At 63.9% G+C, this 56466-nt stretch carries 51 protein-coding genes, 1 other RNA gene and 1 pseudogene (1 of these 53 running past the window's edge); 29 read left to right on the top strand and 24 right to left on the bottom strand.

Annotated features, from left to right (window positions below):
• Positions 1-241: 241 nt before the first annotated feature.
• The 5 genes from lpxC to LB552_RS04315 all read left to right on the top strand — a co-directional run bounded on the left by lpxC (position 242) and on the right by LB552_RS04315 (position 6979).
• The gene (gene lpxC / locus LB552_RS04335) at positions 242-1189 is read left to right on the top strand and encodes a UDP-3-O-acyl-N-acetylglucosamine deacetylase (RefSeq protein ID WP_224602094.1); all 948 of its coding nucleotides are present in this window, start codon (positions 242-244) and stop codon (positions 1187-1189) included.
• Positions 1190-1390: 201 nt separating this feature from the next.
• Positions 1391-2260, top strand: a complete 870-nt coding sequence (locus LB552_RS04330; RefSeq protein WP_140839719.1) for an outer membrane protein assembly factor BamD — start codon at positions 1391-1393, stop codon at positions 2258-2260.
• An 8-nt stretch (positions 2261-2268) separates the two neighbouring features.
• Positions 2269-3942: a DNA repair protein RecN gene (gene recN / locus LB552_RS04325; protein ID WP_224602093.1), complete on the top strand. Its 1674-nt coding sequence runs from the start codon at positions 2269-2271 to the stop codon at positions 3940-3942.
• Positions 3943-4079: 137 nt separating this feature from the next.
• Positions 4080-6287, top strand: coding sequence for an NAD-dependent DNA ligase LigA (gene ligA / locus LB552_RS04320; RefSeq protein WP_224602091.1), 2208 nt, complete (start codon positions 4080-4082; stop codon positions 6285-6287).
• Positions 6287-6979 carry a DUF2461 domain-containing protein gene (locus LB552_RS04315; protein ID WP_224602089.1) on the top strand — a complete coding sequence of 231 codons (693 nt, stop codon included), beginning with the start codon at positions 6287-6289 and terminating at the stop codon, positions 6977-6979. Before ligA ends, LB552_RS04315 begins: the two co-directional genes overlap by 1 nt.
• 27 nt (positions 6980-7006) lie before the next feature.
• Here the strand turns inward: LB552_RS04315 and LB552_RS04310 are convergent, their stop codons facing one another.
• Positions 7007-7765 carry an SDR family NAD(P)-dependent oxidoreductase gene (locus LB552_RS04310; RefSeq protein ID WP_224602087.1) on the bottom strand — a complete coding sequence of 253 codons (759 nt, stop codon included), beginning with the start codon at positions 7763-7765 and terminating at the stop codon, positions 7007-7009.
• Positions 7766-8141: 376 nt separating this feature from the next.
• Between LB552_RS04310 and LB552_RS04305 the strand changes: the two genes are divergently transcribed.
• Positions 8142-8870 carry an AzlC family ABC transporter permease gene (locus tag LB552_RS04305; RefSeq protein WP_095769034.1) on the top strand — a complete coding sequence of 243 codons (729 nt, stop codon included), beginning with the start codon at positions 8142-8144 and terminating at the stop codon, positions 8868-8870.
• Positions 8867-9163 (top strand): AzlD family protein, encoded by a 297-nt coding sequence (locus LB552_RS04300; RefSeq protein WP_224602085.1) that lies wholly within the window; start codon positions 8867-8869, stop codon positions 9161-9163. Before LB552_RS04305 ends, LB552_RS04300 begins: the two co-directional genes overlap by 4 nt.
• Positions 9164-9254: 91 nt before the next feature.
• Here the strand turns inward: LB552_RS04300 and LB552_RS04295 are convergent, their stop codons facing one another.
• The 3 genes from LB552_RS04295 to LB552_RS04285 all read right to left on the bottom strand — a co-directional run bounded on the left by LB552_RS04295 (position 9255) and on the right by LB552_RS04285 (position 12654).
• Entirely contained in the window at positions 9255-11099 is a 1845-nt protein-coding gene (locus LB552_RS04295; RefSeq protein ID WP_224602084.1) for an aminopeptidase P family protein, read from the bottom strand.
• A gap of 98 nt (positions 11100-11197) precedes the next feature.
• The gene (locus LB552_RS04290) at positions 11198-12070 is read right to left on the bottom strand and encodes a 50S ribosomal protein L11 methyltransferase (RefSeq protein WP_140839744.1); all 873 of its coding nucleotides are present in this window, start codon (positions 12068-12070) and stop codon (positions 11198-11200) included.
• Positions 12070-12654: an SCO family protein gene (locus LB552_RS04285; RefSeq protein ID WP_140839746.1), complete on the bottom strand. Its 585-nt coding sequence runs from the start codon at positions 12652-12654 to the stop codon at positions 12070-12072. The genes LB552_RS04290 and LB552_RS04285 overlap by 1 nt, the downstream gene beginning before the upstream one ends.
• Positions 12655-12884: 230 nt before the next feature.
• Here LB552_RS04285 and LB552_RS04280 point away from each other — a divergent pair.
• The 3 genes and pseudogenes from LB552_RS04280 (at position 12885) to LB552_RS04270 (ending at position 14840) form a co-directional block, all read left to right on the top strand.
• A pseudogene (locus LB552_RS04280) lies at positions 12885-13313 on the top strand (CreA family protein).
• Positions 13314-13379: 66 nt separating this feature from the next.
• The gene (locus tag LB552_RS04275) at positions 13380-14048 is read left to right on the top strand and encodes a DapH/DapD/GlmU-related protein (protein WP_224602082.1); all 669 of its coding nucleotides are present in this window, start codon (positions 13380-13382) and stop codon (positions 14046-14048) included.
• Between the two features lie 297 nt (positions 14049-14345).
• On the top strand, positions 14346-14840 hold the full coding sequence (locus tag LB552_RS04270; protein WP_181174725.1) for a low affinity iron permease family protein: 495 nt from the start codon (positions 14346-14348) through the stop codon (positions 14838-14840).
• An 8-nt stretch (positions 14841-14848) separates the two neighbouring features.
• Here the strand turns inward: LB552_RS04270 and LB552_RS04265 are convergent, their stop codons facing one another.
• Entirely contained in the window at positions 14849-15715 is an 867-nt protein-coding gene (locus LB552_RS04265; RefSeq protein WP_224602080.1) for an SDR family NAD(P)-dependent oxidoreductase, read from the bottom strand.
• A gap of 171 nt (positions 15716-15886) precedes the next feature.
• On the opposite strand from LB552_RS04265, the gene LB552_RS04260 reads away from it, so the two are divergent.
• Positions 15887-16168, top strand: coding sequence for a hypothetical protein (locus LB552_RS04260; RefSeq protein ID WP_140626825.1), 282 nt, complete (start codon positions 15887-15889; stop codon positions 16166-16168).
• Positions 16169-16171: 3 nt separating this feature from the next.
• Here the strand turns inward: LB552_RS04260 and LB552_RS04255 are convergent, their stop codons facing one another.
• Positions 16172-16747, bottom strand: coding sequence for a TMEM175 family protein (locus LB552_RS04255; protein WP_140839754.1), 576 nt, complete (start codon positions 16745-16747; stop codon positions 16172-16174).
• Positions 16748-16884: 137 nt separating this feature from the next.
• Between LB552_RS04255 and LB552_RS04250 the strand changes: the two genes are divergently transcribed.
• The gene (locus LB552_RS04250; protein ID WP_224522845.1) at positions 16885-18093 is read left to right on the top strand and encodes an MFS transporter; all 1209 of its coding nucleotides are present in this window, start codon (positions 16885-16887) and stop codon (positions 18091-18093) included.
• Between the two features lie 31 nt (positions 18094-18124).
• On the opposite strand, the gene LB552_RS04245 is transcribed toward LB552_RS04250, so the two are convergent.
• From LB552_RS04245 to LB552_RS04235, 3 genes are all read right to left on the bottom strand, one after another.
• On the bottom strand, positions 18125-19597 hold the full coding sequence (locus LB552_RS04245) for an MATE family efflux transporter (RefSeq protein ID WP_224602078.1): 1473 nt from the start codon (positions 19595-19597) through the stop codon (positions 18125-18127).
• Positions 19598-19714: 117 nt separating this feature from the next.
• Positions 19715-21187, bottom strand: coding sequence for an esterase-like activity of phytase family protein (locus tag LB552_RS04240; RefSeq protein ID WP_224602076.1), 1473 nt, complete (start codon positions 21185-21187; stop codon positions 19715-19717).
• 150 nt (positions 21188-21337) lie between these two features.
• Entirely contained in the window at positions 21338-22363 is a 1026-nt protein-coding gene (locus LB552_RS04235; protein ID WP_224600810.1) for a LacI family DNA-binding transcriptional regulator, read from the bottom strand.
• 196 nt (positions 22364-22559) lie between these two features.
• Between LB552_RS04235 and LB552_RS04230 the strand changes: the two genes are divergently transcribed.
• The 5 genes from LB552_RS04230 to LB552_RS04210 all read left to right on the top strand — a co-directional run bounded on the left by LB552_RS04230 (position 22560) and on the right by LB552_RS04210 (position 27533).
• The gene (locus LB552_RS04230; RefSeq protein ID WP_224602074.1) at positions 22560-23588 is read left to right on the top strand and encodes a Gfo/Idh/MocA family protein; all 1029 of its coding nucleotides are present in this window, start codon (positions 22560-22562) and stop codon (positions 23586-23588) included.
• Positions 23588-24496, top strand: a complete 909-nt coding sequence (locus LB552_RS04225) for a sugar phosphate isomerase/epimerase family protein (RefSeq protein ID WP_224602072.1) — start codon at positions 23588-23590, stop codon at positions 24494-24496. Before LB552_RS04230 ends, LB552_RS04225 begins: the two co-directional genes overlap by 1 nt.
• Before the next feature lie 106 nt (positions 24497-24602).
• On the top strand, positions 24603-25610 hold the full coding sequence (locus tag LB552_RS04220) for a substrate-binding domain-containing protein (protein ID WP_224602070.1): 1008 nt from the start codon (positions 24603-24605) through the stop codon (positions 25608-25610).
• Between the two features lie 76 nt (positions 25611-25686).
• Complete coding sequence (locus tag LB552_RS04215; RefSeq protein WP_224522839.1) at positions 25687-26478, top strand: ATP-binding cassette domain-containing protein; 792 nt, start codon at positions 25687-25689, stop codon at positions 26476-26478.
• The gene (locus tag LB552_RS04210) at positions 26475-27533 is read left to right on the top strand and encodes an ABC transporter permease (RefSeq protein WP_224602068.1); all 1059 of its coding nucleotides are present in this window, start codon (positions 26475-26477) and stop codon (positions 27531-27533) included. Before LB552_RS04215 ends, LB552_RS04210 begins: the two co-directional genes overlap by 4 nt.
• 42 nt (positions 27534-27575) lie before the next feature.
• On the opposite strand, the gene LB552_RS04205 is transcribed toward LB552_RS04210, so the two are convergent.
• Genes LB552_RS04205 through LB552_RS04195 form a run of 3 tightly spaced genes read right to left on the bottom strand, consistent with a single transcriptional unit; the run spans position 27576 to position 31628 of the window.
• Complete coding sequence (locus tag LB552_RS04205) at positions 27576-28325, bottom strand: hypothetical protein (protein WP_224602066.1); 750 nt, start codon at positions 28323-28325, stop codon at positions 27576-27578.
• Positions 28326-28337: 12 nt separating this feature from the next.
• Entirely contained in the window at positions 28338-28826 is a 489-nt protein-coding gene (locus tag LB552_RS29830) for a type II toxin-antitoxin system antitoxin SocA domain-containing protein (RefSeq protein ID WP_224602064.1), read from the bottom strand.
• Between the two features lie 48 nt (positions 28827-28874).
• Entirely contained in the window at positions 28875-31628 is a 2754-nt protein-coding gene (locus LB552_RS04195; protein ID WP_224602061.1) for an ATP-dependent helicase, read from the bottom strand.
• A gap of 182 nt (positions 31629-31810) precedes the next feature.
• Here LB552_RS04195 and LB552_RS04190 point away from each other — a divergent pair, with 182 nt between their 5' ends.
• The gene (locus LB552_RS04190) at positions 31811-34123 is read left to right on the top strand and encodes a glucose/quinate/shikimate family membrane-bound PQQ-dependent dehydrogenase (RefSeq protein WP_224602060.1); all 2313 of its coding nucleotides are present in this window, start codon (positions 31811-31813) and stop codon (positions 34121-34123) included.
• A 1117-nt stretch (positions 34124-35240) separates the two neighbouring features.
• Here LB552_RS04190 and LB552_RS04185 read toward each other — a convergent pair.
• A complete protein-coding gene (locus LB552_RS04185; protein WP_140839779.1) occupies positions 35241-35678 on the bottom strand; it encodes a hypothetical protein in 438 nt (145 codons plus the stop codon).
• A 240-nt stretch (positions 35679-35918) separates the two neighbouring features.
• On the opposite strand from LB552_RS04185, the gene LB552_RS04180 reads away from it, so the two are divergent.
• Positions 35919-36821: a dienelactone hydrolase family protein gene (locus tag LB552_RS04180; RefSeq protein ID WP_224602058.1), complete on the top strand. Its 903-nt coding sequence runs from the start codon at positions 35919-35921 to the stop codon at positions 36819-36821.
• 397 nt (positions 36822-37218) lie between these two features.
• On the opposite strand, the gene LB552_RS04175 is transcribed toward LB552_RS04180, so the two are convergent.
• A complete protein-coding gene (locus LB552_RS04175) occupies positions 37219-38145 on the bottom strand; it encodes an EamA family transporter (RefSeq protein WP_411965466.1) in 927 nt (308 codons plus the stop codon).
• Positions 38146-38233: 88 nt separating this feature from the next.
• Between LB552_RS04175 and LB552_RS04170 the strand changes: the two genes are divergently transcribed.
• The gene (locus LB552_RS04170; RefSeq protein WP_224549736.1) at positions 38234-38710 is read left to right on the top strand and encodes an Lrp/AsnC family transcriptional regulator; all 477 of its coding nucleotides are present in this window, start codon (positions 38234-38236) and stop codon (positions 38708-38710) included.
• Between the two features lie 60 nt (positions 38711-38770).
• Here the strand turns inward: LB552_RS04170 and LB552_RS04165 are convergent, their stop codons facing one another.
• Both LB552_RS04165 and LB552_RS04160 read right to left on the bottom strand, forming a co-directional pair.
• Entirely contained in the window at positions 38771-38968 is a 198-nt protein-coding gene (locus tag LB552_RS04165; RefSeq protein WP_140839787.1) for a hypothetical protein, read from the bottom strand.
• Positions 38969-39113: 145 nt separating this feature from the next.
• Positions 39114-39599: a thioesterase family protein gene (locus LB552_RS04160; RefSeq protein ID WP_224549738.1), complete on the bottom strand. Its 486-nt coding sequence runs from the start codon at positions 39597-39599 to the stop codon at positions 39114-39116.
• Between the two features lie 151 nt (positions 39600-39750).
• On the opposite strand from LB552_RS04160, the gene LB552_RS04155 reads away from it, so the two are divergent.
• Positions 39751-41169 carry an FAD-binding oxidoreductase gene (locus LB552_RS04155; RefSeq protein ID WP_224602056.1) on the top strand — a complete coding sequence of 473 codons (1419 nt, stop codon included), beginning with the start codon at positions 39751-39753 and terminating at the stop codon, positions 41167-41169.
• 2 nt (positions 41170-41171) lie between these two features.
• Positions 41172-41669: a hypothetical protein gene (locus tag LB552_RS04150; RefSeq protein ID WP_224602054.1), complete on the top strand. Its 498-nt coding sequence runs from the start codon at positions 41172-41174 to the stop codon at positions 41667-41669.
• A gap of 28 nt (positions 41670-41697) precedes the next feature.
• Here LB552_RS04150 and LB552_RS04145 read toward each other — a convergent pair whose 3' ends face one another.
• The gene (locus tag LB552_RS04145; RefSeq protein WP_224602052.1) at positions 41698-42666 is read right to left on the bottom strand and encodes a Dyp-type peroxidase; all 969 of its coding nucleotides are present in this window, start codon (positions 42664-42666) and stop codon (positions 41698-41700) included.
• 196 nt (positions 42667-42862) lie between these two features.
• Here LB552_RS04145 and LB552_RS04140 point away from each other — a divergent pair, with 196 nt between their 5' ends.
• Positions 42863-46783 (top strand): AsmA family protein, encoded by a 3921-nt coding sequence (locus LB552_RS04140; RefSeq protein WP_224602050.1) that lies wholly within the window; start codon positions 42863-42865, stop codon positions 46781-46783.
• Positions 46784-46819: 36 nt separating this feature from the next.
• Here LB552_RS04140 and LB552_RS04135 read toward each other — a convergent pair whose 3' ends face one another.
• The gene (locus LB552_RS04135; protein ID WP_224549771.1) at positions 46820-47248 is read right to left on the bottom strand and encodes a MarR family winged helix-turn-helix transcriptional regulator; all 429 of its coding nucleotides are present in this window, start codon (positions 47246-47248) and stop codon (positions 46820-46822) included.
• A gap of 170 nt (positions 47249-47418) precedes the next feature.
• Here LB552_RS04135 and LB552_RS04130 point away from each other — a divergent pair, with 170 nt between their 5' ends.
• A complete protein-coding gene (locus LB552_RS04130; protein WP_224602048.1) occupies positions 47419-49224 on the top strand; it encodes a chloride channel protein in 1806 nt (601 codons plus the stop codon).
• Here LB552_RS04130 and LB552_RS04125 read toward each other — a convergent pair.
• From LB552_RS04125 to LB552_RS04110, 4 genes are all read right to left on the bottom strand, one after another.
• Positions 49221-49448, bottom strand: a complete 228-nt coding sequence (locus LB552_RS04125) for a ribbon-helix-helix domain-containing protein (protein WP_140727872.1) — start codon at positions 49446-49448, stop codon at positions 49221-49223. The genes LB552_RS04130 and LB552_RS04125 overlap by 4 nt on opposite strands.
• Before the next feature lie 8 nt (positions 49449-49456).
• Positions 49457-49654 carry a DUF4169 family protein gene (locus LB552_RS04120; RefSeq protein WP_140626866.1) on the bottom strand — a complete coding sequence of 66 codons (198 nt, stop codon included), beginning with the start codon at positions 49652-49654 and terminating at the stop codon, positions 49457-49459.
• 9 nt (positions 49655-49663) lie between these two features.
• Positions 49664-50194 carry an SspB family protein gene (locus tag LB552_RS04115; protein ID WP_224600829.1) on the bottom strand — a complete coding sequence of 177 codons (531 nt, stop codon included), beginning with the start codon at positions 50192-50194 and terminating at the stop codon, positions 49664-49666.
• 116 nt (positions 50195-50310) lie between these two features.
• Positions 50311-50994, bottom strand: coding sequence for a TetR/AcrR family transcriptional regulator (locus tag LB552_RS04110; RefSeq protein WP_224600830.1), 684 nt, complete (start codon positions 50992-50994; stop codon positions 50311-50313).
• Between the two features lie 187 nt (positions 50995-51181).
• Here LB552_RS04110 and LB552_RS04105 point away from each other — a divergent pair, with 187 nt between their 5' ends.
• Positions 51182-52387 (top strand): multidrug effflux MFS transporter, encoded by a 1206-nt coding sequence (locus LB552_RS04105; protein ID WP_224522824.1) that lies wholly within the window; start codon positions 51182-51184, stop codon positions 52385-52387.
• Between the two features lie 47 nt (positions 52388-52434).
• Here LB552_RS04105 and LB552_RS04100 read toward each other — a convergent pair whose 3' ends face one another.
• Together LB552_RS04100 and ssrA are read right to left on the bottom strand one after the other, a co-directional pair.
• The gene (locus tag LB552_RS04100) at positions 52435-52992 is read right to left on the bottom strand and encodes an AAA family ATPase (RefSeq protein ID WP_224602045.1); all 558 of its coding nucleotides are present in this window, start codon (positions 52990-52992) and stop codon (positions 52435-52437) included.
• Between the two features lie 92 nt (positions 52993-53084).
• Positions 53085-53445, bottom strand: a transfer-messenger RNA (tmRNA) gene (gene ssrA, locus LB552_RS04095).
• Positions 53446-53612: 167 nt separating this feature from the next.
• On the opposite strand from ssrA, the gene LB552_RS04090 reads away from it, so the two are divergent.
• The 4 genes from LB552_RS04090 to modB form a co-directional block, all read left to right on the top strand.
• Positions 53613-53924 (top strand): DUF2853 family protein, encoded by a 312-nt coding sequence (locus LB552_RS04090; protein ID WP_042644091.1) that lies wholly within the window; start codon positions 53613-53615, stop codon positions 53922-53924.
• A 366-nt stretch (positions 53925-54290) separates the two neighbouring features.
• The gene (locus LB552_RS04085) at positions 54291-55085 is read left to right on the top strand and encodes a thymidylate synthase (protein WP_224602043.1); all 795 of its coding nucleotides are present in this window, start codon (positions 54291-54293) and stop codon (positions 55083-55085) included.
• A 386-nt stretch (positions 55086-55471) separates the two neighbouring features.
• Positions 55472-56266, top strand: a complete 795-nt coding sequence (gene modA, locus LB552_RS04080) for a molybdate ABC transporter substrate-binding protein (protein WP_224602041.1) — start codon at positions 55472-55474, stop codon at positions 56264-56266.
• Positions 56267-56288: 22 nt separating this feature from the next.
• Positions 56289-56466: the beginning of a molybdate ABC transporter permease subunit gene (modB, locus tag LB552_RS04075; protein WP_224602039.1), read on the top strand. The gene runs 527 nt beyond the window's last position; the window shows 178 of its 705 coding nt (coding positions 1-178); it begins with the start codon at positions 56289-56291; its stop codon lies beyond the right edge, outside the window.

Raw genomic sequence — 56466 nt, 5'->3', positions numbered from 1 at the left:
TTTCTGATGCGTTTCCGTGGTTACACGGGGTAAGAAACCGTGATTTGGAGTCTCCAGGGCGGACCATTATCTTCGCCGCGGACTAAAGTCGGTTTGCCGGGATTCGGGGAGTAGCCCTGCCTGCCGATTATACAGAGCCGCATGCTCTTGCTTATTTTGCCGCCTTTGCGCGAGCGTCAGACCATCAGTCTGGCTGCAAGATACCCAAGGCCGATGGAGCGGACGCAGGCATTCAGGGCGTATGGGGTTGCTCTTGCACGACTATCAGACGACAGTGAAATCGCGCGTGACGCTGGCTGGCATCGGCGTCCATAGCGGCAAAACCGTGACCGTTCATTTCCTGCCGGCCGATGCCGATACGGGCATCGTCTTTCATCTTTCGAATGGCGGCGAAGCCCGCGAGCTCCGCGCCCTGGTCGCGGAAGTCGGCGCCACCGATCTCTGCACCATGCTTGGCGATCCGGCCGGCGATCATATCGGTACCGTCGAGCATCTGATGGCCACAGTGTTCGGTCTCGGCATAGACAACCTGATCATCGAGATCGACGGTTCGGAAGTCCCCATTCTCGACGGCAGCGCCATGGCCTTCGTCGAGGCCATCGACCAGGCCGGCATCGAGACGCTGGCGGTGAGGCGTCGCTACATCCGTGTCGTCAAGCCGGTGCGCGTGGAAGCCGGCGCGTCCTGGGCGGAGTTCCGCCCCTATGACGGCACGCGGTTCGAGGTCGAGATCGATTTCGAGAGCCCGGCAATCGGCCGCCAGCAATTCGCCTCCGACATCAATCCCGACATCTTCCGCCGCGACATCGCGCGGGCTCGCACATTCGGCTTCATGAAGGACGTCGAGAGGCTTTGGGCCGCCGGCTACGCGCTCGGCTCGTCGCTCGAAAACTCGCTTGTCATCGGCGACGACAACCACGTCATCAATGTCGGCGGGCTGCGCTATCCCAACGAATTCGCCCGTCACAAGACGCTCGATGCGATGGGCGATCTGGCGCTGGCCGGCGCGCGCTTCATCGGCTGCTTCCGCTCCTATCGCGGCGGCCACCGGATGAATGCCTCGGCATTGCGCCGGCTGCTTTCCGACCGGACGGCCTTCGAGATCGTCGAGACGAGACGTCGCGAGCGCGGCCGCGTCGCCGAGATGATCGCCGTCAGCGGGCCGGTTTACGCGCCCTGGGTGATCTGATTCTTAACCGTTTTCTGGCTTTGTGGTCAGGCTTGTGTTGCATGGCTGCATCACAGGGCCGCCAAAATGCGCGGCTTTGGCCATAGCGTCGGCCTGCCACAAAAATGTGCGATTGGCCGGACATAGCGTTGCCGGGCAAGGGGATAATGGTTTATGGCTTCGGCCCGGACCGAAACGACGCCGAAGGGGCGGAATCCAAACATGTTTTTTTCGCGAGTTGGTCAATCGGTAGCGCCGCGTCGGGGTGTTTTGCTGGCGCTGTCGGTGGTTGCTCCCGCGCTCGTGCTGTCGGCCTGCATGTCCTCCGAGAAGGATGTCAACCTGGCGACCTATGTCGACCAGACCGAGCCGGCCGACGTTCTCTACAACCAGGGCCTGGCCAACATGAATGCCGGCCGCCTCGATGAGGCGAGCAAGAAGTTCGACGCGGTCGACCGCCAGCATCCCTATTCCGAATTCGCACGCAAATCGATGGTGATGGGCGCTTTCGCCGATTATCGCGCCGGCAATTACGACGAGGCGATCGGTTCGGCCAAGCGCTACCTGACCCTCTATCCCTCGACAGACGACGCGGCTTACGCACAGTACATCATCGGCCTCTCCTACTATCGGCAGATCAAGGACGTCACCCAAGATCAGAAGGAAGCGCGCCAGACCATCCAGACCATGCAGGATCTGGTGACACGCTGGCCGAACTCCGAATATGTCGGCGACGCCAAGGACAAGATCCGCTTCGCCAGCGACCAGCTCGCCGGCAAGGAGATGCAGGTCGGCCGCTACTATCTCGAGCGCCGCGAATACATCGCCGCCGTGAAGCGTTTCCGCACGGTGGTCGAGAACTATTCCAACACCCGCCATGTCGAGGAGGCGCTCGCGCGCCTGACCGAGTCCTACTATGCGATGGGCCTGACCTCGGAAGCGCAGACGGCAGCGGCGGTGCTTGGTCACAATTATCCGGACAGCCCGTGGTACAAGGATTCCTACAAGCTCCTGCAGAGCAACGGGCTTGAACCCCGCGAAAATGCCGGATCGTGGATTTCCAAGGCCGGGAAGCTGATCACCGGCGCCTGAAGCTTGCGATGCTGTCCAGACTGTCGATCCGCGATATCGTCCTGATCGAGAAGCTGGACATCGACTTCCTGCCTGGGCTTTCGGTGCTGACCGGCGAAACCGGCGCCGGTAAATCCATCCTGCTCGATGCGTTGTCGCTGGCGCTTGGGGCGCGCGGCGATGCCTCGCTCGTCCGCCATGGCGCCGCGCAAGGCCAGGTCATCGCGGTGTTCGATGTGCCGCGCAACCATCCGGCACGCGCGTTGCTCGCCGGAAACGACATCGAGGACGATGGCGACATCATCCTGCGCCGCGTACAGACCGCCGATGGCCGCACCCGCGTCTTCGTCAACGACCAGCCCTCCAGCGTCACCCTGATGCGCGATGTCGGCCGCGCGCTGGTCGAGATCCATGGCCAACATGACGAGCGGGCGCTGGTCGATCCCGGCGCGCATCGCGAATTACTGGACAGTTTCGGCGGCCATCTGGGCGCCGTGCGCGGCACGGGCGAAGCCTGGCGGTACTGGCGAAACTGCGAGCAGGAGCTTTCCCGGCATCGCGCCAAGGTCGAGGCGGCGGCGCGCGAAGCCGATTATCTGCGCGCTTCCGTGGCCGAGCTCGCAAGACTCGACCCGCAGCCGGGCGAGGAAACGGAGCTTGCGGAATTGCGCGCCACGATGATGCGCGTCGAAAAGATCGCCGCCGAGATCCATGATGCGCAGGATGTGCTGTCGGGGCCGTCCTCGCCCTTGCCGCAACTCGCCAGCCTGTTGCGGCGGCTGCAGCGCAAGTCCAGCGAAGCCCCCGGCCTGCTCGACGACGTGGTGAAATCGCTCGACGAGGCGATGATCTCGCTCGACGCCGCGCAGTCCGGCGTGGAAGCGGCGCTTCGCGCCACCGAATATGATCCGCAGCGTCTGGAGAAGGCGGAAGAGCGTCTGTTTGCGCTGCGCGCCGCCTCGCGCAAGCACAATGTCGCGGTCGACGATCTGGCGCAGCTGCGCGACACGATGGTGGCCGATCTTGCCGACCTCGATGCCGGCGAGGAGCGGCTGCACGCGCTGGCCAAGCAGGCCGCCGCGGCGCGCGAGGCCTACGATATTTCCGCGGCGCAGCTGTCGTCGCTGCGCCATGCGGCGGCGGCGGGCCTGACCAAGGCTGTGATGGCGGAACTGCCGGCGCTCAAACTCGAACGGGCCGAGTTCATCGTCGAGATGGGAAGCGATGCCGAAAGCCGCATGGAAGAAGGCATCGACCAGGTCGAATTCTGGGTGCGCACCAATCCGGGCACCCGGCCGGGACCGATGATGAAGGTCGCTTCCGGCGGCGAGCTCTCGCGCTTCCTTTTGGCGCTGAAGGTGGCACTGGCCGATCGCGGCTCGGCGCCGACGCTCGTGTTCGACGAGATCGACACCGGCGTCGGCGGCGCGGTGGCCGACGCCATCGGCCAGCGGCTGGCGCGGTTGTCGAAGCGGGTGCAGGTGCTTTCCGTGACGCATGCGCCGCAGGTTGCGGCACGCGCCGCCACGCATTTCCTGATCTCCAAATCCGGCGGCAAGGACCGCGTCGCCACCGGCATTGCCGAAATGGACCGCACGGCGCGCCAGGAAGAAATCGCGCGCATGCTGGCCGGCGCCACCATCACCGACGAAGCGCGCGCGGCAGCGGAGCGGTTGCTGCGCGAGAATACGGCTGCCGCATAGAAGGTTGGGCCTCGTCGATTCCAATCCGAGTCAGCAGATGGCTGCATCGTGCTGTTCAGCAATGATTTTTGCGCAAGCCCACTCCCTGCCGCCAAATCCTGATTTATAGTGGCGCGCCACAATCCAAGGACTGATGCATGTCGGAAAAACCCATCGATTCGTTGAGCGAAGGCGAAGCCGCGGATGAGCTCAAACAACTGGCGGCGGAGATTGCCGAGCATGACCGGCGTTATCACACCGAGGACGCGCCGACGATCACCGATGCCGAGTATGATGCGCTGCGCCGGCGCAACCTCGCCATCGAAGAGCGCTTCCCCGATCTCGTGCGCGAGGATTCGCCGACGCGGCGGGTGGGCGCCCCGCCTGCGGAGGGCTTTACCAAGGTGCGGCACGCGGTGCCGATGCTGAGCCTCGCCAAGGCCTATACCGACCAGGACGTCGCCGATTTCATCGAGCGCGGAAGGCGTTTCTTCGACCGCGACAAGGAGCTCGACATCGCCTTCACCGCCGAACCGAAGATCGACGGGCTGTCGGCCTCGCTGCGCTACGAGGCCGGCGTGTTCGTGCAGGGTGCGACGCGTGGCGACGGCACGGTCGGCGAGGACATCACCGCCAATCTGAAGACGATTGCCGACATCCCGAAGAAGCTGCAGGGTTCGGGCTGGCCGGAAATCATCGAGATCCGCGGCGAGGTCTACATGACCTATGCCGAATTCGAGGCTTTGAAGCAGCGTTCAGCGGCGGTCGGAGGCCAGGATTACGTCAATCCGCGCAACACGGCTGCAGGGTCGCTGCGCCAGAAGGATCCATCGGTCACCGCCAGCCGCAATCTGAAATTCTTCGCCTATGCCTGGGGCTATACGACAGCGGACCCAGCGCCGACGCAGTTCGATTCCGTACAGAAGTTCAAGGAGTGGGGATTCAAGGTCAGCCCCCTGATGGTGCGGGCGAAGTCGATCGACGAGCTGATCGCGCATTACCACCGCATCGAGGAACAGCGCTCCTCGCTCGGCTACGACATAGACGGCGTCGTCTACAAGGTCGACCAGCTCGAGCTGCAGCGCCGCTGGGGTTTCGTCACCGGCGAGCCGCGCTGGGCGGTCGCCCACAAATTCCCGGCCGAGCAGGCGATGACGACCGTCGAGAGGATCGACATCCAGGTCGGCCGTACCGGCACGCTGGCGCCGGTGGCGCGGCTTGCGCCGGTCACGGTCGGCGGCGTGGTGGTCGAGAATGTCACGCTGCACAATGAAGACTATATCAAAGGTTTCGACAGCAACGGCCAGCCCATCCGCGACGGCATCGATGTGCGTATCTGCGACACGGTGGTCATCCAGCGGGCAGGGGATGTCATCCCGCAGATCGTCAGCGTCGTCATCGATAAGCGGCCGGCTGGCGCGGTGCCCTATGAATTCCCGCATACCTGCCCGGTCTGCGGCTCGCCGGCGACGCGCGAGATCAACGAGAAGACGGGCAAGGAGGATTCGCGGCGGCGCTGCACCGGCGAGATGATCTGCGCCGCGCAGGCGGTCGAAAGGCTGCGTCACTTCGTGTCGCGCGGCGCGCTCGACATCGAAGGCCTCGGTGCCGAAAACATCGACCTGTTCTTCAATTCGGGGCTGGTGAAGACCGCCGCAGATATCTTCACGCTGAAGGATCGACGGCCCGCCGTCACAAGGGCGCTGGCCGAGCGACGGGAGGAGCAGGCGAGGCTGCGCGAGGAAGCCTCGGGCAAGGCGCGCAAGAATGTTCGCAGCGTCGAGGAGCGTAATTATGAAGGTCTCGACAAGCTGTTTTCAGCTATCGACGCGCGCCGCGAGCCGGAGCTCGACCGTTTCATCTTCGCGCTCGGCATCCGCCATATCGGCGAGACCACGGCGGCCGTGCTTGCCCGCCAATTCTCGACCATCGAGGAACTGATCCGTGTCGGCAAGGAGACGGCGAAGGCCGAGGATCCGCACAGCGTGTTCCCATCGATCAACGGTATCGGCGATACGGTGATCAACGCGTTGCGCGACTTCTTCGGCAATGAGCGCAATGACGATGTGCTGGACGCCTTGCTGGCGCAGGTTCATCCGAAACCTTACGTCATGGAAATCTCGGCCGGTAGCGAAGTTTCGGGCAAGACGGTGGTGTTCACCGGCTCGCTGGAAAAGATGACGCGTTCGGAAGCCAAGGCGATGGCGGAGCGGCTCGGCGCCAAGGTCGCGGGCTCGGTTTCGGCCAAGACAGACCTGGTGGTGGCGGGTCCCGGCGCCGGCTCGAAGCTGAAAGTTGCGAGCGATCTCGGCATCGAGGTGATCGACGAGGATACCTGGCTGCAGCGCATCGGCAGGGGCGGCTAATGACTGGCGCGTTCAAGGGTTTTGGGCCGAAGGCCATTCCGTTCCTGAAGGCGCTCGACTTCCACCAGAGCCGCGAGTGGTTCCAGGAAAACCGCGACCTTTACGACAGCGAGCTGCATGGGCCGTTCTGCGATCTGGTCGAGACGCTCACAGAGCGTTTCGAGGCGGCCAAGCTCGGCTTGCGCGGTGACCGCAAGAAATCGCTGTTCCGCATCAATCGCGACGTGCGCTTTTCCAAGGACAAGCGGCCCTACAACCGGCATCTCTCGGCGATTCTGTCGCCCGACGGCACCAAGATGGAGCAGGGGGTCTTCTACGTGCATATCGGGCTCGAGCGCTGCTTCGCGGGTGTGGCCTGGTGGCAGCCGGCGCCTGAATTGCTGCAGGCCATGCGCAAGGCGATCGTGACCAAGCCGGCCGCGTTCCGCGGCATGGTCGCATTGCTCAACAAGGCCGGCCTCGCGCTCGATGCGGAAGACCGCCTGAAGCGGGCGCCGCGCGGTTTCGAGGATGTCGGTGACGAGGATCTCGCCGAGGCGGTGCGCAACCGGCATTTCGTGGTCCGGCACGACATCGATCCGGCGACGATCCATTCGCCGGCGCTGGTCGACGATCTCGTCGGCTTCACGCTTGGCGCCAAGCCGCTGCTCGACTGGGGCCGGGCGATCCAGGGGACGGCTGTCACGGCCTGATGCCGTCATCCGGCTGTCGCCGGGGGCTTACATCCGCATCAGCAGGCCGCCGTCGACGGCAAGCTCGATGCCGGTGATATAGCTGGCGGCGTCCGAGAGCAGGAAGAGCGCGGCGTTTGCCATGTCCTGCGGCGTGCCGATGCGGCCGAGCGGCGTATAATTCGCCACGGCGGCGCGCTTTTCTTCGGTGTCCCAGCGCGCCTGCAGCGGCGTTAGCGCCATGCCGGGGCAGATCGCGTTGGAGCGGATGCCGTCGCCGGCAAGCTGCATGGCAAGCGACTTCGACAGCGCGCAGACGCCTGCCTTCGAGGCCTGATAGGCATCCTGAGGCTTCGGGTCGCCGCGATACCACTGAATGGTCGAGAAATGCACCATGGCGCCGCCGCGGCCGCCGGCGCGCATCTGCGGAACGACCGCGCGTGCGGTGTGCACGAAGGATTTCAGATTGATGTTGAAGACCTCATCCCAGACATCGAGATCCATTTCGAGCGCCGATTTGTCGCGACCGAACCACAATACGCCGGCGACATTGGCAAGATAGTCGATGCCGCCACGCTCGCGGCCCGCCGCACCGATGGTCCGTTCCACGAAGGCCGCGTCGGTCAAATCGCCCTGGGCGAAGGTGAGCCGGTCGTCATACGAGGCGAGGGAGGCCGGACGCGGCTTGATGTCGATGGCGGTGACGGAGGCGCCGGCATCGAGCAGCGCCAGCGCGATCGCTTCGCCCATCCCGCCGCCAGCTCCGGTGACGACCGCATGCCGGCCCGTGAAATCATAGACGACCATTCATCCCCCCTCGGTTCTTGCTGCAAGGCGCGGCGCTATCTCTGCGCCAAGGCGCGATGGCGGGACAATAGGGGCCGACAAAAAATCCCTTCGATGCCTGGCAGGCCTCGCATATCACGGACTTCGAGTGGCAGCGCTATTTCGTCAGCTGAGCTGCCTGAAGATTTCCAACGTTTCGCAACCCGGCGATCAGTTCCGCTGATCGCTGGGTCAAGCGAATTGGTGTGACATTGGAGGCGACGCTCTCTAAATCAAGCCGCTCTTAAAGCGCGTGCGCTGAACGAATCCAGGCGACGCGCTTTAAGTCTTTTGTTGATGCATGTCGTTGTCCCAGAACCGCTGCGCACTTCTGGGCGACATGCACGAGGAGCGGCGCATGGCAGCGGAAGCAATCTCTGAAGGCAGAACGGGCGGCGATTTCTGGGACGGCGTGCGGCTTTCAATGCCGGTGGTCGTCGCCTCCGCGCCGTTCGCGATCCTGTTCGGCACGATCGCCGTCGACAATGGGTTTTCCGTCCTCGAAGCCTTCCTGATGAGCGCCATGATCTATGGCGGCGCCAGCCAGATGGTCGGCATCGAACTGTTCGGCCAGCATGTCGCGCCATGGCTGATTGTGCTGTCGATCTTCGCGGTGAACTTTCGCCACGTGCTCTATTCGGCCGGCATCGGCAGGCGCATCGCGCATTGGCCGGTGCTGCAGCAGGCGCTCGGCTATTTCATCCTGACCGATCCGCAATTCGCCATCGCCGAGGCGAGGGCGGAGTCCGGCCGTCCCGTCGGCTTCGTCTGGTATCTGGGGCTAGGCCTGCCGGTCTATGTGTTCTGGGTTATCGAAAGCGGATTGGGCGCGGTGTTCGGCAAGCTGATCCCCGACACGCATGCGCTGGGCATCGATTTCCTTTTGCCGATCTATTTCCTCGGCCTGGTGCTCGGCTTTCGCAAACGGCCGCTCTGGGCGCCCGTCGTCGCCGCCAGCGCCGTCGCCTCGATCATCGCCTATCGAACCGTGGGCTCGCCCTGGCATGTCTCGATCGGCGCGGTCGCCGGCATCGTCCTGGCGGTGATCCTGCCGCCGCATCACAGCGGCGTGGGCAAGCGGCCATGAGCACGACCTTCTGGATCATCCTGGCTGGCGCCGTTGCCACCTATCTGACCCGAATCGGCGGCCACCTCGTCATCTCGCGCTTCGAGACGATCCATCCCCGCGTCGAGGCCGGCCTCAACGCCGTGCCGGCCGCGGTGCTGACGACCCTCGTCGCGCCGGAGCTGCTGCATGCCGGGCCCGCTGAGTGGGCGGCGCTGATCGTCACCGTGCTGGTGTCGCTGCGCGGCGGCCTGATGGCGATGTTCTTGGCCGGCGCGGCGGTGCTGATAATCGCGCGACAGTTTGTGGGGTAGGAACTCCGGCGCGATCATTCGGAATGCCGGCGCTGCCCCTCATTGCCCTGCCGGGCATTTCTCCCCGTGAACGGGGAGAAAGAAGCCAGTCTCAGATCTTGGCGTCATGCGGCAGTGGCGCCGTCGCCTTCTCAAGCCAGGCCAGTGTCTCGCCGTCGACCATCGGGCCGATCTCGGCCAGCACCCGGGCATGATAGCGGTCGAGCCACTGCAATTCGTCCCGGTGCAGCAGGTCGGTGCGGATGAGCCGCTTGTCGATCGGCGCCAGCGTCAGCGTCTCGAAGCCATGCATGGCGATGTCGCCGCCCTCGATCTTCTCAGCCGGCGTGACCAGGATCAGGTTCTCGATGCGGATGCCGTAGGCGCCTTCCTTGTAGTAGCCCGGTTCGTTGGACAACATCATGCCGGCAAGCAGCTTTTCTGTGCCGGTGCGGGCGATGCGCTGCGGCCCTTCATGCACGGCGAGGTAGGAGCCGACGCCGTGGCCGGTGCCGTGGGCGAAGTCGCAGCCATGCTTCCATAGCGCCACGCGGGCAACGGCGTCGATCTCCGAACCGCGCGTGCCGGCGGGGAAACGCAGCGTCGAGATGCCGATCATGCCCTTCAGCACGAGGGTGAAGCGCTCGCGCATCTCCTCGCTCGGCTGGCCGATCGGCACGGTGCGGGTGATGTCGGTTGTGCCGTCCTGATACTGGCCGCCGGAATCGAGCAGGAACAGCTCGCCGCTTTCAAGCTTGCGGCTGGTGGCGCGCGAGACGCGGTAGTGCATGATGGCGCCGTTCGGGCCGGCGCCGGAAATCGTGTCGAAGGAAACGTCGCGCAGCGGCATCTGCGTCTCTTCGCCGGTCTGGCGACGCACCTCCTCGAGCTTGGTGACGACGGCGATTTCGTCGAGCGTACCGGGCTTCTGGCGGTCGAGCCAGCACAGCAACTTGGCGACCGCGGCGCCGTCGCGGCGATGCGCGGCGCGGCTGCCGGCGATCTCGGCCTGGTTCTTGGTCGCGCGCGGAATACGCGCCGGGTCGGCCGCCAAGACGACCGTGCCGCCATTGTCCTCGACCAGCATGCGGAGCTTCTCCGCCGCCAACACCGGATCGAGCGCGATTTTCGCGCCGTCCTTGGCTAGCGCGACGATGGCGGCTTCGAACTCGCCCGGATCATGTGGATCGGCAAGCTGGGTGAGATAGGCTGCGACCTGGCGCGGGAATTTACGCTGGTCCATGAACAACTGATGCTTGCTATCGGCGGCGAGGATGGCGAAGCCGAGCGCGAGCGGCGTATGCGGCACGTCGCCGCCACGGATGTTGAACGCCCAGGCTATCGAGGACGGATCGGTCAGCACCGCATGGGTGGCGCCGTCCTTTTCGATCGCGCCCGCCAGCCGCTTGAGCTTGTCCTTGGCGAGCTCGCCGGCACGGTTTTGCGGATGGATCTCGACAGGCGCGCGGGGCGGTTCCGGCTGATCCGTCCAGATGATGTCGATGGGATTCCTGTCGAGCGGCACCAATGTCGCGCCGGATTGCTCGGCCGATGCCTTCAGCGCCTTGATCTCGCCGATCGTGTGCAGCCAAGGGTCGAAGCCGAGCCTTGCGCCCTTGCCGAGATTGTCCTTGATCCAGCTGGCCGGCGGATTGTCGACAAGGCTTTCGACGGTGAAGATCGACAGGTCCACCTCGCCCCGCACCTGCAGCGTGTAGCGGCCGTCGACGAAGATGAAGGCGCGGTCGCGCAGCACGATCGCGACGCCGGCCGAACCGGAAAAGCCGGTCAGCCACTTCAGCCGCGCCGAGCGGTCGGCGACATATTCGCCCTGGTGCTCGTCCGCGCGGGGAACAAGGAAGCCATCCAAACCATGCTCAGCCAGCCATTGCCGCAGCTGCGCCACACGCGGCTTACCGACGGCAGGATCACCAGCGGAATCAAAGGTCTGGAACATTTTTGGCCTCTCTTCGATGCTTGTTGCGAGCGTAGCGCATGACCCCGGAAATCGGAATCGATTTCGGCAGGGCCAGATCGGCCGGATGCAACCCGGCCTCAGCGCTTGAGGTGGATGGTCACCCAGCCCTCGCGATGCAAGGTGCGCACGTGGCGGAAGGCTTGGCCGACATAGGCCGAGATCACCGCGTCGCGCTGCCGGTCGAGGATGCCGGAGAGCACCAGCGAGCCGCCGAGACTGATGTGCTTGGCCATTTCGGGCGCGAGCCGCATCAGCGGCCGGGCCAGGATGTTGGCGACGATGAGGTCGAAAGGTGCGCGCCTGGCGAAGATCGGATGATGGAAGCCGGGCGCCGTCACCGTCTCGACCAGCGCCTTGACGTGGTTGAGGCGGGCATTGGCGGCGGCGACGCGGACGGCGACCGGATCGATGTCGGTCGCCAGCACCGGGATATGCGCGAGCTTGGCCAGCGCGATGGCGAGCACGGCGCTGCCGGTGCCGAGGTCGAGCGCGTTGCGCGGCCGCTCGCGCAGCACCACCTGCTCCAGAACTTCGAGGCAGCCGGCGGTGGTGCCGTGGTGCCCGGTGCCGAAGGCAAGGCCCGCCTCGATCTCGATGGCGAGGTCGCCACTGCGACGCTTGGCCCGATCGTGCGAGCCGTGGACGAAGAAGCGTCCGGCGCGGACCGGCTTCAAGCCTTCCAGCGAGCGCGACACCCAGTCGACGTCGGGAAGGACCTCACGTTCGACAGGCTTCGGCAGGCCGAGACCGGCGAGGACATCCCTGACCCGGACCTCGACGGGATCGACGTCGCCATCGGCATAGAGCGACACTTCGTGGATATCTTTTTCCTCGTCGAGCTCCAGCACGGCGATCGGCAGGCCGTCCTCCTCGAAGGCGGCGTCCAGTGCGGCAAAGATGCGGTCGGCCTCGAGCTTGTTGGCGGTGAAGTGGAGCCTAGTCTGGCCCATCAGGTTTGCCCACCCGCAGCCAGCCGCTTCAGCTTGGCTATCGCGGTGTCGGCGCTCTCCCCATAGGCGATGGTGCCGGCGAAATCGCCCTTGGCGTTGAGCAGCAGCACCGAGGCCGTGTGGTCCATCGTGTAGTCGCCGTCGCCAGTGTCGACCTTCTTCCAATAGATACCGAAGGCCTTGGCCATGGCGTGCACCTTGTCCGGATCGCCGGTGATGCCGGTGATCCGGTCGGAGAAGTTGCTGACATAGGTGTTCATCGTCTCCGGCGTGTCGCGTTCCGGATCGACGGTGACGAAATAGGCGCTGAGGTCCTTGCCGCTGTCGCCCATCGTCTTCAGCCAGCCGGCGAGCTCGAACAGTGTCGTCGGGCAGACTTCAGGGCAATGGGTGAAGCCGAAGAACACGACGCTGGGGTGTCCCCTGAAGGCGGCTTCGGTGATCGGCGCGCCTTTCTGGTCGACCAGCGTGAAGGGCGCGCCGAAGGGCTCGCCGCCATAGTGGCCCCGGTACCAGTCGAATGTCAGCCAGCCGATGCCCGCCGCCATCAGGACGAGAATGCCGACCAGGATTGAGCGCATCATCAGTGAATGTCCGTTGCTTTGGCTGGAAGCCAGTTCGGCGACAGTCTTAGCGGGTCGGCGCCGGGCGCGCAAAGATGTCGCGTTGCCGCAAGCCGCCGGGCGGGCCGATCGGCTTGCAAACGCCACGATCCTGTCCCACCTGACATCGGCAAACGTGAACCGAGGAGGCTTCCTTGCGAAAACTGATCGGCTTGTTCGCCGCCTGTCTTGCCCTGAGCGCCGGCGCGGCCATGGCTGACGAAGTGGGTAAAGTGGGTGTCGACTGGGTCGGCAACGACATCATGGTCGACGCGATCAAGGACCCGAAGGTCGACGGCGTCACCTGCCATGTCGCCTATTTCGACCGCAGCATCATCGACCGGCTGCATAAGGGCAACTGGTTCGAGGATCCTTCCGATTCCTAGATCTCCTGCCGCCAGACCGGGCCGATCACCATCGGCGACATCGACATGGGCGAGGGCGGTGAGGAGGTGTTCAAGCAGGGCCTCAGCCTGATCTGGAAAAAGCAGGTGGTGAACCGCATCTACGACAAGAAGAACGAGACGCTGATCTATCTGTCGCATTCGCGCCAGGTGCAAAACGGCTCGGCGAAGATGTCGGTCACGACCGTGCCGCTTTACGGCCAGAACGTGGTGTGGACCAAGGGCAAGCCGCAATAGGCGATAGGCTTGTTGGGGGGGCAGGCCGCGCTTGCGGGGCCGTCCCGGCCGGCGTAAAGCCCCCTCATGGACCGTCCTGAAAACCTCGTCCTCAAGGATCCCGAGCCGCGCATCCATCCGACCGCGGAGCTGAAGGCATGCAAGCTCGGCCGCTATGCCTCGATCGGCGAGCGGGTGATCCTGCGCGAGGTGAGCGTCGGCGACTTTTCCTATTTCGAACGCCATTGCGAGGCGATCTATACGACAATCGGCAAGTTCTGCTCGATCGCAGCGAACAGCCGCATCAACGCGCTCGAGCATCCGATCGAGCGGCTGACGCAGCACAAGGTCAGCTACCGGCCGAACGAGTATTTTCGCTGGCTGGGCGTCGACACGGCTTTTCGCGCGCGACGGCAAGCGAAATCAGTCAGTATCGGCCATGATGTCTGGATCGGACACGGCGCGGTGATCATGCCGGGTGTCGCGATCGGCAACGGCGCGGTCATCGGCGCCAATGCGGTGGTGACACATGACGTCGCGCCCTACACGATCGTCGCAGGCGTTCCGGCAAAGCCGCTGCGCCGGCGGTTCTCCGCCACCGTCGCGGCGCGCATCGAAGCCCTTGCCTGGTGGGACTGGCCGCCCGAGAAACTGGCGAGCGCAATCCCCGACATGCAGGCCATGCCGATCGAAGCCTTTCTCGATCGCTGGGAAGAAACGCTCATCGACACGGGCAGAACGCAGTCGGGCACATGACCGGCGCTGACTGACCGGTGCCTTCCACTCTCGGAACTAAATGCCCCTTCCGCCATGCGGGGGTGGCGCAGCGGAAGGGGCTGGAGGTAAACCGCCGTGAAGCGGAAGGAACAGGCTTTCGGCCTGCACCGGCACTATTGCAAATAAACGGATAAGGTGTTTTTTCGCGAAACTGCGCTTTCTGCGTGTAGCCGATTGCGTGCACGTGTCGGCACAAAATTCGATCCCGCGGAACCGGAGCGGGCGGCAGCTTGTTTCTTCGCAAATGCCAGCACATCCACGGTTCGAGGGACTTGCATGATCGAGAAGGTTTTTACGCGGATAGCCAACCAGGTGGCACATCTGGCGGGGCTGCCGCCCACCTTCGCCATCTGTGTGGCGATCGTGGTTGTATGGGCGTTGAGTGGACCGCTCTTCGGGTTCTCGGACACCTGGCAATTGGTCATCAACACCGGCACCACCATCATCACCTTTCTGATGGTGTTCCTGATCCAGAACACGCAAAATCGCGATGGCGCGGCGATCCAGGCCAAGCTGGACGAACTGATCAGGGTCAGCCGCGCCCATAACCATTTCATCGGAATCGAACACCTGACGGAGTCAGAGGTGGAGGAGATCCGCTCGAAATGCGAGGCGGCGGCAAAACGGCATGACAGCGAGATCGCCGAAAAGGCGGCCAAGAAGGCCGTCGCCGGAAAGAACGGCACCAAGCATGCGCCGAAGACCGCCGGCGCGGCCACAAAGAAGACCGCGGCCGGGAAGAACGCATCCAAGAAGAAAGCCGCGGCTTGACAGGGCCGTCAGCGGTTCATGAAGGCCGCGAAGGCATCCTTGTGATCGGGATGCCAGCGCGACAGGGCAGGGCGGTTCTCGATGATGTCTCCCATCGCCCAGGCCATTCGCTTTTCGTCGATCGGCCGCGCCACTTCGTTGTCCGGGCAGAGTATGTAGAAGTCGTCCTCCATCAGCGATGTCAGCATGAAGTCGATCACCTGTTCGCCGGTCCAGGCGCCGGCGGGCTTTTCCGTCGCGCCTTCGGTCAGGCCGGTATAGGTGAAGCCCGGGATCAGCAGATGCGCCGACACCTTGGCTCCCGGCTCGTTGCGCAGCGCATGCGCCAGCCCTTCGGTAAAGGTCTTCACGCCGGCCTTGGAGACGTTGTAGGCGAGATTGCCGGGCGGCGTGGTGATGCCCTGCTTGGACCCGGTGTTGATGATCAGGCCCGGCCTTCCTGCGGCGAGCATGCGCGGCGCGAAGGCTTCGACGCCATGCACGACGCCCCAGAAATTGATGTCCAGCAGCCGCTTCCAGGCGTCGCGGTTCTCCCACGGCTTGCCCGGATTGTTGCCGACGCCGGCATTGTTCATCAGCACCGACACCGCACCGAAGGCGCCGTAAGCGAGCTCCGCGAGCCGGTCGACCTCTTCCGCCCTGGAGACATCGGTCGGGATTGGGAGGACGGCATCCTCGCCGCCGATCGCGGCGACCGCCTGCTTCGCCTGGTCGAGGCGCATGCCGCCGATGTCGGCAAGCACCACCTTCATGCCCATTGCCACGAACCGTTTTGCGGCGGCAAGGCCGATGCCGCTGGCGCCGCCGGTGATGACGGCGACATTGCCGGAGGCGAAGGCGGGCAGGGCGGTCTGGATCTGGGCGTCGCTAGTCATGAGTTCCATCCTTGTTCGGGTCGGGCCGAACTTAACGCCAGGCGCCGCCGAGGCAAGGCCGGTTCGTCCGGTGATTACGGCGAAAGCCGCAACGGGTTGACGGCGAAAGCCGCAACGGGTTGACCATCGCAGCGCACGCCGCGCATGTTGTCCAAAAAAGGAGTTCGGCATTTGACCGACTGGATCGGAATCCTGAAGGAGCAAACCGTCAACGGCGACCAGATGAGCCGCGAGGTGCCGAAGATGCTCGCCAATCCCGACATCAGCGAGACGCAGGTGAAGACGCTGTTTGCGGCGCTGGAGAAGCAGGCGGATTTCGCCGAGAAGCTAAGGCTGGCGCTGGAGAAATTCGGCCATGACTTTCCGATCATCAAGGCGGCCGAGAGGCTGGAGGAGCGCTATGCCGACCTTGCCGCCTCGGCGGCGGAAAAGCTGAAAACCATGCGGAAGTAAGCGTTATTTCTCGACCAACCGTTCGAAGCGCTTGTCCGGCACAAACCAGATGGTCGCTACAAGCACATAGATCGCCACGCTGATCCACTGGTTGAGGAAGCTGAGCAGGACTGCGGCGATATAGAGCGCCAGCGAGATCTTGCCTTTGTTGTCACGGCCGACGGCCTTGGCGAAAGTCGTGTCGGCGCCGTGCAGATGGCGCAACTTGAGGACCAGGATGGTGTAGGCGACGGCGCAAAGCGCGAGGTCGATGCCATAGACGGCGACCGGTACGGGCGCGAAGTGGTTCTCTCCCATGAACGCGGTGGTCACCGGCATCAGCGACAGCCAGAACAAAAGGTTCAGGTTGGCCCACAGCACGCGTCCATCGACCCGCTGCACGGTGTGGAACATGTTGTGCAGGTTGTTCCAGTAGATGCCGACATTGATGAAGGACAGCACATAGCAGAAGAAGACCGGCCACAGCGGCAGAAGCGCTGAGAAATCTTCGCCATGCGGCACTTTCAGCTCCAGCACCATGATGGTGATGATAATCGCGACGACGCCATCGGTGAATGCCTCGACCCGTCCTTTGCCCATGGTTCCTCCTCGTCGGCCGACAAAAGCTACGCGAGGATTTCGCACAAGACCATCCTGTCAGGAGTGTCAGGAGGGCGGTCGGTGGCTGGAACAGCGCCATTATATAGGCGTTGGGCTTGCAACCCCCGGAGGTTGCCATGACCAGCTACGCTCAAACCATGACGCGTGACAATGAGCTTGGCGGCGGCGCCGCGATGGCCGTCGTCGCCGCCATGATCGCCGCGCTTTTTGCCGGCAGCACCGCGCTGACGCCGCTTTACGTGATCTACAAGCAGGCCTTCGGCTTCTCGCAGGTCACGCTGACGCTGGTTTACGCCGTCTATGTGGTCGGCAATCTGGCGGCGTTGCTGTTTTTCGGCCGCCTGTCGGATGTCGTCGGCCGCCGCCCCGCCGCGCTAGCGGCGATGGGCGTTGCCGTGGTCAGCGCGTTGTTTTTCCTCTTCGCCGAAAACCTCGCCTGGCTCGACATCGCCCGTATTCTCAGCGGGCTCGGCATCGGTGTCGGCGCGGGGGCGGGCACCGCCTGGCTGGCCGAGCTGATCGAAGGCAAGGACAAGTCGCGCGCCGCCGTCATCGCCACCAGCACCAACTTTGTCGGTCTCGGGGCCGGCGCGCTCATGTCGGGGCTGCTAGCCCAATATGCGCCCTGGCCGCTCAGGCTGACATTCGCCGTCTATCTCGTCCTGCTTGCGTTGGTGACACTGCTGATCTGGCGCACGCGGGAAACCGTCTCCAGGCCCGGACGGTTCTCCGACGTCTCGCTGAGGCCGCGGCTTTCGGTGCCGGACAACATCCGCGCGCAATTCGTGGCGCCGGCGGTGACCGGTTTCGGCGCCATGTCGCTGGTCGGCTTCTACGCGGCGCTGGCGCCGAGCATCCTGGCGCAGCAGCTGCATGTGACCAATCATGCCGAAGCCGGCGGGCTTTTCTTCGAGCTGTCGATTGTGGCGGCCATCACCATCGTCGCCACCACATGGCTCTCCAGCCGCTCCACCATGCTTGCCGCGCTGGTGCTGATGATCCCGACCGTGGCGCTGATCGTGGCGGCGCAGGTCTATGCCTCGATGGTCCTGATGATCATTGCGACGGCGGTCTGCGGCGTGGCGGCGGCGCTCGGCTATCGCGGCGGCCTGCAAGTGGTGAATCAGATCGCGCCGGCCGACCGCCGCGCCGAGGTGGTGTCGGCCTTCTTCATCTGTTGCTTCTGCGGCAACGCGCTGCCGGTGATCGGCATCGGCATCCTGTCGAGCCTGGCGAACGCAACCATCGCAAGCCTGGCCTTTGCCGGTATGATCGTCGTCTTCTCGCTGGTGGCGCTTGGCTTCGGCGCCAAATACGCGCGGTAGCGGATTTTCACGTTTCCTGTCGTCGCGGATTTTAGCCGTTCGGCGTCTCCGGCAGGAGTTGCGCGCGCTGGCGCGGCACGCCGAGGCCCGTGTCGGGCGGCTCGCCGGCCGCCGGCCGGTCCTCGATCATATGCATCGTGCGCCAGTGGCCGAAGCGGTAATAGGCGGCGGCGAGCGCCAGCGAGGCGATCGAACCTGCCGGAAAGCTCCACCACAGCGCCTCCTGGCCGATGACGCTGCGCATGGAATAGGCAAAGCCGGTGCGAATGATCAACACCGAGATGATCAGGATGATCAGCGGCGGCATGACAGCGCCGGTGGCGCGCACCGTGGCGAACAGCACGATCGTGACGCCGAACAGGATGAACGACCAGGACGCCACCTTGTTGATGTGGGCGGCGATGTCGATCGCGGCGCTGTCGGTGCTGAGAAAGAGGCTGAGCACTGCGCGGTCGAAGACGAAAAGCAGCGCCACCAGCGCGCCGGTCAGCACCAGGTTAAAGCCGACGCCCGACGCCGCGACCCTGCCGATGCGGTCCCAGCGCCCGGCGCCGACATTCTGCGCCGCCATCGAGGAGACGGCGGCGCCGATCGCCAGAGCCGGCATCTGGATGTAGGTCCAGAGCTGCGCGGCGATGCCGTAGGCGGCGGCGACCTGGGAGCCGTAGGAATTGACGATGCCCATCACGGTGAGCGCGGCGGCCGAGATGACGATCATCTGCAGCCCCATCGGAATGCCCTTGAAAACGACGATGCGCAGCAATTTCGGGTCGGGCCGCAGCAGCGAGAGATCGCTGCCCGCCAGCCGCAGCGGGTGTTTGCGCACATAAAGCACGATCAGGATGGCGATCACGCTCACCGTCTGGCCTATGAGCGTCGACGTTGCCGAACCGGCAATGCCGAGCTCGGGGAAGGGGCCGATGCCGCGGATCAGCAGCGGATTGAGCACGACGTCGAGCACGACCGCCAGCGCCATGAAGACGAACGGGGTTCGCGAGTCGCCGGCGCCGCGCAGCACGGTCATGACGAAGGATAAAAGGTTCATCATCGGCACGGCGACGAAGATGATGCGCAAATAGGCGCGCGCCAAAGGCAAGGCATCGGCCGGCGTGCCGAGCCCGGTCAGGATGGCGTCGACCCAGATCCAGCCACAGACGGCGAATACGACCGAGACGAGGAAGAAGAAGGTGGCGCTGGTGCCGACGATGCGCTTCGCCTCGGGCAGGTCGCGGGCGCCGACCGACTGCGCCACCAGGATGGTCGCCGCCATGCCGATGCCGAAGACGGTGCCGAGGATGAGGAACAGCACCAGATTGGCGTTTGAGGTCGCCGTCAGCGCCGCCTCGCCGAGGAAGCGGCCGACCCAGACCGCGTTGATCGAGCCGTTGAGCGACTGCAACACGTTGGAGCCCAGCACCGGCAGGGCGAACAAAAGCAGCGTGCGCGGAATGGGGCCGCTGGTCAGGTCGCCGGTCCGCCGGCGGGCGGGCTGTTTGTCATCCATGTTGTTATCCATGGCGGTGGGGCCGAAACTGAATCAGGCCCGCGATGCTATCGCAGGCCTGATGCTCATGCATCCCTTCAGAAAGGGTCGGCTGCCGCGGCAGCCGACCGCATCCCATTACTGAGTGGTGTTTCCAGAAAGGCCGGGCAGGGTGACCTGATAGACCAGGAAGGTGGTGTCGACATCTGCGCCGTCCTCGGCCTTGTACGCAGCGCCGACCTGGAAGCCGTCCTGGGTGAGGAAGTCGTTGTCGTTGGCGACGAACAGGAAATAGTCGTCGGGCAGCTTCGGGTCGAGCACCGGCGCCAGCCACATAGCCTCCCACTTCTCCGAGAGGTTGTCCTTGTCGTTCGGCGCGCCATTGTGCAGGCCGAAACGGCCGAGCTCGCCCTTGTCGTTGATGTCGATGAACGGCGTCAGCTTGGCCGGCGTCACCGACGGGTCGAGCATGCCCTTCGGCGCGACCGGCTTGTCGGCGGCGTCGAATGGGCCGTTGGCGATATCGGTGGCGGCCGAGAGGTCGACGATCTCGATCTTGCGATAGAGCGACTCGTCGCCCTTGACGCCCTGGCCGTTGCCTGAGTCGCGCGCCAGCATCAGAAAGCTCTTGTCGGAGAGTGCGACGATCTCGCTCTGAGCGGCCACCTTGGTCTTGCCCTTGGCATCCTTGAAAACCGGCAACGGCACGACATATTCATGCGCCAGCTTGAGGTGGGCGAGATCGGAAGCGTCGTAAACCAGCGCGCGGGTGTTCTGGCGGGTCGAGCCGGAATCGCCGCCGTCCTGGCGGGCCGCCGACTGCAGCACGGCAATCAGGAACCTGCCGTCCGGCGTCATCGACATGCCTTCGAGGCCCTGGTTGTTCTGGCGGCCGGTCTCGGGATCCTTCGGATCAGGTTCGGCGGCGCCCGGGCCGGGATTGTCGGAAGCGAAGTTCGGCTTGCCGTGGCGCATCGGCACCAGCGCCGCGGGCGGCTGGGTCGCCGACATCAGGCGGCCTTCGGCCGAGAAGCGGTAGATGTTGGGACCGTATTCGTCGGAGATGAACATCGTGCCGTCGGGCAGGCGCACGATCGCTTCGTCGTCCAGCGCCAGCTTGCCATTGGCCTCAGGCAGCATCGGCATGTCGCCGGCGGCGGCGCGCATGCCGTTCAACGGATCGAGGCCGGTGGCGTCGGCGCCCTTGTCGTCGGTCAGAAGCATCGTGTCGGCGAGCGTCGCCTTAACGCCCGACTGTTCCTGTCCGGCGGCGGGCGCCGCGCCAGGAGCGGTCGGGGCCAACTCGACCGAGATGGTGTTGAGGCGCGGGCGATAATCGGTGGTTCCGACGACATTGTAGCCGCGGTCCGGCAGCAGCCAGAGCGAACCCCTGTAGGTGGCCACTTCACGCGTCCAGGATTTGGTATCGATCGCCATGCCGGAACCTGAACCGAAGGTCTCGCCGAACTTGTCCTTCTGGTTGGCCGGGATGCGGCCGATGCCGACGAGCCCCTTGTTGACGTAAGCGACGCCGTCGGCGAGCGCCGGGGTCAGGGAAGTGAACAAGGCGAGTGCCGCGCCGAGCGCGACGGTCCGGTTGAAATGTTTCATCGATATCCCCTTCTTGACGAGCAGAGCGGCCTGGAAGGAACGCGCATCGGCGATGCGGCGAGCCGGTTCCCGTCGAGCGGTCTAGGACGTGAACGTGATGGTTGCGTGACAGTTTCCTTCTCCCACAAGGGGAGAAGGGAAAGCCTCCGCTCAATCGCTCTCTCTTGCGATCAGCTCCAGCGGCCAGACTTCGCGGATGATGCGTGTGCCCTCAGGGCCGGCGAATGCGGGAAGCGAAGCGAGCAGCATCTCGGCCAGCCGCCGGCCCATGGGCTCCAGCGACGGACGGAAGGCGGTCAGCGTCGGCGAAAAGTAGCGGCAGAGCGGCGTGTCGACGATGACGATCACGGCCATGTCATGGCCCGGCTTGATACCCATCTCGGCCAGCGCCTTGCAGCCGCCGAGCGCCATCGCGTCATTGTTGAAGATGATCGCCGTCGGAGGGTTTTTGGAGCGCATTACTTGCGGCGTCACCTGGTAGCCGCCGGTCTCGTTGATGAAGCCGTCGGCGATCAGGTCGGGGTCGACCTCGATACCGTGCCGCTTCAGTGCCTTGCGGTAGCCGTCGAGGAACAGGTAGCCGAAGTTGAGATCAAGCGAAGGGCGAATAGCGGCAATGCGGCGGTGGCCGCGCGCGACCAGCCGGTCGACGGCTTCATCACCCGCCCTTTCGAAATCGATATCGAGTGAAGGATATGTGTCGCCGCCGGACTGACTTCGGCCAAGCGTGGCGAAGGGAAAGCCGGCCTTGCTGAGATACTCGATCCGATCGTCTTCCCTTCGCGTATTGGCCAACACGACCGCGTCGGCCCGGCGCGTCTCGACCACGCGGCGCAACCGCTCCTGCTGATATTGGCCCGGCTCACCCATGACGACCATCAGATCCAGGTCATGCTCGGCGAGCCGCGCCTGCAGGCCCGTCAGGAACGGGATGAAGAACGGCTCGCCATATTGCTGGTCGCCGGGATGCGGCTGCAGCATGAAGGCGATCGAGCGGGTGGCGCCCTGGCGCAGGCTGCGGCCTGACTGATTGGGCGAATAGTTCAGCTTCCTGGCTGCTTCGAGCACACGCTGGCGTGTGTCGGCATTGACGTCGGCACGGCCGTTCAGCGCGCGCGACACGGTGCCGATCGAGATGTTCAGGTGACGCGCGAGATCGTGGATGCTTGACGCCAAGGACGGATTCTCCCCCTGCCTTGGCTAGCACCGGCTGCCGCTCAGGCCAAGGCTTCGGGACGATTTTTGCGGGCAGCCGGTTGACATTCTACGCCATCGGGTGTGTTCTCGTAAACGTTTACGGAAAAACGTTTACGGTGACGCCGTGGACGCCGTGACGTCCGGTCTGGAGGGACCGGCGGAGGAGGAGCGCTGGATGATGAGGGTCGTCCTGGCCGGGTGCGGAGCGATGAGCAAGCACTGGCTCGATGCCGTGAAGCAGATCGACGGGCTCGCCATTGTCGGCCTCGTCGACCTCGATGCCGAGCGGGCCCAGGCGAGGGCGCGCGAATACGCGCTGTCCGATGCCATCATCGGCACCAACCTCGACGCCGTCCTCGACCAGACCAAGCCCGATGCCGTGTTCGACGTCGTGGTTCCCGCCGCACGCCGCGAGGTCGCGCTTTCGGCCTTCGCGCACGACTGCCATCTGCTCACCGAGAAGCCGCTGGCCGACAGCCCCGAGGATGCGCGCGCCATCGTCGAGGCAGCGCGCAAGGCGAGGCGCATCCACGCCGTCGTCCAGAACCGCCGCTATGTCGCCAATGTCAGGCGCATCAGGCGCTTCCTGGACTCCGGCGCCATCGGCAAGCCGACCAGCATCCATGCAGACTTCTTCGTCGCGCCGCATTTCGGCGGTTTTCGCGAGGAGATGGCCCATGTGCTCTTGCTCGACATGGCGATCCACACGTTCGATGCCGCGCGTTACATGGTCGCCGGCGAGCCGGCCAGCGTCTATTGCCAGGAATGGGAACCCGTGAATTCCTGGTACAGACAGGGGTCGTCGGCCAGCGCCGTCTTCGACCTTGGCGGCGGCAAGATCTTCACCTATGCCGGCTCCTGGTGCGCCGACGGTTTCCGCACGAGCTGGGAGGGAAGCTGGCGCATCGTCGCCGAGCGCGGCAGTCTCTTGTGGGACGGCCATGACGGGCTGAAGGCGGAGGTGGTTGCGTCCGGCCGCGACGGGATCATCGACAAGACCCAGCCCATCGAAGTGCCGCCGCTCGATCCCGCCGACCGCGTCGACGGCCATCTCGGCATCATCCGGGATTTCATGCACGCGATCGAGACCGGCGCCGAGCCGGAGACGCGCGGCGCCGACAACATCAAAAGCCTGGCCATGGTCTTTGGCGCCATCGAGAGCGCGGAGAGCGGGCGGCGCGTGACAATCGCCAAGGAAGCATAATGACGGCAAACCCGCTTCTCGATATCAGGATCGGCACCATGGTGCGGGCCAATCTCGAAGATCCGGCCGCATACGTCAGACAGATCCTGCCGCTCGGCTTCGAGAGCATCCAGCCCTTCTTCTGGCAGACGCTGGGCGGCAAGGACCTGAAGCGCCTGGCGGGCGAGATCCGCGAGGCGATCGGCGATGCCGATGTGACCGTGTCCTCGATCGGGGTGTTCGGCAACCCGCTCGAGAATGGAGAGGTCGATCGCGGTGTGCTGGCGGCCTGGGAGACGGTGATCGATAATGCGCATCTGTTCGGCGCTTCGACGGTGAGCGGCTTCACCGGCCGCATCCGCGGCAAGAAGCTGACCGACAGCCTGCCGCGCTTCCGCGAGGTGTGGGGGCCGCTGGCCAAGCGTGCCGCCGACAAGGGCGTGCGCATCGCTTTCGAGAATTGCGCCATGGACGGCAACTGGGCGAGCGGCGATTGGAATATCGCGCATAATCCGGACGCCTGGGAGCTGATGTTCAACGAATTGCCAAACGACAATCTCGGGCTGGAATGGGAGCCCTGCCATCAGCTTGTGTACCTGATCGATCCGATTCCGCAGATCCGCAAATGGGCGCCGCGCATCTTCCATGTCCACGGCAAGGACGCGACGGTGCGCTGGGACGTGATCCGCGAGCATGGCGTGTTCGGCCGACTGCCCTTCGTACAGATGCGCACGCCGGGTTTCGGCGACAGCGACTGGACGCGGGTGATCAGCGAGTTGCGGCTGGCCGGCTACAAGGGCGCCATCGACATCGAGGGCTGGCACGATCCGGTCTATCGCGGCGACCTCGAGATCACCGGACAGGCGCGCGCGCTCGACTATCTGAAGCAATGCCGGGGAGGGAACAGCTACGTGCCCAATCCGGCTTGAGGCCAGATTCGATGTGAGGATTGGCCGGCGGGAGGAGCCGGCCGACCGAGGACGCAGATCAATTCGAAACCCTCTATCGGGAGGGGTCTAAAAGGGAGGAACGTGCATGACGACCAGAAGGACTGTTCTGCGCTCGACCGTCGTGGCGGCTGCCACGGCGCTCTGCGCCTCGATCTCTGCCTTGCCGGCGCACGCGCTCGACGCGCAATGGTGCAAGGACGTACACATCCGCTTCTTCGTCGGCGGCGCCGAGGGCGATGCCTTCGGCACCATCGTCTATAATGGCGCCAAGCAGGCGGCGGCCGATCTCGGGCCGAAGGTCGACTACATCTTCTCGCAGTGGGACGTCGAGAAGATGGTGCAGCAATTGCGCGAAGCGGTCGCGGTCAAGCCGCAGGGCATCGCCATGATGGGCCATCCGGGCGATGCCGCGATCATGCCTTTGGCCGAACAGGCGCATAAGGACGGCATCAAGATGATGTACCAGAACGTGCCGGTGCCGAAAGTGATGGCGGCGTTCGGCGGCGGCTATGTCGGCGCGCAGCAGGAGCAGCAGGGCCGCGCGCTCGGTGTTGAGGCGTTCAAGCTCGGCAAGCTCAAGGCGGGCGACAAGGCGATCATGATCGGCCCGTTCGAGAACGAGAATCGCGGCGCGCGCGAGCGCGGCACGGTGGCGGCCCTGAAAGAAGCCGGCGTCGAGGTGATCCAGTTGTCCTCACCGCCGAGCGGCGAATGGGCGTCGGATCCCAACCTCGCCATTCCGGTGATCACGGCGGCGCTGCTCAACCACCCCGACGTCAAGGCGGTCGGCTACCCCGGCGGCCAGATGCTCGGCAATGTCGCGACCTACATGCAGGCGGCGGGCCGCAAGCCCGGCGACATCTTCAATTTCGGCTTCGACACCAGTCCGCAGATCGTCGAAGGCTTCAAGGGCGGCTGGGTGCAGCTGACGGCCGACCAGCAGCCGTTCCTGCAGGGCTATCTGCCGGTTCTCAGCCTCTGCCAGCAGGTGGTGCTGGGGCTGGCGCCGATGAATGTCGACACCGGCGCCGGCTTCGTCACGCCGCAGAACTACGAGATCGTCTCCGAACTGGCCAAGCAGGCATTGCGTTGACCTCCCAAGCCGCCGGCCGGGATTATTGCCCGGCCGGCGAGATGACCGGCAGACAGACAATTCCAGCGAGGATCGCATGGGCGAACGCATCATCGAACTGCGCGACATCAAGAAATCCTATGGCCAGGTCTATGCGCTGGGCGGGGTCAACCTCAGCGTCGACCGCGGCGAGGTGGTCGGCCTTATCGGCGACAACGGCGCCGGCAAATCGACGCTGATCAAGATCCTGTCAGGCGTGGTCAAGCCGACCAGCGGCGAGATCCTGGTGCGGGACAAGCCGGTCACCGGGTGGAGCGCGGCGCGCTCGCGCGACGCCGGCATCGAGACGGTGTTCCAGGACCGCGCGCTGGCCGTGCAGCAGACGATCGTGCGCAACATCTTCATGGGCCGCGAACTGACCAGCTTCATGGGCTGGCTGAAGGTCGACAAGGAGATCGAGGAGGCGAGCCGGCTGATGCGCGAGATCGGCTTCACCTCGAAAGTGTTCACGCCGCACTCGATCGTCGGCCAGCTTTCCGGCGGCGAACGCCAGGGCGTGGCGATCGCACGCGCCATCTACAAGCAGGCGGAACTGATCATCCTCGACGAGCCGACCACGGCCCTGTCGCTGACCGAGACCGCCAAGGTCTTCCATTTCGTGCGCCAGGTGCGGGCGAGCGGCCGCTCGATCCTGTTCATCGGGCACAACATCCACCATGTCTTCGACATCGCCGACCGCTTCGTCGTGCTCGACCGCGGCAAGGTGGCGCTCGCGGCCAACCGCAACGAGGTCAAGTCGGCAGAAGACCTCATCAACTTCATGGAAGACGTAGCACACCCCGGCGGATTGCCGGGACTGCACGAGGGCGCGGAGCAGGGAGCGCAATGAGCAAGGCGATGGAACCCGATCTGCAAACTCCTCTGGGAACGGCAAGCGGCCAGGCAGCCAAGAACCCAGCCAAGGAATGGAGCCATCCGTCCAACCACTGGCTGCGCGGCTTCGTCATCGACAATCGCGCATCGCTGGGCACGCTCGCCGTGTTCATAGTCATGATGGCGGTGTTCATCATCGCCAACCCCACCGTCTTCACCACCTGGTATCTCTACAGCTCCGTGCTGACGACGCTTCCCGTCGCACTATTCGTGGTCGTGCCGCTGGTCTTCGTCGTCACCTGCGGCGAGATCGACCTGTCATTTCCGGCGACAATGGGCTTTGCCTCCTGGGTCTTCGCGCTGGTCGTGCAGGCCGGCTACGATCCGTTTATCGGCATCGCGGCGGCGCTCGTCACCGGCACCCTGCTCGGCTTCCTGGTCGGCTCGCTGGTCGTCTATGGCGGCCTGTCGTCGCTGATCGCCACGCTCGGCATGAACTTCCTGCTGCGCGGCCTGATCCAGATCATCAACGAAGGCAAGTCGACGGCGCTGACCGGCCTTGCCGACAGCTCGGCCTACAAGATCTTCTCCAGCCAGGTCTGGGGCATCCCGGTACAGATCTTCTGGGCTATCGCCTTCGTCGTGTTCTCGGCTCTGCTCTACAACCGGCACCGCTTCGGCGCTCAGGTGAAAGTGGTCGGCGACAATCCCGACAGCGCCAGGCAGATGGGTATCGACGTCAAATGGGTTCGGGTGAAAGTGTTCGTCTTCGTCGGCATCGGCGCGGCGATCGCCGGCACCTTCTCGGTGATGATCAATTTCACCTGGTGGCCGACGGCGGGCGACGGCTATCTGCTGCCGGTGCTGGCCTCGGTGTTCGTCGGCGGCACCCCGACCTGGGGCGGCATCGGCACGGTGGTCGGCGGCGCGATCGGCGCAGTTACGGTGTCGTTCATCCAGACCGGCGTGGTGGCGGCGGGCCTCAGCGGCTTCTACGTGCAGTTCTTCAACGGGCTGATCATCATCCTGTCGCTGCTCGGCCATAAGTGGAACCAGGCGCGGTACAGGTAACTCACCCGAAGTCAGAGCCTGGAACCAACTGTCGTCAGCGCCCTAGCGCCAGTCAAACAGTGGCGTCTCGCTCAGCGGTGTTTCTTCCGCAGCGGGGGCTTCAGCCTTTTCTTTCCGAAGTGCTGCCTCTAGAATTATTTTCGCATCTTCCAGCGCGAGCAAAAATTCATCAAGGCACTCGCGAAGTTCATTTTTTGAGAGAAGCTCAAAATCACCGCGTCTCCAGACCAGAGGCTGGCGCTTAGATGCATCACCTTTCCCAACTTTTGGGAAGCAGAGAAATTCGCCAGGAGATTTTCTAAAGTCGGTAAGCGAGAAGACCGCGTCTTCGAAAATTGTGGCAAGCAGACGCATTTGCCATTTGGTCAGCGGGAAATTCGCCCAACCCACAGTGAAAATGGGAACCTGTAGTCCATTCTCAACGATGGTAATCAGGGGCTTGACGGGAACGACAAGACCCTTACCAACTCGAAATGGTTCAACTATTTCGTCAAAACAGGGCTTGCCGAAGTAGCCTCTTTTTTCATCGTAGTCATAAAATGCCGTAACATATTCGGCGACAATGCCGCGACTATTTGCGCGCCCTTTGGACATTGCTGCGATTAACGCTGTTCGCCGATCTAACCCATAAACAATTCGATCTCGAATAATCGGCGACGCTGCAGAATATGTGGTGGTCGGAACACCCGTTGCGAACCTGACGAGTTCCTTGGTAGTTCGAACACGATCAGGGAAAACGTAACGAACCCAATTGTGAGCGTAGGGAGGCCTGCTAAGTTTGCTTATCTGCACGAGCGTTCCTCATTAATGTCGGGTTTGCCTTAAAAAGTATCGCTGAATGAGATCGTTGGTTATCTCCATTCCAGGATTGCTCCTCCCCGAAGCATTATACACTAGGTCCCACGGTCCACCTTTTTCGTGAGACATATTAACGAGTTTAGTTGCCCCCAAACGCATGTATTTATCAATCAGCGGATGCAAGAAAGTTTCATCCGAACTACTCATGGTTTCGTACACTGGCGCTCTCTTTAGAGAGTTTAAGTCTAATCTCGTGGCCCTTGCACTAATATCCGAAGCTCCAAATCGCTTAAACTCTGAGTATATTTCTCTAATTACTGGACCATAGTCCCAGGCTTCTATCTTTGCATCAATTAATGGCCTATCAAAATTTGCCAGATATGTAGAATGCAAAAAATAGATTATCTTGTTGATTTCAAGATTCGTAATTCCAAGCCCCTCGGCGTCCGCACGATCAAGCACCAAATTTGCAATATATCGTGAGTCGTAAGCCATGCAAGCGATTGTACCCCATTTGTTCCTTTAGGACAAATCGATAAGCTCTCACACCGGCGCGACAAACCCGTCCAGCACCCGCTTCTGGCCGGCCTTGTCGAAATCGATGGTGAGCTTGTTGCCGTCGATGGCCGCGATGTTGCCGTTGCCGAATTTCTGGTGGAAGACGCGGTCGCCGACATTGAAGGCGGACGGCGTGTCGGCGACGGATTTGGCCACCAGCTCGCCTTCGATGGTGCGGCCTTTCACGCTGGTGCGGCCGGCGCCGTAGCCTGAATCGGTCTCGCCATAACCGATACGCTCGACCTGGTGGCCGGAGCGCGTGCCCCAGTTGCGGTCGGTCGCCTCGGTGCGGTTGGCCTGCGCGCGCTGCCAGCCGGGCGTGGCATAGGTGTTGGAGAAGCTGCCCTGGTCCTTGGCGCCGATATTGTCGAAGCGCGAGGCGCCGTAGGGATTCTGTCGTCCGCCGCCGCGCCCGGAAGCGAACGAGCCGCCGCCATAGGGATTGCCGTAGCCGCCGTAGCTGTTGCCGCTGTCGGCGATATCGATATGGGTTTCGGGCAATTCGTCGACGAAGCGCGACGGGATCGTCGATTGCCACAGGCCGTGAATCTGGCGGTTGGAGACGAACCAGATATGCAGGTTTTTCTTGGCGCGCGTCAGGCCGACATAGGCGAGCCGGCGCTCTTCCTCGAGGCCGGAGCGTCCGCCTTCATCCAGCGCGCGCTGATGCGGGAACAGGCCTTCCTCCCAACCGGGCAGGAAGACGGTCTCGAATTCGAGGCCCTTGGCCGAATGCAGCGTCATGATCGAGACCGCATCTTGCGACTCGCCCTGCTCGGCCTCCATCACCAGCGCGACATGCTCGAGGAAGGAACGTAGCGATTCATACTCCTCCATGGAGCGGATCAGCTCCTTGAGGTTTTCCAGCCGCCCGGGCGAATCCGCCGAACGGTCGTTCTTCCACATGTCGGTGTAGCCGCTCTCCTCCAGGATGGTCTCGGCGAGCTCGGTGTGCGGGGTGGTTTCCAGCGCCTTCTGCCAGCGCTCGAAATTGGCTGCGACCTCGCGCAGCGCCGCACGCGGCTTCGGCTTCAGCTCGTCGCTTTCGGCAAGCGTCGCGGCGGCCTCCAGCATCGGGATGCGCATGGCGCGGGCCGTGTCGTGGATCTGACGGATGGTGGCTTCGCCGAGCCCGCGCTTCGGCACGTTGACGATGCGCTCGAAGGCAAGGTCGTCGCCGCCATTGGCGACGACGCGGAAGAAGGCAAGCGCGTCGCGGATTTCCAGGCGCTCGTAGAAGCGCGGGCCGCCGATGACGCGGTAGTTCAGGCCGAGCGTGATGAAACGGTCTTCGAAGGCGCGCATCTGGAAGGAGGCGCGCACCAGGATCGCCATGTCGTTGAGATTATGCTTCTGCCGCTGGTAGGCCTCGATCGCGTCGCCGATGGCCCTGGCCTCTTCCTCCGAGTCCCAGGCGGCGTGGACGTGAACCTTGTCGTCCTCGGGGTCGTCGCGGTCGGTGAACAGCGTCTTGCCGAAGCGGCCCTCATTGTGGGCGATGAGGTGCGAGGCCGCGCCCAGAATATGCGCGGTGGAACGGTAGTTGCGCTCCAGCCGGATGATGGTGGCGCCCGGAAAATCCTTGTCGAAGCGCAGGATGTTGTCGACCTCGGCGCCGCGCCAGCCATAGATCGACTGGTCGTCGTCGCCGACGCAGCAAATATTTACGCTCACGGGCTGTTCCGCGCCTGCCGGCGCGGGCCCTCCGCGGGGGCCTCGCAACGGCTCGGACGCCCAGTCGGGCTTGCGGCCTTCGGCCGAAACGTCCCATTCATCGCTGCGGGCTAACGGCTCCTCTCCGGGAACTGGTGGTCTGTAGTGACCACCTTCTGTTCTATCGATAGTCGATTTCGATGCGCTCGGTGCGCGGCCGCCCGGGGCCCCATTTCTCGGAGTCCCTGGCCTCTGCGCCAGGAGCCTTAGCCACATATACTGCGCGGTGTTGGTGTCCTGGTATTCGTCGACGAGGATGTATTTGAACTTGCGGTGGTAGTCCTTCAGCACGTCCGGATAGGCGCGGAAGATGCGGATCGGGTGATAGAGCAGGTCGCCGAAGTCGCAGGAATTCAGCGTCTGCAACCGTTCCTGGTAGGCCTTGTAGAGTTGGCGGCCCTTGCCGTTGCCGAAGCTGCGCGCATCGCCTTCCGCTATTTCGTCCGGGCCAAGGCCCTTGTTCTTCCAGTTGTCGAGCATCTGGGCGAAGGTCTTGGCCGGCCAGCGCTTGTCGTCCAGCCCTTCGGCCTGGATCAACTGCTTGATCAGCCGCACCACGTCGTCGGTGTCGAGAATGGTGAAGTCCGATTTCAGCCCGGCCAGCTCGGCGTGGCGGCGAAGCAGCTTCACGCCGATCGAGTGGAAGGTGCCGAGCCAAGGCATGCCCTCGACATTGCCTTCGCCGATCAGGATGCCGATGCGCTGCTTCATCTCGCGCGCGGCCTTGTTGGTGAAGGTGACAGCCAGGATCTGCGAGGGGAAGGCCCTGCCGGTGGCAAGGATATGGGCGATGCGGGTGGTGAGCACCCGCGTCTTGCCGGTGCCCGCGCCGGCCAGCACCAGAACCGGGCCTTCGGTGGTCTCGACGGCGAGACGCTGCTCCGGGTTCAGGCCCTTGAGATAATCGGGCACGCCGTTCTGGCCGCTGCGCGCCGCCATGGCGCGCGCGGCTATGCCGGATGGAGCCGCTGCCGGCCGCGCATTCGGTTCATCAAAAAAAGGCATGTCCTCGGAAAAGCCCGACATCGCCCCCGAATGTAGTGATTCGGCAGCGAAAGACCAGAACTGTCTACGTTTTGTTCTAGTTTCGCGTGTCTGGCCCCAACTTGACAGCCGGAGCGGGTGAGGGAAAGCTGCCGGCAGGGCAGGGACGGCTCGCCGTCGCCTCAGAGCGGCCGCGAAGGCGCAACAGTCGAAGGAGCACCGTCTTGGCTGTCACCATCACCTCCCTCGTCCTTTTCCTCATCGGTCTCATTCTCGGCGGCGGCGGCATCTGGCTCATCGCGCTGGGCGGCAGCTGGTACTACCTGATCGCGGGTCTGGTTTTTCTGATTACCGCCTGGCTGTTGTTCAGGCGCAGGTCGACCTCGCTCTGGCTCTACGCGCTGTTCGTGCTCGCCACTTTGTGCTGGGCAGTCTGGGAAATCGGCTTCGACTGGTGGCAGCTCGGTCCGCGCGGCGGCGTCATCGTGCTCGTCGCCTTATGGTTGCTGACGCCGTGGGCAAGGCGGGGGCTGCGGGGGCCGGACGGACGCGCGCCGCTGATCCTGGCCGTGCTCGCCTCGCTCGCGGTCGCCGGTTATTCGATGACCGCCGATCCCATGGATATCGGCGGCACGCTGGGCACCGAAAAGGCGGCGACGGCCGCCAATCTCGGCGGCGACATCCCGGCCGGCGAGTGGCAGTTCTACGGCCGCACGCCTTTCGGCCAGCGCTATTCGCCGCTCGACCAGATCACGCCGGACAATGTCGCCAAGCTGCAGCCGGCCTGGACCTATCGCACCGGCGACGTGAAAGGCCCCGACGATATCGGCGAGACGACCTATCAGGTGACGCCGCTGAAGATCGGCGATGCGCTGTTCATTTGCACGCCGCATAATTTCGCCATCGCCATCGATGCCGCGAGCGGCAAGGAGAAGTGGCGCTACGATCCGAAGATCAAGCTCGACCCCAACCGCCAGCACCAGACCTGCCGCGGCGTGTCCTATTATGCCGATACCAAGATCGCCGCCGGCCAGCCTTGCGCCGCGCGCATCTATCTGCCGACCTCCGACGCCCGGCTGATCGCGCTCGATGCCGCGAACGGGCAGGTGTGTCCGTCCTTCGCCGAGGCCGGCACGCTGAACCTGATGGCCAACATGCCCTATCCGAAGTCGGGCTATTACTATTCGACGTCGGCGCCACTGATCGTCGCCGGCAAGATCATCGTCGGCGGCGCGGTCAACGACAATTATTCGACCGAGGAACCGTCCGGCGTCATCCGCGCCTTCGACGCCGGCACCGGCGCGCTGCTATGGAATTGGGATTCCGGCAATCCGGACGTGACGACGCCGCTGCCCGCCGGGCAAACCTACACTCACAACTCGCCCAACATGTGGTCGACGGCGAGCGCCGACGAGAAGCTGGGACTGCTCTACGTTCCGCTCGGCAACCAGACGCCGGACCAGCTCGGCATGGGCCGCAGCGCCAATGTCGAGAAATTTTCCTCCTCGATCACCGCGCTCGATCTCAACACCGGGCAATTGCGCTGGGTACGGCAGACCGTGCATCACGATCTGTGGGACATGGACGTGCCGGCGCAGCCGTCGCTGGTCGACATCACCACGGCGAGCGGCGTCGTGCCGGCGCTGGTCGGGCCGACCAAGCAGGGCGATCTCTACGTGCTCGACCGGCGCACCGGCGAGCCGATCATTCCGGTGAAAGACGTGCCGGCGCCCGGCGGCGCGATCGAGGGCGATCATGCCTCGCCGACGCAGCCGGCCTCGGACCTGTCCTTCAATCCCAAGCCGCTGACCGGCGCCGACATGTGGGGCATCACCATGTTCGACCAGCTGGCGTGCCGGATCGAATTGAAGAAGCTGCGCTATGAGGGACGCTACACACCGCCCTCGCTGCAGGGCTCGCTGATCTATCCCGGCAATTTCGGCGTCTTCAACTGGGGCGGCGTCGCGGTCGATCCGGTGCGGCAGGTGATGTTCGGCATGCCGACCTACCTCGCCTTCACCTCGAAGCTCATCCCGCGCACGGAGGTGCCGCCGCCGGGCGATACCAAGGGCAGCGAGCAGGGGCTGAACCGCAATGAAGGCGCGCCTTACGCGGTGGTGATGGGACCGTTCCTGTCGCCGCTCGGCATTCCCTGCCAGGCGCCGCCCTGGGGCTATGTCGCCGGCGTCGACCTCAAGACGGGAAACATCGCCTACAAGCACCGCAACGGCACTGTCTACGACATGACGCCGCTGCCTTTGCTGCTCAAGGTCGGCGTTCCCGGCATCGGCGGGCCGATGATCACGGCGGGCGGCGTCGCTTTCCTAGGCGCCGCGGTGGACGACTATCTGCGCGCCTACGACCTCACCACCGGCAGGCAGCTGTGGCGGGCGAGGCTGCCGGCGGGCGGCCAGTCGACGCCGATGACCTATACGGTGGCCGACGGCCGCCAGTTCGTCGTCATCGTCGCCGGCGGCCACGGCTCGGTCGGCACCAAGCCAGGCGATTACGTGATGGCCTACACGCTGCCGAAATAGGACAAGGCGAGGCCGGCCTGCTACGAAAGCAAGAAGCCGGCCAGCAGGACGGTCAGGAGAAGCGACGCGGGTACGGCGAGAAGCCAACGAGCCTCCAGGACACTGTTCCGATAGTCTTTCATTTTCTCGCTCCAACCTTTTAAGACGGCTCCAGCGCGTAACCCGCCAGCGCTGGAGCCTCTGCTTTGTGCTCAACCGCTGTAGCGGGAGCTTCCGGCAGTGGGTCAACGGAGGGTCGGTTGGTTCGTTCCTGGCGCAAGTCCCCAGTCGGGCTATCGGTTCCGACTGAAGTCGCACATCACAAGCATTGGTCCCAAGGACGAAACATATAGCCCACTATCTCATTGTGTCCCCGACTGGCGGACATGAGTCCCTTCATCGCCAGTTTATGGATGCCCGTCACCCCCAGGATGGCGGGCATCCGTTAGGGGCGGGCAAGAGGTGGACGGTGTCGATTTCCAATGAGTTGCGGGACGTCAGCATCCGTTACGAGTGCCGTAACTGCCACTCGCCGATCCATCAAAACCGGTTCATGGTTCAAGGCGGTAAGCATCTTCAGGTACGATGACTGCAAGACCAAATTGCGCCTTGGCTACTCGGCTAAGCTGGCCCTTTCCAAAGGCACTGCCAGTCGGCGTAGGTCGGGAGCTCTCGCCGACATTTTGGACAATGGTCGCGGCGGCATCGACGTTGATGACCTGATCGCACTGTCCTTTGTCACGTCGGATGAGCGTTGAGGAAAATACGAAATGGGACCGGAGGCGTCAGCGATAATGATTTTGCTTTCGTGCAGTCCGGGGTGGGCTTGTCGGCCGCTCGAAATCGCGCCTCAAATCTACTCCGCCGATGAATGCAGAGCGGCCTTGGCGGATCGTTTGGCTAAGTCCCCTGTCGGCGAAGTTATTGGCCGATGCAGGGAGGTTGACGCCACGGTTACCGATTCGCCGCCGCCTGGATATTCCGCCCTAACAGTCACCCGAGGCACAAAAACTACGAACTATCTTGTTCCCCATAAGGTGGACTAATCGATTTCGCCGGTGGGAGGCCTTCGGTCGCCAGAAAGCGGATCAGCTTTGCCGTCGAAAGGCCGAGCCGTTCAAAACCGGTTCGGAATGCTTCAAAGCCCGAGATGACCCCGCAAGCTGGGCACCTGATCCAGCACCTGGTTGGTCAGATCAGGGCCGGCGGCAACCTCGGCCTGCTTGATCAAGGTCTCGCCGGCCTGACGGATCTGCGCCATGTCGAGGCCGGACGCCTTGAGCGCGGCGATGCCGTTGATCAGCGCGCCGGCCTTTTCGCCGAGCACGCCGCCCAGCGCGCCCTGCAGCGACGACAGAAGTCCGCCGCCCGAATTGGCCGTCGCGCCGGCGGCCATCACGTCATATTTCTGGGCCAACTCACCGGCGCCGGGGATCTGGTCGAAGAAGGACGAAATGCTGGTGCCTTCAGCCTCATGCTCGAGCACGGAAAAAATGGTGCCGACAACCTTCTCGGTGGTCGGCTCGTCGAGGCCGGCCTTCGAGGAAACGGTGTTGATGATATCCTGGATGTTCATGGCATTCCCCTTTTCGTCATTCGTTTCGGTAGGGCGCTCAGGCAACTTCACGTCCTAATGTGACAGCACCATCAAGCCTTTCGGAAATGACCAAAATGTGATGAATCGCGCTGGCTTGTCGGCGCGACGGCGGGTTGGCTCCACCAGGGTTCCGCCCATATGGGTCGTCACCGGGGCGTGACTGGACCATGCGATACTCGACCCTATCTTGCGGTCCACCGCCAACCGTCGAGGAAAATCATGACCAGCCCCGTTGCCAAGCCCGTCGTCACGCAGCCTGTCATCACGCAGGCGATGATCGATGCCTATGACGAATACACGCATCTGACGCTCGACCGCCGCCGCTTCATGGAGCAGTTGACGAAGCTGGCGGGCTCTGGTGCCGCGGCGGCCGCGATCGCGCCGATGCTGGCCGCCAATTCCGCTCAAGCGGCGATCGTCGCCGAAGACGACAGCCGCGTTAAGGGCGAGGACATCACCTATCCCGGCTCACGCGGCGAGATGAAGGGCTATCTGGTCAAGCCCGCGAACCAGTCAGGCAAGCTCGGCTGCGTCATCGTCATCCACGAGAACAGGGGGCTGAACCCGCATATCCGCGATGTCACCCGGCGCGTGGCGCTGGAGGGGTTCATCGCGTTGGCGCCGGACTTCCTGTCGCCGCTTGGTGGAACGCCCTCCGACGAGGACAAGGCGCGCGACATGTTCACCAAGCTCGACGTGGCCAGAGTCGCCGCCGACGGCGTGGCGACGATCGCCTATCTCAAGGGCCTCAAGGACGGCAACGGCAAGGTCGGGGCGGTCGGCTTCTGCTGGGGTGGCGGCGCGGTGAACCAACTCGCTGTCCATGCGCCCGACCTCAGCGCCGGCGTCGCCTATTACGGCATGCAGCCCAAGGCCGAGGACGCTCAAAAGATCAAGGCGCCGCTGCTGCTCCACTATGCCGGGTTGGACGAACGCACCAACGCCGGCATCGACACCTACAAGAAGGCGCTCGACGCCGCCCATGTCGAATACAAGGTCTATGTCTATGAGGGTGCCAACCACGCCTTCAACAACGACACCTCGGCCGCGCGCTATGACAAGAAGGCCGCCGATCTCGCCTGGGGCCGGACGATTGCTTTCCTGAAGGAGAAGCTGGCATAGCCGAGCGGTCCAGAGCAATTCCAGGAAGAGTGACGAACGGCAACCTTTCAAAATCCCTGTGTCGGGTAACCAGGGCGTTTCACCGTTTCACGGAACGGCGCCGGGGATTGGCTGAAGCCGCCCCAACCTCGTCATTCTATGGCGGAGCAAGGAGCGAAGCGACGCGGCGCAGACCATAGAATCTATGCCGTGACTTGGAAGCGCCGCCACGGTGCGGAATTCTGCTCCGTTGCACGCCTTGGCGAAGGTAACGGCATGGATTCCAGGGTCTTCGCGACGGAGCTTCGCTCCTGCTCCGCCCTGGAATGACGATCGCGATGGGCATTTCGGCCAATCTCCAACGCATACCACTTGCCAACGCAAACAGAGCTGATCGGTCAATCTCTGTGCAGTGCCACTAGGCATTTGCTGCGGGTTTGTGGAAAGCCACCCCGGCGATCACCAGCGCAATGCCAAGGCAATCGGTGAGGCTTGGTACCTGGCGCAGCACGATGACGCCGATCAGCGTTGCGGTGAGCGGCAGGAGCGAGAGCATCAATGCGAAGCTCGCGCGCGGCAACCTCGCCATGGCGAGTTGGTCGCAGATGTAGGGGATGACCGAAGAGCAGATGCCGACGCCGATCGCGGCGCCGAGCAGCTGCTGCGACGCGAAGGCGGGCAGCGCCTCGCGAAAGCCGATGGGCAACACGATGAGGAAAGCGACCGCCATGGCGGCGCCGAGGCCGGCGATGCCGATGCCTGCCTGGGCGACGCGGTGACCGATCACGATGTAGCCGACGAAGAGGGCGCCGTTCAAAAAGGCCCAGGACAAGCCGACCGGATCGCTGGACCATTTCACGTCGATGAGAAGCAAGGTGCCGACCACGGCAACAGTGAGCGCGGCAAAGTTGCGCCGGCTGCGCATGCCGACCAGGGCGACCGCGATCGTGCCGACGAATTCGATCGCCGCAACCAGCGAGATCGGCAGCCGGTCGAGCGCCAGATAGAACGAGCAATTCATCACCGCCAGGCAGATGCCGAATGCGAGCAGCAGAAGTCGTTGAGCGCGATCGGCGCCGGCGAAAACGCGCCAGGGCCTGGTCAATGGGGCGAAGATGAGAGCGGCGGTGGCGATGCGCAGCCAGGCCATGCCGAGCACGCCGACCTGAGCGAAAAGCAGCACGGCGAAGGCCGGCCCGAGATAATGGAACACGGCGCTGACGCAGAACCAGACATGCGGCGGCAACGCGTTGGCCATTCCAGCAAGCATGGTGGGGCCGGCGAGAGCGGGGTGCGCATCGGCGGCGGCCCGGTTTGCAGCTGGAATTTGCGTTTGCGTTTTCATGTGAGCATTATCGCAGGCGAAACTCGTGGATTACATGTGTGATGAATGGCCTGATTGACGGTCTGCTTTCTGATGGAAGAGGTTTGGCTTGAAAAACCTTCGAAGTGAAAATGTCGATCTGGACGCGATCGATCTGAAGCTCCTGCGGTTCCTGGAAAAGGATGCGCGCATCAGCACGGCGGAACTGGCGCGCGCGGTCGGGCTGTCGGCGCCGAGCGTGGCGGAGCGCATCCGCAAGCTGCAGGATAACGGCGTGATCGAAGCCTATACGGTCAGGATCAATCCCGCCGCTCTCGGCATGAAGCTGTCGGCATGGCTCAGAATCCGGCCGGTGCCGGGACAGCTTTCCGTTGTGGCGGACATCATCCGCGAGCTGCCGGAAATCGCGCAATGCGATCGGGTAACCGGCGAGGACTGCTTCATCGCGCTCGCCCATGTCGGCTCGGTCAGCGAGCTCGAGCGGGTGATCGACCGAATTATTCCCTATGCGATGACCAACACCGCTATCATCCAGTCGTCACCGGTCAAGCCGCGCTCGCCGCTGGGCGGGTTCAAGCAGCCATGATTCGGCGGTTATGACTCGGCAGCTATGGCTGGTCAGGGAGGATGAGGCAGCGACGATGGATCAAGCGTGGCCGCGCTTCATGCGCGCCTGCTTCAGAATCATGCGCCAGCGGATCATGTCGAACGGGATGGGTTCGTTGTTGTTGGCGATGTGGAAGATCTCATTGTTGACGTTCTTCAGCGATCGCCAGAAATCATAGTCGGTGATGCGTGGATCGGCCGCCAACCGTTCCACTTCGACCTTGATGTCGGTTTTCATGCACTGTCCTCGCACCGCATTCCGCCAGCCGCCCCCGCGCAAACCCGGTACGGCGGTTTTCGAACGCGCCAGTGAGTCGTTCAACGGACTCAACCGACTTGTTCACGTTAAAGCCTTGGTAAGGTTAACGCGGGCGTCCGAGTTTTCAAGCGCCCTTGCGCTTGATGCCGATCGAGCGGCCGGCGCGCTCCGGCATCGGCAGGCCGGCATGGGCGATGCGCATGGCCTCGACCTGGGCCATCACATCGGCGGGGAAGGGAGCGACCTTCGGTCCTTCCATGTCGACATGCAGCGACAGCGATTCGGACGTCGCCGCCAGCCAGCCGTCGACGTGGCGGATTTCCTGATAAGCACGCAGCCGCTTCTCGTCATGATCGATCAGCTGGAACGAGACGTTGACCTTGTGGTCGAGGTGCAACTCCTGCACGTAGCAGACGTGAACTTCGGCCGTGTAGATGGTAAGGCGTCGCTCCTTGGCGTAGTTCGGCCCCATGCCCATCAGCTCGAACGCCTGGTCCGAGCAGCGGTCGAACAGCACGTTGTAATAGGCCATGTTGAGATGGCCGTTATAATCGATCCATTCCTTCTCGATGGCCATTGGGCCGGAAATGATCGGTGCGGGGATCGTCATTTTGGTTTCCTCGATGGTCGCTGCACAGGGCGGACGGACGGCTACGGTGAAGTCGCTGAGCTAATCGCTTGGCACTTTTCCTAGGATTGCTTTAGGCATCATTCATAGCTGCACTACAAGCGCGGCCGCTGGTCCATTCGCGGAGGAAATCATGGCTTTGAGCGACCTCAACCCCGTCGAACGCAATGAGGAAGGCATCGCCGCAGTGCTCGGCATTCTCAAGCAGCGCTTCGGCGAGCGCTTCCAGACCGGCGAGGCGATACGCGGCCAGCACGCGCACACCACCACCTACATTCCGACCCAGGCGCCGGACGGCGTGGCTTTCGTCGAAACGACCGCGGACGTGCAGGAGATCGTGCGCGCCTGCGCCGCACACCGCGTGCCGGTGATCGCCTTCGGCGTCGGCTCCTCGCTCGAGGGCCACACCAATGCGCCGGGTGGCGGCATTTCCATCGACACGTCGCGCATGAACCGGATCCTCGCCGTCAACCCGCAGGACCTTGACTGCACGGTCGAGCCCGGCGTGACGCGCGAGGACCTCAACCGGCACCTGCGCGACACCGGTCTGTTCTTCCCGATCGATCCTGGCGCCAATGCGTCGCTGGGCGGCATGGCGGCGACCAGGGCGTCCGGCACCAACGCGGTGCGCTACGGCACGATGCGCGAAAACGTGCTGTCGCTGACCGCCGTCATGGCCGACGGCGAGACGGTGACGACAGGCAAGCGGGCGAAGAAAAGCTCGGCCGGCTACGACCTGACGCGGCTTCTGGTCGGGTCGGAAGGCACGCTTGGCGTCATCACGTCGCTGACGCTGAGGCTGCAGGGCATTCCGCAGGCGATCTCCGGGGGCGTCTGCCCGTTTCCGAGCCTGGAGGCAGCCTGCAACACGGTGATCGCGACCATCCAGATGGGCATCCCGGTGGCGCGCATCGAACTGGTGAACGCGCTGCAGATGCGGGCGATGAAGAACTATTCCAAGCTCGACTATCCGGAGAGCCCGTGCCTGTTCGTCGAGTTCCATGGCAGCGACGCCGGCGTCACCGAGCAGGCCGAAACGTTCGGCATGATCGCCGAGGAGCAGGGTGGCGGGCCGTTCCTATGGACCAGCGTCGCGGAAGAGCGGACAAAGCTCTGGAAGGCGCGGCACGACGCCTACTGGTCGTCACTGACGCTGCGCCCCGGCGCCAAGGGGCTGTCGACCGACGTCTGCGTGCCGATCTCGCGGCTTGCCGAATGCGTCACGGAGACCGAAGCCGACATTGCCGAGATGGGGCTGATCGCGCCGATCGTCGGCCATGCCGGCGACGGCAATTTCCACGTGCTGGTGCTGATGGATGTCGACAACCCGCAAGAGATCGCGCTCGCCGAGAAATTCGTCGCCCGGCTCAACATGCGCGCCATCGCCATGGAAGGCACCTGCACCGGCGAGCACGGCATCGGCCAGGGCAAGGTCGGCTTCCTGCGCCACGAGCTCGGCCATGGCGTCGAGATCATGCGCACGATCAAGCAGGCGCTCGATCCGCTCAACATCATGAACCCGGGCAAGATCCTGCCGGGCGCCGGACACTAGCCATGGCCGCGGCAGAAGCTCTGCTGCCGATCGACCTGCCATCGGCATCGGCGGGCGCTCCGTTGCCGCATGTTTTCGCGGATGAACAGCGGCTGCTGGTCGCCTACATCGCCAATGGCCCCGACCCGTCCTTCGACGTCACCAGTCCGCGCTCGGTTTCAGCAGCTGCGGAGGAGGAGGCCGTCGCAATCCTGACGGTGGACCCTTATGTCGCATTCCAATTCGGCCCGCCAAACGACGAGGCGCTCAGCGGGCATCGCCTCTACGCGCTCGGCCTGCAGCCATATTCCGCGTTCGAGGTCCTCAATTCGTCGTGGATTGCTTCTCTGGAAAAAGCGAACCGGGTTCACCCGCGCCATGTGCCGGAGCTGTTTTTCGGTCGCCGGCACTTCATTCTCACGTTCCACGATTCGACCCTGGAATTCATTGCGCGAGATTTCCAGGTAGGCCTGCGAAAGGGAGCGGTGTTGAAGGCTATGATCGAAGCGATGAACGACTGATCGACCCGCCGCGGCGCCTTGCGGTCGCTTATTCCTGTGCCCCTTCGGCCAGCTTCTGCAGCATCGGCCGTGTCGGCGCGAAGAAGGTCGTACCTGTATGCGGGGTCGAGAAATCGAGCAGCCGGTCATAGGCGCCGGGGGGCTCGCCGACATACATGCGCTGCAGCATCTTCTCGATCACCCACAGATAGCGCGTATAGCCGATGAAATAGGTGCCGAACTCGTTCTGCCCCGGACGGCCGAACGGCATGTTGTCGCGCAAAATGTCGTATTCGTTGCCGGCATCGTCCTCGATGGTGGCCAGCGATTTGTGAGACTTTCGCGGCTTGTCGTCGTCATCGATCTCGATGTTGTCGATCTTGGTGCGGCCGATGATCTCTTCCTGGACATGCGTCGGCGTCTCTTTCCAGGCTGCCATGTTGTGCAGGTATTTCTGTACGACGACGTAGCTGCCGCCGGCAAAGTCGCCGTCCTCGTCGCCGATCAAAGCAGAGGCGGGCAGGTCGAGGCCGGTCGGATTTGCGGTGCCGTCGACAAAGCCCAGGAGGTCGCGCGCGTCGAAATAGCGGAAGCCGGACACCTCGTCGGCGACGGTCACGCTGCCGGCCAGGCGGTCCAGCAGGATGCGCTCGAGCTCGAAGCACATGTCGGGCCGCTCGGCGCGGATGTGGAAGAGCAGATCGCCCGGCGTCGAGGGCGCCGAATGCGCCGAGCCCTCGATCGGCGCGAAGGGTTTCAGCTCGCGCGGCCGGCGGCCGGGCGACAGACGGTTCCAGAGCGCGGCGCCGATGCCGGCGATGCAGGACAGGCGGCCCGACAAGTCGCGGAAGCCGACATTCTTGACGAGATCGTCGAGCTCGCCCAGCACCGAAGCGACATTCGAAAGCGCGGCCTCGTCGCTGCCGACGGTCACAACAAGGAAAATCGCAGCCGTCGAGAGCGGGGCGTCAACGCTCTGCGCGTCGATCGGCACTCTGTCCCAGTTCTTGCCTGACATCGGGAACGCTCCGTATTGGGTTCGGATTTTGGGTGGTCACGAACGTGACCGGAAGGGCAGGGGATTTGCAAAAGAGATATCGCGAGCGCGAGCCTTCGCGCAACTGGAGACGTTGGCCGTTGCCGCGCGTTGAATTGCCTCTTTATCGACACGCGGATGCGGGTAGAGTGCGGCTGACTTTCAACCCGGGAAACAGATGCTCGCCCGCCTGTTCGTGATCTTCGGTGGCCTGTTCGTGCTGGTGCTGTGCGCGGCGCTGGTGGTGCCGTATTTCATCGACTGGACGGGTTACCGGGGCGATTTCGAGCGGGAGGCGAGCGCCGTCCTCGGCCGCAAGGTGACTGTGAAGGGCGACGCGACAGCGCGGCTGTTGCCGTTTCCGTCGGTGACCTTCTCGAATGTCGAGGTCGCGGGCGGGCCGGAAGGCCAGCCGGCGATGACGGTCGAGACCTTCTCCATGGATGCGGAGCTGGCGCCGTTCCTGCGCGGCGAGGTGCTGATCTTCGACATGCGGCTGGTGCACCCGAAAGCCGTCATCAATATCGCCGGTGACGGCACCGTCGACTGGACGCTCCGGCCCTCGGCTCCCTTCGATCCGGGCCAGATCGCGATCGAGAAGCTGTCGGTGAGCGAAGGGCAAATCGAACTGCGCCATGCCGCCGGCGGGCGCAGCCACCTGATCTCGGAGATCAACTCGACGATTTCGGCCAAGGCGCTCACCGGCCCGTGGCGGATGGACGGAACGCTGCGCTTCGACGGCCTGCGGGCCGACGTCTCGGCTTCCACCGGCAAGGTGGAGCCGGACGGCCAGATGCGGCTCCGGCTGAAAGCGAATCCCGATGCCTATCCGCTGATCATCGAAGCCGACGGCAATGCCGGCATCGTCAAGGGCGCCGCGGTCTATTCCGGCCAGTTCAAGATTTCGGGCGACGACAGGAATTCGGCCGAGCTGCGCGGCAACGAGGGCGAGCCGGTCAAGGTCAGCACCGGCAAACCCGACCCGGGCTTCCGGCTGAACGGCAAGTTCGCGCTCGACCACCAGAAGCTCGATGTCGACGAGTTCCGCTTCGAGACCGGGCCGCTCGACAATCCCTATACCGCCGACGGCAAGGCATCGGTCGATCTCGGCCTGAAGCCGCATTTCTTGGTCGAGGCCAGCGGGGCGCAGGTGCAGTTCGACGAGGCCGTCGGCGGGGCCGCCGGCGCCGGCTTCACGCTCGACCAGCGCATTGCGGCGTTCGAGCGGACGCTGCAGCACATGCCGAAGCCGACCATACCGGGCAAGGTCGAGGTCAGGCTGCCGGCGGTGGTGGCGGGCGACACGACGGTGCGCGACGTGCGGCTGTCGGCAGAGCCGGCCGAAGGGGGGTGGTCGGTCAAGTCGCTTGCCGCGACGCTGCCGGGCCGCACAACGCTCGAAGCCGACGGCATGTTGAGCGTCGAAGATCATTTCGGCTTCACCGGCTCGTTGCTGCTGGCCGTCGGACAGCCTTCCGGCTTTGCCGCCTGGCTGTCGAAGGATGTCGACGAGGCGATCCGCCGGCTGCCGGCGGCAGGCTTCAAGGCCAAGGTCGATCTCAGCAAGAACCGGCAGTCGTTCAGCGATCTCGAACTCATCCTCGGCAAGGCGAAATTTTCGGGCAGCATCGATTCCAGCCAGCCGGACGGCGCCAGGCCATCGGTGCTGATGCGGCTGACGGGCGGCGAGATGGATCTCGACGGGCTCGCGGCGTTCGCCTCGATCTTCATCAGCGACAAGGGCGCCAACCGCTTTTCGGATCGCGATCTCGATTTCCAGATCAAGGCGGGTCCGGTCAGCGCCGGCGGGTTCAGCGCCGACAGTGTCGATACGGCGCTGCGGCTGCGCGAGGGCCTGCTCGAGATCGACCGGCTCTCGATCGGCGGCCTGGCCGGCGCCTCGATCAGCGCCACGGGCCGGATCAAGGATTTTCCGAAGAGCCCGACGGGCAAGCTCAACGCTTCCGTGGTGGCGGTGGACCTCAAGCCGCTGATCGATGTCGCGGCCCAGCACTATCCCGGCAATGGCGCGCTCAAAGGCCTGGCCAGCCGTGCGGCGGCCTATCCCGAGCTGTTCCAGGACGCGCGCATCGATCTCTTGACCAGCGCCGCCGACAATGGCGACGGCACCACGGGCCTGGCGCTGTCGGCCCAGGGCAAGGCCGGCGGTTCGGCCTTTTCGGCTTCGCTTTCCGGCAAGGGAACCGCGGACAAGCTCTCCGAGGCGCCGGTATCGATCACCTTCAACGCCCGCAACGACAATGCCGCCACGCTGCTTGCGCTTTACGGCCTGCCGGCGCTGCCGCTCGGCATGCTCGGCCACGCCAACACCGAAGTCTCGGCGAAGGGCTCGGTCGCCGGCGGTCTCGCGACCAGCTTCAACCTGACGGCCGACGACTTCAGGGCAAGCTTCGACGGAACCGTCGCCGAGACGGCGCAAGGCGCCACCGCCAAAGGCAAGGTCAATCTTAGTGCCGCCGATATCGAGCCGTGGCTGATGACGACGGGGGTAGGCCTGCCCGGCATGGGAACGGGAACATCGACGTCGCTGGCGGCCGATGCCGATTTCGGCAATGGGCTGCTGGTGCTGAGCGGCCTCACCGGTTCGATCAACAAGGCGGCGGTGTCCGGCGACGTCAACATCGACGCCAAGGACGGGCTGCCGCATCTTGCGGGAGCGCTGGCGCTCGACGAACTCGACCTCGATCCGCTGGCGGTCTCGCTGTTCGGCGATCAGTCCTTCGCGCCCGCCAAGGGCGGATGGCCGACGACGCCGTTCAGTCAGAAGTCGACCTTGCCGTTCAACGCCGACCTCGATCTCAACACATCGGCGCTCGCCGTCGGGTCCTTCGCCAGGGCGCATGACGCTTCATTCTCGCTGAAGCTCGATCGCGAAGGCATCCACGTCTCGGAACTCAAGGCGAAGCTTTACGGCGGCGAGCTGACCGGCCTGTTCGACCTGAAGAACACGGAGGGCACCGGCCTGTTCTCCGGCCAGATGAGGCTGGCCGGCAGCGACCTTTCCGCGGTCCTGCCCGGCGCCGGCATCGGCGGCAGCGGCGATCTCTCGGCGGCCTTGTCGACCAGCGGCAAATCGGTCGATGCCATGATTGCGGCCCTGTCCGGTTCTGGCACCGCGGCGCTGAAGGGATTGAAGGTGGACGGCATCAATCCGGACGGCTTCGGCGCCATCATCGCCAAGGCCGATGCGATTGGACGCGATATCGACACGGCCAAGACCGCGGAGTTCGCGCCGCAGATCGCAGGCGAAGGCAGCTTCGCCGCTGGTGACACCGATGTGGCCTTCACCATCGCCAATGGGACACTGCGCGTGCCGCCGGTCAGCCTCGATAATCCCGGCGCGACCTTGTCCGCCGACGTGACCGCCGATCTCAACACAAGCACCGTCACGGCAAAGGGGACGCTGACCTATCGTCCCGGCGAGGAGGCACTGGTCGGTTCCGAGCCGGCCGTCAATTTCAGCCTGGCCGGTCCGCTCGGGGCCGCGCCCCAATTCGACAGTGGTCCGCTGGCGCAGTTCCTGACGCAGCGCGCGCTGGAGAAGGAGCAGCAGCGGGTCGAGGCGATGCAGGCGGCGCTTCTCGAAAAGCAGCGGCTGCGGCGCGAGGTGCGCTATTACGCGGCGCTACAGACGGAGCGCGACAAGGCGGCCGAGGAGCTGCGCCGGCAAGAGGAGGAGGCGCGGCAGAAGGCCGAGGCGGAAGCCAAGGCAAAAGCCGAGGCTGAAGCGCAGGCACAAGCGGAGGCCGAGGCAAAAGCCAAGGCGGATGAAGAGGCCAGGGCCAAGGCGGAAGCCGACGCCAGGGCTCAGGCCGAAGCCGACGCCAAGGCGAAGGCCGACGCACAGGCGAAGGCCGAGACCGAGCAGCGGGCCGTGGATGAGGCGGCCAAGGCGCAGGCCGAAGCCGATCGCAAGAAGGCGGAGCAGGAGAAGCTGGAGGCGGAGCGCAAGGCGGCCGAGCCGAAGACCGATCGGTCGCTGCCCGGTGTCAATGACGGTTCGGCGCCGGCGCCGGCAAAGCCGAAGGCCAACCCGTTCACTATCGACAATCTGTTGAAATCGCTCGACGGCGGCTGAGCTTCACGCCGCGCGTAGCGAAATCAGCCACCGCGCCTAGGACTCTTCCTGGCGCGAGAGCAGGCGCCGCAGCATCGGCTCGATGCGCGAAAGCTCGTCGAGATGCGCGGCCGACAAGTCGGCCAGGCGATCGTCGGCCAAAGGGGTGAGCTGCAGCAGCACGCGCCGGTGATCGCTCTTGTCCTGATCGCGTATGACCAGGCCGGCCTCGGCGAGGCGGTTCACCAGTTCCACCGCGCTGTGGTGGCGAATGCGCAGCCGCTCGGCAAGGTCGCCCACCGCCACCGGTCCGCCGCCTGGAAATCCTTTGATCGCTAGCAGCGCCTGGTGCTGGCGCGGCGTGAGGCCCGCCTCGTTGGCCTGGACCTGGCTGAATTCGAGAAAGCGGCGGATCAGATAACGGAACTGCGACAGCCGCTGGTAGTCGGCCTGGCTGATGGCGGGGCGTTGTTTCGGCGGCGTCATTTCCCGACTTATGGTCTTTTCGTGCAAAAGCTCAACTGGCCGTCGCAATCCCCGTCCAAAATGACGCGGCGCAGCGATTGAAACAGCCTTGCAGATTTATATCGTGTTACGATATGAAGCCACCTGAAACCGGGCGGTCTACGTGCCGTCAGAAAGTTCAGGCTCCCAAAATGAAATCCGCTCGTGCCGGCAACGGCCATCTTCGCGACTTCACGACCGATCCGCGCGTGCTGATTATTGCAGCCATCGCCGTGGTGGTGGCGACCGCCGGGCTTTTTGCCGGCATCGTGCTCCTGCAGCTCATCCGTCTTGCCACCAACATCGCCTATTTCGGCCAGTTCTCGCTGGCTGAACTAAGGCTCGAGGACACGCCGCTCGGGCTCGCCGCGGTGATCGTGCCGGTGATCGGCGCGCTGATCATCGGCCTGATGGCGCGCTTCGGCAGCGAGAAGATCCGCGGCCACGGCATTCCCGAAGCCATCGAGGCAATCCTTCTCGGACGCTCGCGGCTCGACGCCAAGGTCGCGGTGCTGAAGCCGCTATCGTCGGCGATCTCGATCGGCTCGGGCGGACCATTCGGCGCCGAAGGCCCGATCATCATGACCGGCGGCGCCATCGGCTCGCTGATCGCGCAGATGCTGCCGGTCAGCGACAATGAGCGCAAGACGCTGCTGGTGGCGGGTGCAGCGGCCGGCATGACGACGGTGTTCGGCACGCCGATCGCCGCCATCATGCTTGCCGTCGAACTGCTCCTGTTCGAATGGACGCCGCGCAGCTTCATCCCCGTCGCCGTCGCGGCAATCGTCGCGGAAGTCGAGCGCAGCCTGCTTCACCTGCCGAGCCCGATCTTTCCGTTCTCGGGCAGCATGGATTCATCGATCGCCGGGCTGGGCGGCTGGGTGCTGATCGGCATTGCCGCCGGACTTCTTTCAGGACTGCTGACGCAATTGGTCTATGCCTGCGAGGACGCCTTCCTGAAGCTGCCGATACACTGGATGTGGTGGCCGATGATCGGCGGCCTGGTGGTCGGCATCGGCGGACTTATCGAACCGCACGCGCTTGGCGTCGGCTACGACAACATCGCCAACATGCTCGACGGCCGCACCGTCGCCACCGCCGCGCTGCTGCTGCTGGTGGTGAAGGCCGTCATCTGGTCGGTTGCGCTGGGGTCTGGGACCTCGGGAGGCGTGCTGGCGCCACTGCTCATCATGGGCGGCGCGATGGGCGCGGTGCTTTCGGGTATCCTGCCCGAGGCAAGCCCCGGCTTCTGGCCGCTGCTGGCGATGGCGGCGACGATGGGCGGCACCATGCGCGCGCCGCTGACCGCGACCTTCTTTGCCACCGAGCTTACCGGCAACACGCATGTGCTGGTGCCGCTGATCGCGGCCTGCGCCACCGCGCATGCGGTCACCGTGCTGTTGATGAAGCGCTCGATCCTGACCGAGAAAGTGGCGCGGCGCGGGCATCACCTCGTGCGAGAATACCGCGTCGATCCTTTCGCCCTGACCAGGGTCAAGGAAGTGATGACCACCAAGGTCGAGAGCGTGCCGGGAACGATGACGCTACATGGCGCGGCAACCTTCCTGACGGCGCCGGATACTCGGCATCCGAGCTTCCCGGTCATCGATGAAGCGGGGCATGTGCTCGGCGTCATCGATCCGCCGGCGATCCTGCGCTGGCGCCGTAACGGCAAGCACCGCAAGGCGACGCTGGGCGAATTGCTGGCCGGCAACAAGATCACGCTGGCCTATCCGGACGAATATCTCGAAGCGCTTTCCGACAAGCTTTTGCTCGCCAATGTCTCGCATCTGCCGGTCGTCTCACGCGAGGATGAACGGCTCGTCGGCTATATCGGCTGGAAAGACATGATGCGGGTAAGGTCGAAAAAGCAGGCGGAGGAGCGCGACCGCACGGCATTGCTGAGCTTCGGCGCAAAGCGCAAGACGCAACAGAGCATCAGCGATAGCGCGGTCTAGGACGCGGCGCCGCCGCGTTTTGCCCAGGCCAGCACGTAGAGCCTCAGCGCCGATGACAGGTTCGCGTCGCGGGTCCGAGTCTCATCGATCTCCGCGACCAAGGCCGCGAGCGACAGCGAGCGCTCGGCGGCGATGGCGATGAGGTCGTCATAAAAGGGCTGTTCCAGGGAAAAGCTGGTGCGGTGACCGCGGATCGTTACCGAACGTTTCTCGACCGCGGCCATTGCAGGACTCAGCGCTCGCCAGGGTCGTCGGGTTTTTCCCGGCGATGGCCGGCCACGAATTTCTCGGCCTTCTGCGATGTCAGCCTGTCACGCTCGCGCTCTGTCTTCGAGCGGCCATGCAGCGCCCGGTTCTCGCCGGCCCGGCGTTCCTTCTCGGTGCGCGCTTTCTGCTTGCGGGCCTGGCGGAGATTGATGACCTCGCCCATGGCGACGGGCTACTTCTTGCGGAAGGCGTCGAGCGAAACGACGTCGGCGCCCTTGGCGCCGGTCTCGGCGACCGCCTGCTTCTTTTCGGCCTCGGCGGCCTTCTTCTTGTTTTCCGCCTTCTTCTCGGGGACGACGGCGACCGGTTCGGGGACCGGAGCCGCGGCCTCGTCTTCGGCGCTTTCCGTCTTGACGTCGAATTCGAGCTCGAAATTGACCGACGGATCGTAGAAGCCGCGCACGGCGGAGAAGGGGATTTCGAGCTTTTCCGGCACATCGGAGAAGGAAAGCCCGACCTCGAAGCCGGCATCCGTGACCTTGAGGTCCCAATACTGGAACTGAATGACGATGGTCATCTGCTCCGGATAGCGCTCGCGCAGCCTGGACGAGATGCGCACGCCCGGCGCGCCGGTCAGGAAGGTGATGAAGAAATGATGATTTCCCGGAAGGCCGGTGCGCGCGACCTCGGCCAGGACCTTGCGCATGACACCGCGCAGAGCCTCCTGGGCCAGAATGTCGTAGCGGATGTGGTCGTCGGCCATCTGATGGTCGGGTTCCGTTGAATCGTCCGCATAGCTGTAATCAAGCTTGAGCGCGGCGTAAACCGCATATAGGCGCAAAGCCGTGAGGCCAAGAGGGGTGCCGGCGATTTGATGGCTCAGGCGTGAGCGAGCGCAGCCTGCTTGGCGGCTGGCGATTTCCTTCTGGCGAAGGCGCCGAGAAAGGTCCGCACGCCGTTCGTGGCCGAGCGCAGCACCTCTTCCTCGGTGGGCACGCCGCCCAGCATGAAAGTGATCTGAAGCTCGGCGTTGACGAGGGCGAAGAACTGACGCGCCGCGACGTCGGGGTCGCCGATCGACAGGTAGCCGGCGAAGGCAAGCCGGGCAAAGCGCGCGGCAAGCGCCGACCAGGTACGGCCCGGGCCTTGCTCGCGCCATTCGGCAAACAGTTCCGGATAACGCTCGCCTTCGGCCTGGATCAGCTTGCGCAGGAAACGGCCGTCGCGGTTGCAGATGCAGTTGCGATTCATGCGCACGGCGAAGGCGATCAGGTCGGCTTCCAGGTCCGTGGGCTGATCGGGAAAGCTGGCGATGGTGGCGAAGATGCCGGCATTGCAGCGCTCCGTCAGGTCGCGTACGACCGCGACGAACAGCTTTTCCTTGTCGCCATGGTGGTTGTAGACGGTCTGCCGTGAAACGCCGGCCTCGGCCGCGATCAGGTCGATATTGGCGCCGGCATAGCCTTCGCGGCAGAAAACGGAAGCGGCGGCGTCAACCACCGACACGCGCTTGGCCTCGTGGCTGCGTGGCGGGAAAGTGTCAGGAGAAACGCCGTGCTTCATGAAAAATCTATATAGCGGTGATTGACGAATTGGACAAGCCCGTCTAAATTTGTGGACACAATAAAGGAAGCCCGCGCGGAAGGGGCGAAGAAATTCGCCCTTGGACGTAGGATTTCCGCGGGATGGAACGTCCTGGGTTCAGACGCCGGCATTTTGCGGCGGCAACCAGATCCGAAAGAGCCTTATCATGAGTCCCAAATTCCTCCGCATCGCGGTCGTGCTCGGCTTGTTGTCCGCGATCGGCCCATTTGCGATCGATATGTATCTTCCCGCGCTGCCTTCGATCGGCCAGGACCTGCATGCCGGCACCGCCGCTGTGCAGATGAGCCTTCTGATCTTCTTCCTGTCGATGGGTTTTGGGCAGATCGTCGTCGGCCCGATCTCCGACATGGTCGGCCGCAAGGCGCCGCTTTACGCTGGCCTCGCGCTGTTCATGGTCGGCGGCGTCGGCTCGGCGATGGCGCCGAGCATCGAGTGGCTGATCGCCTTCCGCTTTCTGCAAGGGCTTGGCGCCAGCGCCGGCATGGCGGTGCCGCGCGCCATCGTGCGCGACCTGCACACCGGCAACGAGGCCGCCAAGCTGATGTCGCTCTTGATGCTGGTGTTCTCGGTGTCGCCGATCCTGGCGCCGCTGACCGGCAGCCAGATCATCGAGAGCTTCGGCTGGCGCGCCGTGTTCTGGACGGTGACGGGCGCGGCCGCTTTGGCCACCATCCTGCTTGCCACCTCGCTCAAGGAGACGCGGCCCGTCGAAGAGCGCGCCGGCTCGTCGTTCGGCACGGCGCTTGCCGGCTACCGCTACCTGATGGGCGACCGCAACTTCCTCGGCCTTGTGGCGATCGCCGGCTTCGGCATTGCGAGCTTCTTCGTCTATCTGTCGAGCTCGTCCTTCATCCTGATCGACCATTACGGCCTGTCGCCGTCGGTCTACAGCGTCTTCTTCTCGATCAACGCGGTCGCCTTCATTGGCATGTCGCAGCTGACCGGGTTGCTGGCCGACCGCTTCGGGTTGAAGCGCGTCGTCTGGGTGGCGGTCACCGGCTATGCCACGGTAATGGTGGCGCTGTTCGCGATCATGGCGTCCGGCGTCGACCGGCTCGACGTGATGGCCGCGCTGCTTTTTGTCGGCTACGGTTTCCTTGGCCTCGTCATCCCCACCACCTCGGTGCTAGCGATGGAAGAGCATGGCGAGATCGCCGGCACGGCCTCGGCGCTGATGGGCACGCTGCACTTCGCCATCGGCGCGCTGGCAATGGGCGTCGCCGGCATCTTTTTCGACGGCACACCGTTGCCGATGGTGGCCGGCATCGCGCTGTGCGCCGTGATCTCCTTCACTCTGGCCAAGCTGACGCTCGGCCGCGCGCGCGAAGCGGTCGAAGCGCCGGCGGAGTAGGACAGCCGTTGAGAAGATAGAAAAGGCCGGGTCGATCCCGGCCTTTTTCATGTTCCTGGCGAAGCTGTTTGATCGAGGACGAAGCGCACCCGTTCATCGACCGGAGCGAGAGGCAACGGCACCAGGTCGTAGCCGAGCTCCGCATAGACGCCCGTCACCGACCGGAATGTGCGCTCGGCTTCGTCGAGCGTTTGCCGGCGCTCCTCGTCCTGAATGAAAATCTCCGGCCATGGCGGGGCGACGAAGATGCGGCGCGCGTAGCGGAATTTTTCAGCCGCGCTCGTGATGTGGTCCGGCACCGGCAGGCCGCAGAGCCTGAGATAGCCGATCGTGTCGGGCGCGCCGCGGTCGAAGAACACCCGGCCGGGCTCGGCACGAGCGGCTTGCCAGGAGCGCAGCTCCCAGGACAGCATCAGCTCGGCAAAGAGGGAGCGCTCCCGCCAGGGAAGGGCAGGGCGGCCGATGGCCATCTGGTCGCGGATGATGCCGCGCCCGGCTTCGGGCGCGGTCGCGAAGCCTTGGGCCCGCAGCGCCTCGATCAGCGTGGTCTTGCCGGAGCCGGGGCCGCCGGTCAGCACGAAAAATCGATCGGTATCGTTTTGCATCGCCTGTCCATGGATGATGGGCGGCAAGCCCGCGCATCAGGCGCCGGACGAGCCTTGGCCGTTCGGTTGGTTGGAGAAGCAAGGAGGGGAAAGGTGGAGGTTTCTGTTGCCAGGTACCTCCGAACCCCGCCTAGAAGTGCGAACCCCTAGGGCTTGATTTGAAGCGTTCGCGCCGCATTAAGCAGCGAGACGAGCTTCCGCATAGTTGTCGTTGGCAACTATAAGTTTAGCCCGATAACGGTGGTACAATGCCGGGCAAAAGTACGATCTTTACACCTTCGTCGATCCTATTTCGCCCCCAGCAAAAGCCGCTCCGTCAGCCAGAGCGGTTTTTGGTGGAGGCGCCGGGTACCGCCCCCGGGTCCGAACGGCTTATTTCATCGCCTGTTTATCGCCATAGTCGGTCAAGCCGACGAACCGTATATAGGGAGCGGCGAGGGAAAAATAAAGGCCAAAACCGGCGCTTAACCGGTTGTGCCAAACGGCAGCCAAGGGTTGACTTGCGCGCCTACTCAATCAAATCTCGCTGCCGGTGAGGAGTCTCTGACCTAGCGCACAGGTTGCGCGGCGCGCCACAACCCTCATCGATCGGATCCGTGGCGCCGACGAGGGGAAGTTTGATGGCCGACTATCTTGCGGATGTGAAGAAATATGATGCCGGCGCCAGCGCCGACGCGGTCGATAAGATCGTCAAGCATCTGGGCATTGCGCTCAGGAACCGCGATTCCTCGCTGGTGTCCTGCACCGACCCGAAGGAACTCGATCGCGTGCGGGAGAACTGGATCGGCAAGAAGCTCGGCATCGCCGATGCCGCAAAGGCGAATGCCTCGATCGAGAAGACCTGCAAGGCGATGCAGGCCGACAACACCAAGAGCCGCGTGACCTTCTATTATCTGGTTGCCAAGGATCTCGGCAAACTCGGCTCGCTCTGACGGCCGCGCTTCGGTTTGCGAAAATTGGCGCGGCAAGGCTGTCGCGTCGGATTTGAATTTACGTCACGGGGCGTCGGCGCTGCCCCTCATCTGGCTGCCGCCATCTTCTCCCCGTATAGTGACGGGGAGAAGGGAGCTGTCTTAGGCGGTTTCGCCAACCGTCAGCGTTGTAAGAAACGCGGCAACGCGGCAGCCAGCTCTTTCTCCCCGTCACTATACGGGGAGAAATGCCCGGCAGGGCAATGAGGGGCGGCGCAAACGTTTGGAAAGTGTAGTGGTGCACAAGCGCCAATGGCGCCGTTTTGGTGTGTCCGGACACCTGGCTATCGGTTATCATCGGCTATTATCCGAATCGAGGCAGAGCCGATGCGCCAATATCTCGACCTGTTGAAGCATGTGCTGGAGAATGGCATCGACCGTGGCGACCGTACCGGGACAGGCACGCGCTCGGTGTTCGGCTACCAGATGCGCTTCGACCTTTCGCGCGGCTTTCCGGTCACGACCACCAAGAAGCTGCATCTGAAGTCGATCATCCACGAGCTTTTGTGGTTTCTGGCCGGCGACACCAACATCAAATATCTCAACGATCATGGGGTCACCATCTGGGACGAATGGGCCGACGAGAACGGCGATCTCGGACCGGTCTATGGCAAGCAATGGCGCTCATGGCCGGACGGGCGTGGCGGCGAGATCGACCAGATTGCGGGCCTTTTGAAGGAGATACGCCGGAATCCCAACTCGCGCCGGCTGATCGTATCGGCCTGGAACCCGGCCGAAGTCGAGGCGATGGCGCTGCCGCCCTGCCACTGCCTGTTCCAGTTCTATGTTTCGGAAGGCCGGCTCTCGTGCCAGCTTTACCAGCGCTCGGGCGATATTTTCCTCGGCGTGCCGTTCAACATCGCCTCCTATGCCTTGCTCACCCTCATGGTGGCGCAGGTCACCGGGCTGAAGCCCGGCGACTTCGTTCACACGCTGGGCGATGCGCATCTTTATTCGAACCATTTCGAGCAGGCGCGGGAGCAACTGCGGCGCACGCCCAAGGCCTTGCCGACGATGTGGATCAATCCGGAAGTGAAGGACCTCTTCGCCTTCCGCTTCGAGGATTTCCGCCTCGAGAACTATTTCGCGGACGCGAATATCAAGGCGCCTATCGCGGTATGAGCCAGTTTTCGGCCTAGTCGATGCCGACCATGACGTCCGAGGCCTTGATCACCGCATAACCCCCTGCTTGCCCTTCTCGAGCGCGAGGTCGGCGACCGCTTGGTGATTGACACGGTGACTAACGCGTCGCCGCCGATGTCGATCTGACATGCGAAGCGGTGGCTTCCCTTGCCGATCTCGGTCACCTTACCCTTGAGGTGTTGCAGGCGCTGATCTTCATGCGTCTCTCTTTGAGCTTCGACCCTTCCGTTTTGCATTCACCGTAGGCTGAGATCGCGCCGGCGCACAATGCCGCGACGGGTGAAAAGCCTTTCCTTGTTATGTTCATACGGATATATCGATCCAAGGCTTTTGGCGGTACGGATTTGAAACCAGGGAGAGACTTCATGACGGGCAAGGGTTTCGGGTTGAAGACGATCGCCATTGGCGGTCTGGCGGCAATGCTGATGACGGCGGTGCCGGCGGCCCATGCCGACGACAAGGTCGTCGTGTTTGCCGCGGCCAGCCTCAAGGAAGCGCTCGACGCGGTCAACAAGGCCTGCGAGCCGGAAGTCGGCGAAGCAGCGACCATTTCCTACGCGGCGAGCTCGGCGCTCGCCAAGCAGATCGAAGGCGGCGCGCCGGCCGACATCTTCGTCTCGGCCGACCTCGACTGGATGAAATATCTCTCCGACAAGAAGCTGACCAAGCCTGATACCGAAGTGAAGCTGCTCGGCAACCAGATCGTGCTGGTGGCGCCGAAGGATTCCGCGGTCGAGACCAGGGTCGAGAAGGGCTTCGACCTCGCCAGGCTGATCGGCGACGGCAGGCTTGCCATGGGCGATTTCAAGGCCGTGCCGGCCGGCAAATACGGCAAGGCGGCGTTGGAATCGCTGGGCGTCTGGTCGTCGGTCGAGGGCAAGATCGCGCAGGCCGAGAATGTGCGTGCAGCTCTCAAGCTGGTGTCGACGGGCGAGGCGGCTCTGGGCATCGTCTACGCCACCGACGCGCATGCCGAAAAGGGCGTCAAGGTCGTCGGCACCTTCCCGGAAGATTCGCATCCGCCGATCATCTACCCGATTGCCCAGACCGCCGATTCGAAGGACAAGGATGCGGCGGCCTTCCTGAAATGCGTCGAGTCGGCCAAGGCCGCCGACCTGTTCAAGGAGCAGGGCTTCACGGTGCTCGCACCGAGCAACTGAGAAAGGCCGCGCAAACACAATCATGAACTGGCTGCTGGACCTCACTCCCGACGAATGGAATGCGGTGCGGCTGTCGATCAAGGTGGCGACGGTGGCGATGATCGCCAGCCTGCCGCCGGGCATCATGATCGCGCTCCTGCTCGCGCGGGGGCGTTTCTGGGGCAAGACGCTGCTCAACGGGCTGGTGCATCTGCCTCTAA

This window comes from Mesorhizobium sp. CA7, from assembly GCF_020165015.1.
Taxonomy (GTDB): domain Bacteria; phylum Pseudomonadota; class Alphaproteobacteria; order Rhizobiales; family Rhizobiaceae; genus Mesorhizobium.
This window is presented reverse-complemented; position numbering and strand designations above follow the sequence as displayed.

Coding starts and splice junctions, on each gene's coding strand:
- lpxC (WP_224602094.1), top strand. CDS start 242: ATGGGGTTGCTCTTGCACGACTATCAGACGACAGTGAAATCGCGCGTG.
- LB552_RS04330 (WP_140839719.1), top strand. CDS start 1,391: ATGTTTTTTTCGCGAGTTGGTCAATCGGTAGCGCCGCGTCGGGGTGTT.
- recN (WP_224602093.1), top strand. CDS start 2,269: ATGCTGTCCAGACTGTCGATCCGCGATATCGTCCTGATCGAGAAGCTG.
- ligA (WP_224602091.1), top strand. CDS start 4,080: ATGTCGGAAAAACCCATCGATTCGTTGAGCGAAGGCGAAGCCGCGGAT.
- LB552_RS04315 (WP_224602089.1), top strand. CDS start 6,287: ATGACTGGCGCGTTCAAGGGTTTTGGGCCGAAGGCCATTCCGTTCCTG.
- LB552_RS04310 (WP_224602087.1), bottom strand. CDS start 7,765: ATGGTCGTCTATGATTTCACGGGCCGGCATGCGGTCGTCACCGGAGCT.
- LB552_RS04305 (WP_095769034.1), top strand. CDS start 8,142: ATGGCAGCGGAAGCAATCTCTGAAGGCAGAACGGGCGGCGATTTCTGG.
- LB552_RS04300 (WP_224602085.1), top strand. CDS start 8,867: ATGAGCACGACCTTCTGGATCATCCTGGCTGGCGCCGTTGCCACCTAT.
- LB552_RS04295 (WP_224602084.1), bottom strand. CDS start 11,099: ATGTTCCAGACCTTTGATTCCGCTGGTGATCCTGCCGTCGGTAAGCCG.
- LB552_RS04290 (WP_140839744.1), bottom strand. CDS start 12,070: ATGGGCCAGACTAGGCTCCACTTCACCGCCAACAAGCTCGAGGCCGAC.
- LB552_RS04285 (WP_140839746.1), bottom strand. CDS start 12,654: ATGATGCGCTCAATCCTGGTCGGCATTCTCGTCCTGATGGCGGCGGGC.
- LB552_RS04275 (WP_224602082.1), top strand. CDS start 13,380: ATGGACCGTCCTGAAAACCTCGTCCTCAAGGATCCCGAGCCGCGCATC.
- LB552_RS04270 (WP_181174725.1), top strand. CDS start 14,346: ATGATCGAGAAGGTTTTTACGCGGATAGCCAACCAGGTGGCACATCTG.
- LB552_RS04265 (WP_224602080.1), bottom strand. CDS start 15,715: ATGACTAGCGACGCCCAGATCCAGACCGCCCTGCCCGCCTTCGCCTCC.
- LB552_RS04255 (WP_140839754.1), bottom strand. CDS start 16,747: ATGGGCAAAGGACGGGTCGAGGCATTCACCGATGGCGTCGTCGCGATT.
- LB552_RS04250 (WP_224522845.1), top strand. CDS start 16,885: ATGACCAGCTACGCTCAAACCATGACGCGTGACAATGAGCTTGGCGGC.
- LB552_RS04245 (WP_224602078.1), bottom strand. CDS start 19,597: ATGGATGACAAACAGCCCGCCCGCCGGCGGACCGGCGACCTGACCAGC.
- LB552_RS04240 (WP_224602076.1), bottom strand. CDS start 21,187: ATGAAACATTTCAACCGGACCGTCGCGCTCGGCGCGGCACTCGCCTTG.
- LB552_RS04230 (WP_224602074.1), top strand. CDS start 22,560: ATGATGAGGGTCGTCCTGGCCGGGTGCGGAGCGATGAGCAAGCACTGG.
- LB552_RS04225 (WP_224602072.1), top strand. CDS start 23,588: ATGACGGCAAACCCGCTTCTCGATATCAGGATCGGCACCATGGTGCGG.
- LB552_RS04220 (WP_224602070.1), top strand. CDS start 24,603: ATGACGACCAGAAGGACTGTTCTGCGCTCGACCGTCGTGGCGGCTGCC.
- LB552_RS04215 (WP_224522839.1), top strand. CDS start 25,687: ATGGGCGAACGCATCATCGAACTGCGCGACATCAAGAAATCCTATGGC.
- LB552_RS04210 (WP_224602068.1), top strand. CDS start 26,475: ATGAGCAAGGCGATGGAACCCGATCTGCAAACTCCTCTGGGAACGGCA.
- LB552_RS29830 (WP_224602064.1), bottom strand. CDS start 28,826: ATGGCTTACGACTCACGATATATTGCAAATTTGGTGCTTGATCGTGCG.
- LB552_RS04195 (WP_224602061.1), bottom strand. CDS start 31,628: ATGTCGGGCTTTTCCGAGGACATGCCTTTTTTTGATGAACCGAATGCG.
- LB552_RS04185 (WP_140839779.1), bottom strand. CDS start 35,678: ATGAACATCCAGGATATCATCAACACCGTTTCCTCGAAGGCCGGCCTC.
- LB552_RS04180 (WP_224602058.1), top strand. CDS start 35,919: ATGACCAGCCCCGTTGCCAAGCCCGTCGTCACGCAGCCTGTCATCACG.
- LB552_RS04175 (WP_411965466.1), bottom strand. CDS start 38,145: ATGAAAACGCAAACGCAAATTCCAGCTGCAAACCGGGCCGCCGCCGAT.
- LB552_RS04165 (WP_140839787.1), bottom strand. CDS start 38,968: ATGAAAACCGACATCAAGGTCGAAGTGGAACGGTTGGCGGCCGATCCA.
- LB552_RS04160 (WP_224549738.1), bottom strand. CDS start 39,599: ATGACGATCCCCGCACCGATCATTTCCGGCCCAATGGCCATCGAGAAG.
- LB552_RS04155 (WP_224602056.1), top strand. CDS start 39,751: ATGGCTTTGAGCGACCTCAACCCCGTCGAACGCAATGAGGAAGGCATC.
- LB552_RS04150 (WP_224602054.1), top strand. CDS start 41,172: ATGGCCGCGGCAGAAGCTCTGCTGCCGATCGACCTGCCATCGGCATCG.
- LB552_RS04145 (WP_224602052.1), bottom strand. CDS start 42,666: ATGTCAGGCAAGAACTGGGACAGAGTGCCGATCGACGCGCAGAGCGTT.
- LB552_RS04140 (WP_224602050.1), top strand. CDS start 42,863: ATGCTCGCCCGCCTGTTCGTGATCTTCGGTGGCCTGTTCGTGCTGGTG.
- LB552_RS04135 (WP_224549771.1), bottom strand. CDS start 47,248: ATGACGCCGCCGAAACAACGCCCCGCCATCAGCCAGGCCGACTACCAG.
- LB552_RS04130 (WP_224602048.1), top strand. CDS start 47,419: ATGAAATCCGCTCGTGCCGGCAACGGCCATCTTCGCGACTTCACGACC.
- LB552_RS04125 (WP_140727872.1), bottom strand. CDS start 49,448: ATGGCCGCGGTCGAGAAACGTTCGGTAACGATCCGCGGTCACCGCACC.
- LB552_RS04120 (WP_140626866.1), bottom strand. CDS start 49,654: ATGGGCGAGGTCATCAATCTCCGCCAGGCCCGCAAGCAGAAAGCGCGC.
- LB552_RS04115 (WP_224600829.1), bottom strand. CDS start 50,194: ATGGCCGACGACCACATCCGCTACGACATTCTGGCCCAGGAGGCTCTG.
- LB552_RS04110 (WP_224600830.1), bottom strand. CDS start 50,994: ATGAAGCACGGCGTTTCTCCTGACACTTTCCCGCCACGCAGCCACGAG.
- LB552_RS04105 (WP_224522824.1), top strand. CDS start 51,182: ATGAGTCCCAAATTCCTCCGCATCGCGGTCGTGCTCGGCTTGTTGTCC.
- LB552_RS04100 (WP_224602045.1), bottom strand. CDS start 52,992: ATGCAAAACGATACCGATCGATTTTTCGTGCTGACCGGCGGCCCCGGC.
- LB552_RS04090 (WP_042644091.1), top strand. CDS start 53,613: ATGGCCGACTATCTTGCGGATGTGAAGAAATATGATGCCGGCGCCAGC.
- LB552_RS04085 (WP_224602043.1), top strand. CDS start 54,291: ATGCGCCAATATCTCGACCTGTTGAAGCATGTGCTGGAGAATGGCATC.
- modA (WP_224602041.1), top strand. CDS start 55,472: ATGACGGGCAAGGGTTTCGGGTTGAAGACGATCGCCATTGGCGGTCTG.